The following is a 42736-nucleotide window of genomic DNA, read 5'->3' as shown; positions in this document are numbered from 1 at the left end:
GCAGTAAACTGATCGAGCAGTTAACCGATTATGATCTGGTTCTAACGACTTATGGTACGATGCGGCGTGACATCACTCAGTTTAAAGATATCCAGTTTGATTACGCCGTCCTGGATGAAGCCCAGATGATCAAGAACTCCGGTTCTCAAGTTGCGAAAGCTTCACGGTTGATTCAGGCGAGGCATCGGATTGCACTCAGTGGTACTCCTGTCGAGAATCACCTGGGAGATCTCTGGTCGATCTTTGAGTTCCTGAACCCGGGCATGCTGGGGCGCAGTTCGGTCTTCAAAGCCTACACGAACGACATTGAAGATAAAAATGCCCGTGTCCTGCTCGGCAACGCGTTACGCCCCTTCATTCTACGCAGGACGAAGGAACAGGTTGCCAACGAATTACCTGAAAAAGTCGAGCAGACATTGTACTGTGATATGGGTAAAGAACAGAGCAACCTGTATGACGAGTTGAGACAACACTACCGCGATTCTATTCTGGGAATGGTGGAATCCAAAGGTATGGGTAAGACGAAGATTCATGTGCTTGAGGCACTGCTGCGTCTGCGACAGGCCGCCTGCCATCCTGCCCTGCTGGATCGTGGTCGGGCTTTGGATGCTTCGGCGAAAATGGACGTTCTGATTCCGCATCTGGAAGAACTGATTGAGGAAGGTCATAAAGCACTCGTCTTCTCGCAGTTTACCAGTATGCTGTCGATCGTGCAGGAACACCTGGATCAGAAGAATATCGTTTACGAATATCTGGATGGCCAGACGCGTGACCGCAAAGAACGCGTGGATCGGTTCCAGACAGACAAAGACTGTGGCGTGTTCCTGATCAGTTTGAAAGCGGGAGGTCTGGGGTTAAACCTGACTGCCGCAGATTATGTGTTCATTCTGGACCCGTGGTGGAACCCGGCTGTGGAAACACAGGCGATCGACCGGGCGCATCGTGTGGGCCAGACCAAACGCGTGTTTGCCTACAAGCTGATCTGCCGCAACACGGTCGAAGAGAAGATTACCGAGTTGCAGCAGCAGAAACGGGAACTGGCGGATGCGATCCTGGAAGAAAACCAGAGCGTCCTCAAGAACCTCTCGAGCGACGACCTGGAATTGCTGCTGTCGTAGGTGGAAAACGGTTAACAGTCGGTTGTGGTTTACTAATCTGAAGTTTTCTTTTCAGATAAACCACGCGTGAAGGCTTCGTATGCTTCCCGGTATTCTTCCGGGACAGGCAGGCGACGGGGACCAATGCTGTCGGTGTTCTGTTTTCGGCTGCTGGTTCGTTGGCGTTGTGCTGCGCGATTCGCCGGTTTCAAGGATTTTAACATCTCTTCAAACTGACGTTTACGGGCCAGTGATTCGGGGGACTGCAGTTCCTGTTCGGGAGACTGCAGCTGTTTCTGTAACCGCTCAGAAAACTGCTGCATCTCTTCTTTGGTCCAGCCCAGTTCTTTAAGCAGTTCCTGATCGACTTCCTTACGTTTCAGTTCATCTTTGATTCGCTTCAGCACCAGGTTGGCGGCTTCTTTGCCGTATTCCAGATTGGCGTCTTCTGCTTCAGGCAGCCCGGGGGGAGAGGCATTTCCAGAATCCTGGTCTTCAGCTGCTGCAGACTGACCTCCCTTGGTCGAGCCACTTCCCTGGGGATCTCCCGAGCGTTGACCCGAACTGGAGCCGGAACTCTCTCCGGACTTGGATTGGCCTTTCCCCTGCGAACCGCTTTTATCCCCGCCAGATTGTTTCCCACCTTTTTCACCAGATTTACTTTCTCCGGATTTGTTCTGGCTGGATTGATTCTGGTCGGATGACTTCTCACCAGATTTGTTGTTCGAGTCTGGTTGATTCATCGGCTGCTTCGAATCAGCAGGTGGTTTTTGTGAACTCTGTTCCTGATTCCCTTTCTGTCCTGTGGAATCTCCTGTTCCCGGTTGCTGGCTCCCTTTCTGCCCCTGGTCATTTTGAGAACTGTTCCCCTTCTCGCCATTTTGTGGCTGTTTTGATTTCTGGTCTGTGGGACGACCTTTATTCTGGGGAGGTTCATTCGAACCATCAGGTTGATCCGGTTTCTGTTTGGAATCCGGATTCGTGGAAGGTTGCTGTTTGCCTGACGGGTTCTGGTCTGATTTTTCCGGTTTCCGCATTCCCTCTTTCGGATCTGCTTTTGCCGGATTGTCCGTATTTTGTGATTTCGAATTCGGCGTATCCGGTTTGGGCTTTTGTGAAGCATCGCTGGCAGGAGAATCCTTCTGACCAGGACGAGTGGCCGGTTTCTGGTTGGGATCTCTTTCTACATCTTGATCAGTTTTACGGGGATCTGCATCGGGATCATGGTTCGGAGTCGCTTTACCCTTTAGATCTCCATTCGATTTGCTTTTCATCGCATCATCTGAAGGAGCAGCCGGTTCCTGTTTGCCTTTGGGAACAGAGTCGGATTGAGACGGCTTCTGTTTCCCGCTGGGATTATTGTCCGGTTTATCTGCCTTGTCTGAGGAAGACGGACTGGAACTCTTGTCAGGAGCGTTCTGAGGTTCTCCTTCTGATCCTTTGCCTGCATCAGACGAGGGATTGTTCTTATCTCCGGCAGCACCAGACGATTTCTGGTCCTGCATTTGAGGATCGTCGGCGGGTTTATCAGGATCCTGTTTTTCAGTGTCAGGTTGCGGTTTCTGTTCGGAACCAGAATCGGGCTGCTGACCTTCTTTTTTCAATTGTTCCAGAATGCGTTTGATCGCTTCCTGGTCGTCACCCCCATCGCTGTCCAGTTCCTGTTTCTCGCCAGATTTCTTCTGACCAGCGCCCGGCTCATCTGACTGTTCGGGCTCGCTTGATGTGGATTGCCGGGAATTCTGCTTGCCTGCTTTCTGTCCCTCTTTTTCCTGCTGATTTTCCTCTCCGGGTTTTGTTTCCTGACCGGGCTTTCCTTCTTCTTTTTTGTCCGGATTGGGCTGGTCAGAAGGGTTCTGATCGGTTTTGTCAGACTTATTCTCCATCGACTCCGATTTGTTTTTCTGATCGGAATTGGAGTCTGGTTTCTGAGGAGCGTTTTTCTGCTTTTGTTCCTCCAGCTGTTTCTGAGCATCTTCCTGCGAGACAGGCTCTGTGATTTCAATCTTGATCTTGGGTGTGTTCTGACGATTGCCCGAAGGGTGTTTGTTATCGCGGGCTTCGACCCAGAAATAAATTGTCTCACCAGGAGTCAGACGCAATGGTCCCAGTTCGAAATCATGATTCAGTCCCACGCTCTTTTCGGCGCCTTCAAAGAGGGTTTTATCCAAAACGCGGACCTGTTGTTTATCAACTCGCAGATTCAGATAGCGAATCTTGAAATCCGGATCTTCTGCGATCACTGAAATGGGAACAATCCCATTGGCTGGCATCTTCAGATCCGACTTGGGAGTCAACAGGCTGATTTCCGGGGACTGGTCCGGGCGGATCATCAAGGGATAGACGGTCGGTGACAGTGTGGTTTGCCCTGCTTCGTTTCGGCATTTGATCTGGTAGAATTTGGGAAACGATCCATCTGCTCGCAGTTTCAGCTTCCATGTGGCGGTAATTGAATTCTCGTTGATCGTTTTTTCGGTTTTGAATTCTTCCAGTAACGAAGCTGAATCTTCTTCATCTGAGAAAAGAACCTCGAAAGAAGTGATCGGCATATTCGTCGTGGCATCGACGGTGATTTTGGTTCCTTCCCAGGCGTCGATCGCTCCCCCTGGCTGTTCGACCGCTGCCAGATCCATGTACTGCGGGTATTCATAACGAATGGAGTGTACGGTGGCAGAAGGGGGCTGAATGACTTTGACACGGTACTCTTCCGAGATCGCGTCGCCCGCCTGGACGTGATAGGTTAATTCCTGTCTGATACCACGCCCGTTAATCCCGACGATCATGCCCTGGTAACGTTTCCGGGTTTCGTCCATTGCTCGAAGTTTAAGAGGCTCATCAACGCGGCCTTCGTCGCTGGATGTGTAAAAGAGTGTGACCGTGTCCGGTACTTCTCCCCGCAGATCAACGATGACTTCCAGCTGACTTCCCGACAGAACTTCCGTATTTCCAGGAGTGACGGAGTTGATCTGAGTCTGTGTGGCAAACTCCCGTTGAGGAGAAAATGAAATGGCAGCTGAAATGGACGGCCAGATTTCCTTTGGTGAGAAGAGGGCGTAAAAACACAAGACTGCCACGACGAACAATAGAACATAAGAGAGTCGCATCAGTGGCCGCCGATCGACAGCCTGCTCGGTATCGGTTTGAGACAGCGTCAGTGCAGCGCGTTTTTCCAGAGAGCTGATTATCTCTGGATTGACGTTACGTCTGGATTGTTTCAGATCAATCAAATTGAGCAGAGATCCTTCCATCTCGTGAGAGGTCTGCTCCAGGGCATTCGCAGAATAGAGGTGCGTGACTTTTTTGAAATAGGGTAAGACCAGTTTCCAGACAGCCCAGCCCAGACAGGCGATGAATACTCCCGCCAGCATCAACAGGCGTGCGGTGTGCCCAAATCCCCCTTGGATAAGCCAGTGATCACACAGGACAAATACCAGCAGGTAGCCTAAAAAGATCGCGGAGATCCCTACTGCCGTTGTCAGCAGATCGTTGGCTTTGATATTGGATCCGGTTTTCGAGACCTGATAATCCACATATTCATCAAACTTGGCATACTGGCCAGATCGCTGTTCAGTCGTCTGCTTCGGATTGGATGCGGTTGACATGGAAAGCCTGTGCCTGAATCAGATTTGAAATTGAAAGAATTCACTCATATTCATTATAGAATGATCGACGCCCGTGATGGTATGAATGTTCCGGAATTTTCAAAGAGATTCTTTTTTCCCTGATTTTCCCGTTGCTATGGGGACAATGCCCTTAAAGGCAGTTAAACCAGACCTTTATGCTTCCGTAAGAACCATTCTGCACTGAGCAGAAGAATGAAACAAAGCAGGAAGTACCAGTTATCCCACAGGGACACGCGCCGGTATCGTGTCAGATTATTATTCCATAAATTTTCTTTGTTCATCCGCGTCAGAAAACTTTCCAGTTCTTCCGGCGGCAGAGAACTGCCTCCGGAGAGTGACGCAATCGATTCCAGCAGAGAATAATCAGCAGCCGGGTTGTCCAGTTCGAGATCACGCGGGTCGACGATAAAACGGGTGGTTGCGTCGAAACCAAGTGAGTTCCCATTTTTCTCTGCACTGACTGTCACCCAGTAGTCGCCGGGTTCCTGAGTTTGTGAAAACGTGGTGGTAGAGGCGTCTGCGGTCCCCTGTACTTCCGTTTTGCTGGTTTTTCCGGAAGGTCCTGTCACCTGTACTGTGAAGCGAACATCGGAAATGGGTTTGCCTTTATCATCCCGGGCACCGAACTGAATGGGGACCTGACTGCCCGGAGCGACATTGCGGGGCTCGACCCGTGCCCAGACACTCTGATCAGACTCATTTTCCTTATGAGCCAGCCAGAGAATCATCTGCCTCCAGAACCGTTCGTGTTCGCTGCGGTTCCCGGTCAGAAACCACTGAAACGTCGTGTCGCCGGCAAACGCCATCACACGTGCATTTCCCACGTCAGAAGCAAACAGCAGTGGAATCGCTTCGTTACCTGCAGATTCTGCCAGAACTTCGACGGTTTCAAATCTTTTCTTGAGACGATTTGCCCCCTTGAGCGGAGCCAGCGTATTCCATTTTTCCCGATTTCCTTCACGGGAACTGTCCAGTTGCATTACGTAGCGTTGCAGTCCCAGTGATGTCGGCACCATTTTCAGATCCTGGAAGTAGTGCAGATCTTTCGCAATGTTATTCCCGGCCTGTTTCTCGCTGGGGCGCATGATGACCGGGATTAAAATCTCCAGCGGAGTATTCGCATAGCCACCCGGCCCAAAACTGTGATATCCGCCCGTCATCAGCAGGCCGGCTCCCTGTTCCACGCGGTCTGCAATTTTTCGTAGGACCGTGGGCCCCAGAGTGTCGGCTGGTACATCTCCGATGAGAAAGACATCGTAGCGGGAGAGATCTTTCAGTTCTGCATTGACTGGTTTCTGGCCGCCGCGAAATCCTTTGCCTACCGGTATATAATCCAGCTGTATTTTGGGGTCGTTCATGGAGCGGATGAATTTCTGCTCGGGTCGCAGGGAATCAAAATAGACGACCTGGATCCCCCCTTTCTGGACAGTGACAATTGTTTCCAGACGATTGTTGGTCTGTTTGATTTCGCCTTCCAGGGGAACTGCTTCGACTGCGATTTTATATTCACCGGGTATTTCCGGCGTCCAGAAGAGTTCCACCGTACTCAGTTCATTGTTCTGAGTCGGGTGGATCTGAGTCGCGACCCGGGAATTACCGTAGGCTGTTGCTGGCAGCATTTTTCCCGCTTCGCCTTTTTTGATACCGGTCCGATCCTCGACCAGCAGACGTACGGTGATATCGTGATTCGCGGCTCCCAGGCTGCGGACCTTGACGCTGATGGGGGTGTTTTTTTTCTCGAAAATCAACGGGTCAATGACGAGGCTCTCCATTACCAGGTCCAGCGTTGTATCCTGGAGATTTGAAGAACCAAACCCGATGGTATGGATGGGAACACCGGTATCACCGAAGTAGCTTGCCTGTGTTTTGGCATCGACATCATAGGGGGGCAGCGTCCGTTCGGCTCCATCAGACAGAAGCAGAATGCCAACCAGGCGATCCTGCTGTAACTGGCTGGAAATCATCTCTAACGTATAGCCGATGGCCGTCTGCTCTCCAGCAGCTTCCTCGGAAAACGTTTCCACGGGAACCAGCTCGCTGGAGAAATCAAACCGCCGGATCCCCGTCTTTTCGTCAAGGTTATCCAATACCGGCTTGACTGTTTCCAGGGTTTTCAATAATTCATTGCGTCGGGTTGTGCTGCCAGGCCCATCTTCTGTCTGCATACTTCGACTGGCATCAGCGACGATATACAGCCATGACTGCTGTTTCGTTTGATCACTGAATTGGATGGAAGGACGCAGCAGCATAAATGCCAGCAGCAGGACAGTCATTAACCGTAGACCAATCAGCAGCCGACGGACTCGCGGGGAGAAATGCCTGACGCGTTTCGGATATGTGGTAAGAACCAATGCGATCAACCCAATGATCAGCAGGATCATCGCAGGCCAGGACCAGATTGGTTCAAAAATTGGTTGCATGGTTCAACTGTAAGAACTATTCAAGGTTCGTGAAACGGGTTTAAAAATCAGGAAACGGTTTCGGCTGACTGATCAATTTCATAGAAAAAGTTTGCGGTAAAGTGTTCCAGACAGAACAACAAAAGTAACAGAGTTGCGAGGAAGGGAAAGATTTCCACACCGAGTCTTCCGGTCCGAATCGTACGTTTCAGTCCTTCCATGTCATGTGTAATGCTATAGCGTTCGGCACCCAGGAACTGATCGAGTTCGTTTTCTGAAATGGGCGTAAAGTTGCTTTCAGCCGGGCTGACATTCACGCTGAAGCCGCTGGAAGAACGGGTACTGTTGCTGGAATTGTCGATCAGCTGATATTGGCCGACAGCAGTCGTTTCCGGTATCGTGAGCTGCTGCGCTCCCGCTTTTACCTGTATCAGCAGCTGTTTTAAATCGGGAGTTCTTAACAAAAATGTTTCGGGCTTCGTGGCAGAAGCAGGCCATTGATAACTGGCAATTTCACCAGCGAGATAATTTGCACGATTCGATCGCGTGTGAATCAGGTAACGGGTAAGTTGATCTGCGAAAGCGAGGTAAGACCAGCGCGCGAAGAGGAGCTGACTCCAGCCAGACGAATCCACACCAGTCGTCAGTACAATGACTTTCCCCTGTCCCAGATTGCGTTCAATGATCGCGGGAGAATTTCTGGTGTCGGTATAAGTGGCGATGACCTGACCCTGTTCTGTCGGTTCAACACGCCAGAAGCGGGAGACCTCTCTTGTGGAAAGTTCTCCTGTTCCCCCCAGTTCCTGAAAATATTCAAACAGTGAATGAGGGTTGTTTTCCAGATCGAGGAATTCGGGTGGGATGAATTTGAGGGATCCCAGTAATTCCACAGGGAGAACTTTTTGTGCTGCCAGTGAATTGAAGGAGACAATCATCGATTCGGGGGCGTCCCCGTCACTGCCTAAAACGAAACAGAGACCGCCACCATTCTCCACGTACTCAGCACACAACCGCCAGGCTTTAGGGGGAAGAGCGGTGACGTTAATCAGGTAGACGGCTGCGAATTGTTCCAGCGGCGTTGATTCCAGTTCATTGAGTGAAACCACTTTGCAGTGGTATCGACTTTTCTTTAGTGCGACGAGTTTCTCTGGTGCCAGGGCTGCACTCCAGAGCTGTGCCGAAGCAGAGTCTGGACTGATAATTAAAATTTCGGGAGGTGGCTCAGCCAGAATCGTAAAATAACGGACGTCGTCTGGAAGATACGGATCGGAAGAAGTCAGTCGAAGTTCGCCTTGCGTCGTTTTTTGACTGATATTAGCCAGGCTCATTTCGAGCTGTGTTTCCTGGTTGGATTTTGAGGCAGCTCCAGAGCCTGTATTTGTCTCAAGGGAAGCTGTGGTTGACAGGAGACGCTGATCCCGTTTGATCAATTGTCCTTTATCATTTTGTGTATAGAGCTCCAGAGTGGTATTTTCGGTTGTAATTCCGGAGGTCATGATTTCGGCTTTGACCGTCACAGAATTGCCGAGTGTAATTGACTCGCGTGAAAGCGTGACGTGAGAGATACCGATGTTTTTCGGGTTGGTGACGCCGACATCGATCACATAAATCCCCAGCCACTTGAGCCGTTCCAGCTGTTGTCTGATCGATTGAGAGGGCTGGTTTCTCCAGGCGGAACGCGCCAGGTCGGTGTAAATATAAATCTCCCGGACAAACTGATCTGCTGTTGCTGACTGACCTGCGCCAGGCTCTTGTGCTGACTGGCTGCGTTTGAAATCATCCTCCTGCCGGTTGATGGCGGCGCGGAGTCGATCATCCAGAAACAGGGAGAAGGCTGAAGTTTTCAGTGATTTTATTCGGGACTGGACTGCCGTCAGATCAGACTGAAACGGAAAATTATCTTCACTGCTGCTATGCATGACGGAGATCCTGCTCTGAGCGGGCAGGTTACTTAAATGCTCGTCTGCAATCGTTCTGGCCTGGTCCAGTCGCGAGAGACTGTCCTGGCGATAATCCATGCTCAGGCTGGTATCAAACAGGAAGACCGCGGTAACCGGAATGTTTTCTGCGACTGCGGGAAGCGGTTCTGAAATCTCTGCTGAGATGCGTCTTTGATAAGGCCACAACACGAGTAGCGCCACGAGTAGAAAAGCTGCTGCCCCGATCCCGCCTCGTAAAAAGGTGCGGTGTGTATTCAGAGACTGTTGAGAGATTCGCTGTTTCTGAAAGTGTCGCATCAGCCCCAGGTAGGCCAGAATCGCGATCAGGCTGATCGTGATGAGCATAGTCAGTTCATAGGTCGAAAAACCATAGTTGGCGGGGGGGAGAGAAGGCCTGGTCAGCGCGAGGACAATCGCGACGATGACCAGTATCCGCAACAACAGCAGCCAGAGGTGTCGCAGTTTGAGTCGACGGGAATTCTGAATTTTTTTTCGTTGGAGGAGCGCCAGCGCGGGAAAAATCAGTTTCTTTGGCTTTGAGCGGAGCAGAAAATGTAAAATCACCGGGATTATTGCCAGAGCGATGCCAAGTAATAAACCGGGGTGAATGAGTGACATATATCAATAATCTAATGGAGAGAGATTAAGTAGCAGGTCAGGTGATACCTTTGGTGGAGACCAACTTTGTGCCTGTATTCCGTTTTAGTGAAGCGTCTCCCATACTATCAGGACCTCACTGAGCAGGATGAGAGATACTTTTGATATTGGGGATACACTCTTGCCTGCGATCTTCTGCTTAGAAATTTGCACTCTTTGACGGAGACTGAGAAGAGGATGATTTAACGAATTCTACAGTTTCCAGACTATAGCCCATTTGTTCCAGAAGCTTTGATCCTCGTGCAATATTTTTTGGTAGAACCAGCAGAATCACGACCTGTCGGTTGCCTGATTCAGTCAGGTAGATCTGAAACTGATATGGTACGCCGTCGATTGGTGTCTCTGGTTCAAAGGTCCCCACGGTAAATGATTTCGGATTGGAATACCCTTTTCCCTTGGGGTATTGCTCTGATTTAAAATCTTCTGTATTCAGAAACTGGTCAAACGTGGTCGCAATCTGGTTATTCACAGTGTTGAAAAACTTGAGTGCCTGTTCTTTCTGTTTTTCCTTCAGTAGTGATTGATTACTGAGTACATAAAGGTAGGCAGGCCGCTCTGTGGCTTCATTTTCGAGATCGACGGGGACTTCTGCACGCCAGGCTCCTTCCAGCCCTGGTAATACGAGATCTGCATAGTCAGGTTGTCGAGGATCGATCGTGGGAACGGGCTCCGGCGCTGGAGATTCAGATTCGTCCGCCGAGGCAGCGACAGCGGAAACTTTTGGATCTTCCATCTGCCGGAATTCAATCGGTACACGCATTGTGATTGTCGGTGATGTCCAGGAACCGGAAAGTGCCTGATTTCGAGAATCGACATAAGCAAAGTATTGTGCCGTTTCCTGGAGTCGCTGTTCGTAGGTTTCTGCTCCACATCCAGGGAGCAGAATCAGGACTGGCGACAATAGCAGAATTCGGACCATACCTCTGAAAGAACCAGGATCAAACTTGAATAATCTGTCTTGTGTGATCAATGTCGTGTCCTGTCTTAGAATAAAGATAGTAATCTGTTTAAAGCTGTCCTTAAGGTCTGAATGGCATCTTGACAGCCCCCGATCTACTCGCAGATTTACCGGTCATTCTGGAATGACAGGCCTGAAAACTGGCAGCAGGTTCAGGGATTTCTGAAAATACTGGAGACGCGAGTCGATTGGCTCAGTCGTGCTAATCACTTATTGATATTGTTGATGATACTGGAGGGAACGTCAACTTCGATCATTTTGTGCACAGAAGTTTTTAATTTTCGGCTCGAAATCGGATTTCTCCGGAAACAATCACGAGTTCTGCCCTGCCTTGCAGTTCTTTCCCCAGAAATGGTGTATTGTGACTGGAAGATTTGAGTCGCGAAGGTTCGAGGATGTAACGGATATCCGGATTAATCAGGGTGACATCGGCGTCTGCTCCATCCGCCAGAGTTCCCTTCGCGAGACCGAGGATTTTGGCAGGTCCTGTTGTCAGTTTACTGATCAGCTCAGACCATGTGAGATGGCCGGGGGTAATCAGGCTTTGCAGGCAGACCGGCAGCAATGTCTCCAGCCCGATAATCCCGAAGTCTGCTCCCAGGATCTCATCTGTTTTCTTTTCTGCCGCATGAGGAGTGTGATCGGAGCAGATCGCATCGATCGTGCCATCCTTCAAGCCTTCTATCAAGGCATCGATATGTTCTTGAGTACGAAGGGGAGGCAGAACCTTAAAGTTCGGGTCGTATGTTTCCAGCATCTGGTCGGTCAGTGTCAGATGGTGAGGGGTCACATCAGCGGTGACATGGATTCCAGCGGTTTTCGCACGACGAATCTGGGAGACACTGTTCTGTGTGGAAATGCACATCAGGTGAATTCGACCCCGGGTCAGTTCCGCCAGGGCGATATCCCGATTGACCATAATCTCTTCTGCAGCGGCAGGGATGCCTTTGAGTCCCAGGACTGTCGAATAAAACCCTTCATGCATCTGTCCCTTATCAGTCAGTTCGGCGACTTGAGGGCGATTCAGGATCGGACGATCGAACATCCGCGTGTATTCCAGCGCACATCGCATAATCTGCGCATCATCAATGGGGCGATCGGCGTCAGTGAAACCGACGGCCTTCCCTGCGACCAGCTGACCGATTTCCGCCAGCTCTTTTCCTTCCTGGTTTTTGGTGATCGCCCCCAGAGGGTAGACATGACAGTTCGCCGCGCGTTCTGCCTGGAGCAGAATGAACTCAGCGGAAGAGCGATCATCCACCACGGGCGATGTATTAGGCAGACATCCCAGGGATGTCACACCCCCGGCTAAGGCGGCAGCGGTTCCCGATTCGATTGTTTCATCTTCTTCGAAGCCGGGTTCGCATAGCGAGACATGCAGGTCAATGAACCCGGGGCAGACGATCAGGCCTGTGGCATCAATAATTTCGTCAGCCGTGACCGTTGCATCACACAAGCCGGAAACTTTCCCGTTTTCAATGAACAGGTTTCCCAGCTGGTCCAGATTTTGTGAGGGGTCGATAATGCGACCATTTTTGATGAGAATCGATTTCATCCTGGTATTCCCAAGGAGGCAGTTCGCTGTAGATGAAGCAGGTAGAGGCAGGCCATGCGAATGATCAGACCGTTGCTGACCTGGCCTAAAATGATGGAGTGCGGGCCATCGGCCACATCGGGTGTGATTTCAACTCCCCGGTTGATCGGCCCAGGAGCAAGGATCAGTACATTTTCTTTGGCTTTGTTAATGCGTTGTTTATTCATTCCAAACAGATGGGCATATTCCCGGATGGAAGGGAAATAGTGCCCTCGCTGGCGTTCAAACTGAATCCGCAACAGATTCAGGCAGTCCGTTCGAGGTAAGACATCATCCAGACTGTTGGAGACTTCAACCCCCAGTTGTTCGATTTCGCTGGGAATCAATGTGGTTGGCCCGCAAACAATCACATGAGCTCCCAGTTTTTTCAGTCCCCAGATATTGGATCGAGCGACGCGGCTATGCAGGATATCTCCCACCAGCGTGACCGTCAGTCCTTCAATTTTACCGAAGTGTTCCCGGATGGTAAAAATATCGAGGAGAGCCTGGGTGGGATGTTCGTGCGTCCCGTCACCGGCGTTCAGAATGTTGGCATCCAGGTGTTGTGCCAGAAGCTGGGGAGCGCCGGGAGTTTTGTGTCTGACCACTACATACGAAACTCCCATCGCTTCGATTGTTTTAGCGGTATCAATAAAGCTCTCTCCCTTGGAGAGACTGCTGCCGGAAGCGGAAAAATCGACCGTGTCGGCACTGAGACGTTTAGCGGCCAGCCCGAAGCTGATTCGGGTGCGGGTCGATGGTTCAAAGAACAGGTTGGCGACCACAGTGCCAGCCAGTGGTGTCAGTTTGGTTTCGCCAATCGCTGCCAGCCGCTTAAACTCAGCTGCCTGATTGAGAATGATGTTGAGCTCATCGCGGGAAAGGTCCTGCAATCCCAGGATATGCTTACGGTTCCATCCGCTGGAAATGTCGGTTCGATACTCATGGTCGATATTCATAGTCGCATCAGATGAGAGTAAGTACGTATTGCAACCAGGGCGACGTGAGATGCGTACAGACCCCGATCGAAGGATGTTATCACAGGACTGGAAGAGATATTACCAAGCCCCCCTGCTCCCTTCAAGGAGTTCAAGCGGAGAAGTCTTGCTCTACAGCTTACTTTTCGAGGGTTTTCAGGCTTGAAAGAAAGTCTGGAAACAATTTGGGCTGAATCCCCGGCGGTTGAGATGATTTACGTGGTACTTGCGCCTTTGTAATCAGAGAATCGGCCGGGTGCAGACTCGGATCAGCCGCGTATTCAAAAACTCCAGTGGAGAGTCCTTCGATCATCATGTTATCAGTATCGAGTTCTTCGAGTGGCTGGCCCGGGGATTCCTGCCAGGCGGCGATCGGAATTTCGGAAGAAGCCACCGAACCTTCCCCGGCGAGTCCGACTGATGAGAGCCAGTTTTTTGGTGGTTTAGAGCCTTGAACCTGAATGAGTGCCGACCGGGTCAAACCAAAAACACAGTCCCGGGCCTCAATCTGGATGGAGCCGGGGATCTGAAGCTGGTCAGTCCAGTTCAGTAACAGGAGTGGACCGGTCTCCCGCATTGTCAAATGTTGGAGATTCAGATTGAACTGCTGATCAATTTCCGGCGGATGTTCCAGATAGATCATGGACCGGGAAGTGAGATTCAGGCAATTGGCGACTGAAAGTTTCTGTGGTGTTTGAGATAAATGAACAGCGTGCCCGGGAACAGCGAAAAATGTACTCTGAAATGTCAGGCTGGTCCCATTTCGCTGCTGAGAGTCTAATGGTTTCCAAAACAGGCCACTTCGCATCTGGTTTGAAACAGTTTGTTCCTGCGAGTCGAGTTGCGCGAAATAACTGGAATTGATTTTGACGTTTTGTGCCGTCACGTTCAATAACGCATCGGTATTTTGTGCCCCTGACTGTTGTGATCTGGCTCGGTTGATAAATATCACATTTTCCACGGTCAGTTGTTCGGCGACAACGTGAAATGAATCTTCTTCGATTTCAATAATGGCTGGATGAGCGGGATCTCCCTTGATGGTAAGAGGACCGACTGTCGTGATGCTGGTTGATTCGTATACAGTATCCGCTGCCAGTCGGATGATTCCCTGCTCATCGGGGGCAGGGATTAAAGTATGAACTGTTTTCCCAGGTTCGGAGTGATCAGGCTGAGTGCCGGAAGTGATTGAGGGACTCTGGTCAGCCTTTTTAAAAGAGACTTTGGCAGTGATTTCCAGCAACTGGTTGCGGGCTCCTTCATCGAGCAGTGTGAATGAGAGACCGGAGAGTACAAAAATCAGTGCGGCGATCAGTGGTAAGCGACCTGGTTTTTCTGATTTCAATCCTGGTTCTATCCGGGAAGTCTGATGCTGAAACGAAGCATGAAATTTTGAAAGCACATTTCGTGAACTGGTTCCTGGCCAGAGTTTTCGGGCTGTCTTCATGTCTGCAGGACGTTGCTGAGGATCGGCGGAAGTGAAGCGAATTAAAGTTTCGGCCAGCGCTGCGGGAGTTTCGGGAGCCCAACTGCGGATGTCGGGAATGGATTTCGTCTGATGGCAGGCCAGTTTGGCCAGGGGGTCCCCAGTCGTAAAGGGAGGTCGACCCGCCAGAAGCTCCCAAAGTAAACATCCCAAGGCATACAAGTCACTCTGCGTGTCGGGATGACGTCCGGTTCCAATCAGTTCGGGAGCGATGCCGTCATAGCAGCGAGGTGGTAAGGCAGCGTGAATCGTCAGTTCGGGAGAGAGAATGGGAGCCAGACCTGGGTCGACAAGGGCAGCATTTCCCTTTGCCGTCAGGCGGACATTCCAGGGACGAATGTCGCCGTGAATGACATGGCGTTGCTCCAGGGCAACCAGTGCATCCAGCAACTGGGCACCAATGGCCAGAATCACGGGGACAGGAAACCGTCCCCGACGAATCAGGAGTTCCGAGGCTGCAACGGATGGCAGGTAATGACTGATGATCACAAACTGTTGGGGAAGCTGTTTGACAACCCGGGGTAATACCAGGGAGGGATGATGCAGCCCCTGTAACCGCTGTAGCAGACTTTGAAAATGTTTTTGCAGTTGCTGGGGTGGTTCTGACTGCGGCGTTGTGACTTTCAGGGCGCATTGTTCTGTACTCTGAGGTACTCTTGCAATATAGGTCTGTGACTGTGAGGAATGCCCCAGTTCTGAGATCAGCAGATACGGCCCCACGGCCAGATGTTCGGGGTGCCCCGATTCCAGCACGCGCGCCTGGAAGGGGGTGATTTTCTGTGCCTGAACCAGTGCGTCGATCCAGACGGAGTCGAAAGCAGGGATTCCACGCGCCAGTCTACGCACGCGACGTCGACAGCGTCTCACATCCGCTGTGGTACAAAGCTGGAGCCTTGTTAATCGATGCAGTAATTCGGGAGACGGTGGTTCGAGCAACGTGACGAAATCCTTTTCCACAACGTTACAACGAGGCAGTAAACCTCGAGCAATATTTGTATGTCTGTGTTGAGTCCGATCAGCCTGACAGAAAATGAGTTATGGCAAAAAAAGCAGATTTTCGCAAGATGGATCTCCCCTTTTGATGCGGATTCATTTTCCCTGAAGAGAGGGCTTTTCAGAAACACGAAGATTAAGCTATAAATAAGCTTAAATTTCCCAATGATAACTGGACATAAATGTAATGCCGACGGATGGTCCCCGACAGATGAGTGTGCTGCTGATTGGTCATCAGTCTCCCGAAATGGAACCGGTTTTCTCGTCGGTTCAGGAGATCTGTTGCGGAGTTCAGACAATAGAGATATCTGGAATAGACGAGATTTCGACAGTCACCACGAGTCCAGATCTGATTATTGTCTGCCAGAACTGGCCTGATGAATTTGCACCAGATGTCCTGGATGATCTCGTCTATCGTTTCCCACTGAGTCGCTTTATCTGCTGCTTTGGAGCCTGGTGTGAATCCGATGGCAGAACGCGCATGATCTGGCCTTTCAGTATCCGGGTCCCTGCCCGTCGCGCGACTTCCCGGATTCAACAGGAATGGGAGATCATCCAATCCAGTTCCGAAATATTGCCATTAACCGCCGGACGCGATGAGGTTTTCCTGTGGGAATCAACAGATCTCTCCTTTCGGCTGGATGATCAGGGAATTGCACTCCGCGTCAGTGTGGTATCGGGAGACCGGCAGTACTGCCGTATGCTGGAAGATCAGATCAGGGTCTGGGGGGGAAAAGTGGTGCCCCCTTCACACCAGCCGAAGGCAGATGTGGTTGTGTATGATCTGGATCCCTGGGAATCGGTTCTGGGAGAACTGATGATTCGGACAGATCCTGCCCCTGTCATTGGTATGATGGGGCTGGCGCACCCGGAACTTATTGCTGCAGCGAAACGCTGGGGAGTGCGTCAAGTGGTAACGAAACTCGCTCCTGAAGCAGAGCTGTTGCATGCGATCCGCTATATCAGGAAATTCAAGGAGAATCTGACGGCAGACTGCTGACTTTCAGGTCTTTGAAGTTGAGGTCAGTTGTCGGATCATGCCCCTGCAGACTGATATGTCCTGCTTTCAATCTCAAACCTTTACGTGGGTTTTCGTCTGGTTTTCTGGTATCGGTCCAGTCGGTCACCTGGTAGCCGTCAATCCAGACTGCGATATGAGGTCCATAAGCGCTAAGCGTGGTTGTGAACCATTCATGATCATTGGCAACCACACGCCTGGCTTCTGTTCTGCGGAAAATAGCACCCGTACCTGCATTTTCCGGTTTGGTTCTGTCTCCCTCTTTGATCCCGTTATGAATCTGAACTTCGTATCCATTCGCCATGCCTGTTTCCGAGCCTTTGATCGCTCGGAAAAAGTAACCACTGTTGAGGGCATATCCATTTGACTTCGCTGTGGCCTGAAAGAGGAAATCTCCCCAGGTTTCTTCGGTCTCCAGGTAACCCTGCTTTTCCGCAGTCACGTGAATCGTTCCATCGACGACCTCAAACGTGCTTTGTGAACCAGGGACGACGCTCCAGCCTGCGAGGTCGACGCCATTAAAAATTGTCGACATCCGCAGTGGTTTCAGGTAGATTTTGCGAAATTCAATGGGACCTTCATTTTTCTGGAGACCGATGAAACCAATTTTCCGTAGATTCTCTGAAGTGTCTTTGAAATTCAGAACATCTTTACCGTTAATGGTCGCTTTGATTGTCGGACCTTCGAGACTGACTACACAGGTTTGCCAGTCGGAACTGCTGGGGAGTGGTTTATCGACTTTGCTGCGAGCAACCAGGCTGCCAGTCGGGAATTCGGTTTTCTGATCACACAGATTCAGTTCATAGCAGTCCTTGCTCGGATCTTTGGGATCAAAAGTGGTTCTCAGGAACATGCCACTGTTTGTTTCGGGGGTCAATTTGAATTCGAATTTCAGTTCATAGTCGGCAAAAGGGGATGTGGTGAGGAGTAAGCCTGGTTTTCCCTGATCCGCTTTGATGACACCGTCTTCGACATGCCAGTTGACATCATTATTGGCCTTCCAGCCAAACAGGCTGTGACCATCGAAGAGAGCGATCCAGCCAGCTGCAATCTCTTCATCAGTCAGGCCCGTCTCGGGAATGATATTTCCTGCTGGTTCTTTCGTTTCAGCAGGCGTATTGGCAACTTTTCCGGGCTGGGGTTCCGCATTGGACTTTGCTTCCGGGGAAGGATGTTCCACTTTCAGGCAGCCTGTCTGGGCACTCAAAATAAGTGTAATGAATAATAGACAGACAGACGAATTTCGTAACATGATATCTTTCCCCATTTGAAATGACATAACAGCTGGTTTTCTGTTTTGATTTTTAGTTTTCCGTCATTCCCCAGCGTAGAAACGCTTCCAGAAATCCGTCGAGGTCTCCATCCAGAATGGGACCCGGGTTACCTGCTTTATACCCCGTACGAGCATCTTTGACATACTGATCGGGATGCAGGACATAATTCCGAACGGTCTGGCCTCCAAAGCCAATCTTGGATTTCCCCCCCCGCTTGGCAGCTAGTTCCGCATCCCGTTTTTCCTGTTCGATCTGAAACAGTTTTGCTTTCAGCATTTTACGTGCTTCGGCCCGATTTTTATGCTGACTGCGATTGTTTTGACATTGTACGACGACCCCCGCTTCCAGATGAGTCAGGCGGATCGCAGAGTCTGTTTTATTAATGTGCTGCCCCCCTGCTCCACTGGCACGATATGTGTCTTCGCGGACATCCTGATCCCAGTTGATTTCGATTTCTGCAATTTCACCCATGTCCGGTGAAACATCGATGGCGGCGAAAGATGTGTGTCGGCGGCCTGCCGAGTCAAACGGACTGATCCGGATTAAGCGGTGATTCCCGGTTTCCCCTTTGAGGTAACCGTAGGCGTAGTCGCCTTCGATGCGAATGGTTGCACTGCGGATGCCGGCTTCTTCCGCATCAGAACGATCCAGCAGTTCCACATTGAACCCTCTGCGTTCACACCAGCGCAAATACATGCGCAACAGCATCTCTGCCCAGTCAGAAGAGTCGGTGCCACCTTCACCCGCCTGAATACTCAGGTAGGCGGCAGAGCCATCTTCCGGAGCGGACATCATCGCCTGTAACTCCAGATTCTCGAGAGTGGTGTCGAGACGATCGGCGGTAGCAGCGAGTTCCGGGATACTGTCTTCGCTGCCCTCTTCTTCAATGAATTCCAGCAGCACTTCAAGGTCTTCAGCACCTTTCACGAGCTCGGTGAGTGGTTTAACCACCAGTTGTAACTGCTGCATTTCATTGACAAGTTCCTGCGCTTTTTCCTGGTTATCCCAGAAGCCGGCTGCTCCCATCAATTCATTGATTTCTCTCGTGCGTTTTTTTTTGTCAGCGTAGTCAAAGAGAGTCTCGTAGTTTGACGATGCGATCCATGATTCCAGTACATTTATCTTTGAGTTCGTGATCCATTTTCTATTCTTTCTTATTGTTCTCATTTAAGATTATCTGAGAACGGGATTTATGTTTGTTTCTGTTTTTACCACGTCTGTGGTGGTTTAAATGGACTAATTCAAAGTACTGAGTCCAATGCCGATGTAGACAAATCCCTTTTGCTTCATTTTTTCAGGCTCATACAGGTTTCGCCCGTCAAAGATGACCGGATTCAATAGCTTGTGGCGAATATAATCAAAGTCAGCATGCCGAAATTCATTCCATTCTGTGACGATGATCAGGGCATCGGTTCCCTGCAGAGTATCATAGTGGTGATCAAAATATGCAAGCTGATCGCCATACAGAGTTTTGACATTTTCCATGGCAACGGGATCGTGGACATTCAATTGTGCCCCTGCCTGCAGTAGCTGGTCGATCAGTACCAGGGAAGGCGCTTCACGAATGTCATCGGTTTTCGGCTTAAAGGCCAACCCCCAGATCGCAAAAGTCTTTCCCTTAAGATCGCCTTCGAAGTAGTGGTTTACTTTTTCAAATAGGACTCTTTTCTGAGCGGTATTCACCTGGTCGACCGCATTAAGAATAGAGGGTTCCATCTGCTTGCTTTTGGCAACGGAAATGAGTGCAGAAACATCTTTGGGGAAACAGGAGCCTCCGTATCCCGCTCCGGGAAACAGGAAGGAAAATCCGATCCGTTGATCATGACCGATCCCTCGTCTGACCTGATTGATATCGGCACCCACCCGCTCACACAGGTTTGCCATTTCATTGATGAAACTGATTTTTGTTGCCAGCATACAGTTGGCGACATATTTTGTCATTTCGGCACTCTCCAGTTCCATGGAGAGGAATGGATGTTCGGTACGCAGAAACGGTTTATAGAGTTCGTGCAGTGTATCAGAGATTTCGGGCCGGGACACTCCCACGACAACGCGGTCTGGCTTGGAGAAATCATCTATGGCTGCGCCTTCCTTCAGGAATTCCGGGTTAGATGCGACATCCACAACCCTGCCTGTCAGTTCCTGAAGCATTTCCGCAAGTTTACGGTTGGTTCCTACCGGGACCGTACTTTTAATGATGACGATGGCATCTTCTGACAGGAGGGGCGCGAGTGATTCAGCAACCTTCCAGATACTATCGAGATTGGCAGATCCATCATCCTGCTGGGGGGTTCCCACTGCGATAAAGATACATTTAGCATCGGGGATCGCTTCCTCGTAACTGGTCGAGAAGGAAAGTCGCCTGGCTTTGGTGTTACGTTTCACCATTTCTTCCAGGCCAGGTTCAAAAATCGGAATCTCTCCCGCTTTCAGCTTCTGGACTTTCTGTTCATTGATGTCAATGCAGGTGACTTGATTTCCGCTTTCGGCAAAACAAGTGCCTGTCACCAGCCCCACGTAACCGGTGCCAATAACTGCAATTTTCATGTTATTCTCATTTTGATTGAAGTGCGGCGAACGGAATATCAGGCAGGCGGCACGAATTGCTGAATGGTATTCCTGGTTACGTATTTAAGCGGTTGCCGTATTGTTGATCGTAATATTTCATATACTGCCCTGAGCGGATTCGATTGACCCATTCCGGGTGATCGAGATACCACTGAACCGTTTCTCTTAAGCCAGTATCAAATTCGGTCTCAGGCTTCCAGCCTAGTTCTGCTTCAGCCTTGCTGCAGTCAATCGCATAACGCAAATCATGTCCGGGTCGGTCGGTGACATATTTGATCAAAGACTCTGGTTTATCGAGAATTTTCAACAGCAGTCTGGTGATCTCAATATTCTGCATCTCTGCATTGCCACCAAAGTTGTAGATTTGACCGGGCTTCCCTTTTCTCAAAGCAGCATCAATCCCGCGACAATGGTCGATAACATGAATCCAGTCTCGAACATTTGTTCCTTCCCCATAAATGGGCAGTGATTTATCTTCCAGGGCATTGGAGATAAATAATGGGATCAGTTTTTCAGGAAACTGGAAGGGACCATAATTATTGGAGCAGCGGGTGATAATAGCGGGGAAGTCGAACGTTTTAATATAACTGCGTACTAACAGGTCAGCAGAGGCTTTTGATGCGGAATACGGGCTGTTAGGAGCGATCGGAGTTGATTCCGTAAATAATCCCTCTTTGCCCAGGCTGCCATAAACCTCATCTGTTGAGACTTGCACATAACGCTCAATGTTCCGATTGCGTGCTGCATCCAGCAGGACTTGAGTTCCCACGATGTTGGTATGAATAAAGGGGCCGGAATCAAGAATACTGCGGTCCACATGCGACTCAGCAGCGAAATTGATAACGGCATCAAATTCAGTCGAATTCAGCAGGGAGTTTACAAAATCAACGTCTGTGATATCCCCTTTGACAAAGGTATATCCAGAATGGGACTCAAAGTCTTTCAAATTTTCCAGATTGCCAGCGTAAGTTAACTTATCGAGGTTGGTTACCGAAACATCCGGGTATTCTGAGAGTTGGTATCGGATGAAATTTGAACCGATGAACCCACAGCCGCCAGTTACTAAAATCTGTTTCACTAGATTATCCATCCTTCTGAAAGAAATAAAATTCAGATCCTGCAAACAGGCAGAAATCATCCGATCTCATCAATTGAGCTGTTGGTATCTGTAGGTGATTGAATATTATTTTCGGGAGTACTGATGACCTCCTCATTCTCCGCTTCGTCAACAATTTCCGCAGGGATTCGTGCCAAAGAGACCAGTTTATCATTGGCATCAAGGGTTATCACCCGGACTCCCTGAGTGTTTCTGCCGACCTGGCTGATCTCACAGCCTCTGACACGCTGGATTTTTCCACTCCTGGTGACCATCAGGACTTCATCGTTCTCGGCTACCGGAATAATATCGACGGCATTACCATTGCGTGCTGAGGTCCGGATATCACGGATACCCTTTCCACCACGTCTCTGGCGTCGATAGTGCATTCCACTGCGTGTTTCCTGTTCTTCATCGGTATTCTCGTCGGAGTCAGACTCGGGTTCTGCTGTGAGTTCTACGTCATTCTCAGAAACCTCCTCGTCTCCATTTTCTTCAGCAGCCGGAATAAATCCAAAGGGGGTTCGTTTTCCGTAACCATTTTCACAGACGGTCAGCAGGCAGGTTTCCGGGTTGGCGATCACCATGCCAATAACATGACCCGACTTGGAAAGCTTAATTCCTTTCACGCCGCGCGTATTTCGTCCCATGCTGCGGGCATCTGACTGGGCAAAACGAATGGCCATCCCATCAGAGGTTGCCAGCAGGAGGTCTTCGCCCGGTGAAACAATCAGCGCTTCGACCAGTTCGTCCTCCTCGTCCAGTTTAATCGCGATGATGCCCCCCTTCTGCGGACGTGAGTAAGCAGAGAGAGGAGACTTTTTGATAATCCCGTTGCGCGTCGCCATGACGAGAAAGCGTTCTTCATCGAATTCTCGGACAGCTACACAGTTCGAAACAGCTTCATCTTCTTGAAGAGACAGCAGGTTGACGAGTGCGCGTCCTTTGGCGGTGCGTCCCTGCAGCGGAAGATCATAGACTTTCGACCAGTAGACGCGACCTCGATTTGTGATGAACAGCAGAAAGGAGTGAGTGCTGGAAACAAACAGATGCTGAATAGGATCTTCCTCATCCGTCTTTACGCCTTTCACTCCTTTTCCACCTCGATTTTGCGCCTGGTATGTATTTAATTGAGTCCGTTTGATGTAACCCCGTTGAGACAGCGTCACCACCATGGGTTCTTCTGTAATCAGGTCATCGCGGTTGACGTCAGTCAGTTCATCTTCGGAAATATCAGTACGGCGTTTGTCCGAATATTTCTGCTGAAGGAGCAACATGTCCTCTCGAATGACGGCACGGATATGATCTTCATCGGACAACAGGTGTAGATATTCGGAGATGGCTTTCAGGAGTTCCTGATGTTCGCCACTCAGTTTTTCGCGTTCCAGATTCGCCAGTGAACCGAGCTGCATGGAGACAATGGCTTCTGCCTGATTGGCAGAGAGCGAGTAAAATTCATGAACCCCCTGCTCATTCTGATATTCTTTGAATCCATCTTCGCCCAGGGCGCGTTCAATGAGTTTGCCATCGACCTGCAGGCCCTGCAGGCTGATTTTAGCCTCGGCCCGGCTGGGTGAATTTCGAATGGTCTTGATGACTTCATCAATATCAATCTGCGCGATCATCAACCCTTCAACGGTATGTTTTCGTTTACGGGCTTCGGCAAGCATGAATTCAGTACGACGACGAATCACATCAATTCGATGCAGGATAAACTGTTGAATCAGTTCCTTGATCGAAAGCGTTTCCGGACGGTTTCCGACCAGCGCCAACAGAATAATACTGAAAGTGTTCTGCAGAGGAGAGAACTTAAAGAGTTGTGCCAGTACCACTTCCTTGTCTGCATCCCGTTTCAGGATGATCTGCAGGTGTACCTTCCAGGGAGGAACGTTTCTATCTGTGAGATCGACGATGCGCGAAATCCCTTTGACCCGGTCATCGCGGACCAGGGTTTCGAGTTTCTCGCGAATGCGGTCGCGTGTTTCCATATATGGAATTTCGGTCACGACGATCACGTCAGACTGTTTTTCCGTTTCGAAATGGGTCCGTGCCCGAAGTGTAATTGTAGAGCGACCCGTCGCATAACCCTTGCGAATGCCATACCGTCCACAGATGATTCCGCCTGTCGGGAAGTCCGGACCAGGCATCACCTGTAGGATATCGTCAATCGTGGCTTCGGGGTTATCGATCAGTAAGGTGATAGCTTCACAGGCTTCTCCCAGATTCTGAGGAGGGATGCTGGTAGCCATACCAACGGCAATACCACTGGATCCATTTACCAGCAGGTTGGGGAATTTGGAGGGCAGAACAACAGGTTCATCATTCCGCTGGTCATAGGTTGGGACGAAGTCAACCGTGTTCCGGTTGATATCGTCGAGCATTTCTGCAGCGACCGCTGATAACCTGGCTTCGGTATAACGCATGGCTGCTGGAGGCAGACCCGCCAGAGAACCAAAGTTCCCTTGTTTATCAATGAGTACATTTCGCATGACCCAGTCCTGGCCGAGTCGGACCAGAGTCGGGTAAATTGAACCATCCCCGTGAGGGTGATAGTTACCGCTGGTATCACCCGAAATCTTTGCGCACTTTACCCTTGATGAACTTGCTCCGAGGTTCAAATCATTCATGGCGACAAGAATCCGGCGCTGCGATGGTTTTAATCCATCCCGTGCGTCCGGAAGTGCGCGGCTGATAATCACACTCATCGCATAAGTGAGATAGCTGTCGCGCATTTCATCCTGGATGTCCAGGTATTTGATATTCTTATCAATAATGGGGTCTTCGCCGTTGTCGCTAGACAATCCTTGTTCTCCTTAAGGAAATGAACTGCTGAACTTTGTCTGATCTGGATTGTTTGATCGTAATTATTAACCGGAGTGGTCAGAAACGACAGGTGCGAATCGAAGGTCCTGGATGCTCCATCCCGACACACTTCAACTGGTTGAGAAAGGGTACTGCTTTCCGTGCTGTAACGTTCAATTCCACTCGCTGAATTGCAAGCTGTTTTTCGGTCAAAACAGGGGTTGAAAACTGTCTGAAACGCTACAGAATTCGAGTCTGTCAGACACTACAGAATTGTAGCCGGAAAGGGCTGGTTTCACAACTAATAATGGCCCTGAATTTTGGTGTCTTCCCAGGGTGAAAAACCTTGATTTTCAATAAGTTACGTTCTCAGAATTGTCATTGAGAGCCAGCCTGCAATTGCATAGAATAGATCGGGAGACGTTGACCGGCTCCGTAACTTTCTGTGCGAGAATATTTCCGCCTGTGTTATTTATAAAGATATTGTTCCTATGAATGAGTCAGATCCTCAAGAGAACGCTCAAATTGCCGGAGATGTTCAGCTTTCTGAGGAACAGGAGCGAAAGCAGCGGCGCACAGAAACAACCGATGAAACTCTGGTTCAGTCCCCTGAAGAACAGGCCCGGGCTGCCAGTTTGAGCAAAGATCGTCAGGTTCTGCCTGCCAAAGTTCCCGGGTATCTTCTGATTCGATCTCTGGGAGAAGGCTCCTATGGGTCGGTCTGGCTGGCCCAGGAAGAAAATACGGGCAAATTTGTCGCGATTAAATTTTATACGTATCGTCGCGGCCTGGACTGGTCACTGTTGAACCGCGAAGTGGAAAAACTGGCCGAGTTATATACGTCCCGTCATATTATCAGTCTACAGGGAGTCGGCTGGAACAGCGATCCTCCCTATTACATGATGGAATATCTGGAAAACGGATCGCTCTCTGCCTTTCTGGAAGACGGGCCTTTACCGGTTTCCGAAGCAGTTCGAATCGCGAAAACGGTTCTTCTGGCATTGGTGCACGCCCACGGCAGAGGAATCCTGCATTGTGATCTGAAGCCGGCTAATATTCTCCTGGATGCAAATTTTGAACCGCGGATTTGTGATTTTGGTCAATCGCGTTTAACAGATGAGCAGAGCCCTTCTCTGGGAACTTTGTATTATATGGCTCCTGAGCAGGCTGATTTACAGGCAGTTCCCGATTCCCGCTGGGACGTATATGCGCTGGGAGCGCTGCTGTATCACATGTTGTCAGGCAGGGCTCCCTATCGGACCGCAGAAAATGAGCAGACGATACGCAGTCTGAATACGCTTGATGAAAAATTAACGGCCTATCGAGACCTGATTCGAAATTCTCCACGACCGGCAGAACACCGCAAAGTTTCAGGGGTAGATCGACGGCTGGTTGATATTGTTGACCGTTGTCTGGAAACCGATCCCCAAAAGCGGTTTCCTAACGCCCAGGCGGTCTTAACCAGCCTGGTTGAGAGGGAGCAACAACGAGCACGGCGGCCTCTGATTGCACTGGGGATTATTGCTCCCCTGTTGCTGGTCATCGGATTGATTCCGGTGGCAGGAGCTGCCGTCAATCAAATGGTTTCGCAGTTTCGTAACAACCTGACGCAGCGGGCTCTGAAAGGCGATTCCATTTCAGCAAATTTTCTGTCGCAGTACATGGAGCGGGATTTACAGGACCGTAAGGATCAGTTAGTGGATCTGTCTGAGCGAACACTTTTGCGTTCCCTGATGCAGGGAGAGGAAGTGAATGGAGAAATTATACACAGATATCCTGAGTTATTCGCATATCTGATGCAGGAAAAAACTCTGATAGATGAGAAACGCGCTGCATTGGATCGTGAACTGGACACGAGCTGGTTTCTCACCGACGAAAAAGGGACTCAGATCTGGCGTGACCCGGGGGGGCCAACGATTGGACAGGACTTTTCCTATCGCGACTATTTTCATGGACATGGCATTGAGTATGATAAAGATGAGATACCAGAGGGTATTGAACCCATCAAGGAGCCTTATATCTGTCAGGTGTTTAAGAGTGACGCCACCCATCAATGGATGGTCGCAATAGCGGTACCTGTCTGGGATCTCAAACGTGAAAAGGTACTTGGCGTTTTATCGCGTACGACGCATCTGGCTCAGTTATTGTCCGGGTTTGACGAGAGCCTCAGCGGTGATTCTGAAAATCTAGGTGACCGGAAGATTGCATTGATCGACAGTCGGGACGGGAAAATGCTGGCACATCCTCGCATGACTTCCGACACTTTAAAAAGTCTCAGTCGGGATAAGGTAGATCAGCTTGTTCTAGCCGATGCAGATTTCGAACAAATCCGATTGATTGAGCACCATCAGAAGAAAGACCAGCCGAAGTGTGTCCCCGCCATGGTTGACGATTATCGTGACCCCGTTGAGGCAGTCTTATCGGAGAACAGTAAAGATAATGTCTGGCTGGCGGCATTTTCTCCCATTGGTACGACTGGATGGACAGCCGTGGTCCAGGAACGTCGCAGTATGGCTTTGAAGCCGGTTGCTGAAATGCGAAACTGGTTAATCCAGTATGGATTTATCGTCCTCGTAACAAGTTGCCTGTTAATATTTACGGTCTGGTATTTTGTCATGCGGGTACTCACTGAACGTCGCGTCCGAGACTGGTCCCGACATCGCTCCGATAAACGCTCTGAACAGGGATCAACGACATCCAGCTGGCCAGACCAACAGCAGAGTTAAACAATCAGTTTAAATGAATGGACAGGGAGACTTTGCTTGTTGGAGTTAGTTATATATGGAACCCAGACCCGGCATTCCAGCCGGTTCACTTTGGAACCGGGGCAGGAACTGGTATTAGGTCGTTCCCCTGAAGCAGATATTGCAGTTACCTGGGATGATCGTATCTCACGTAAACACGCGCTGCTTAAAGTACAGCCCAAACAGCTCTCTGTTGCACGGTTGTCCAATACCGAAAATCAGATTTTTCTGGCGGGCATTGCTTTCGATGATTTTCTGCTGGAACCAGGGGGGACATTCGTCATCGGTTCGACGACATTTCAACTTCTGGATTCGTCGTCCAGTTTTTCATCTCCTCGCGAATCTCCTCTCGAAGAAGTGACATTCAAGCCAAATGAACTGGTAAAGGTGCGGTATCGCGATGCAGATCAGAGAATCGATGTTCTGGCACATTTACCGGAACTGATTTTGGATGCCCGGAACGACACTGATCTGTTTCATCGTCTGGTGACCATGCTGCTGTCCGGAGTGAAACATGCCGATGCCGTTGCTGTCGTGCGTTTGAATGATGAGGATCGAGTCGATGTTCCCTTTTGGGAAAGGAGACGCCAGACCCAGGGAGGATTTCATCCCAGTGGTCGACTGGTTCTGGAGGCGGTCAAAAAAAGTAAACGCTCGGTTTTACATGTCTGGGCGGCCAAGGAGGAAAAGGAGGGGCAGGAAGATTATACCGCCGTGGCAGAATTCGACTGGGCCTTCTGTACTCCGATTGAAGAAGGAGTCAACGGGAGATGGGGGTTGTATGTCGCGGGAGAATTAAATCAGCCTTACCAGGTCTCCGTTCCACAGGGAGCTGGCGGGATCGATCTCCAGGCAGATGTCAAATTTACCGAGCTGGTGGCTTCAATCGTCAAATCGGTGCGGCGGCTAAATCAGCTGGAACGTCAGCAGGCAGGGCTCAGGCAGTTTTTTGCGCCACCGATTCTCTCGGCAATTGGAGATAATCTGGATACAGAGATTCTTGAGCCTCGTGAATGTGATGTCACCGTTTTGTTTTGTGACCTGCGGGGATTCAGCCAGCATGCAGAAAGTTCATCAGAGGATTTACTCGGTCTGCTGGGACGAGTCAGTCAGGCATTAGGCATCATGACGTCCCACATTCTTGATTTTGGTGGAGTGACAGGAGATTTCCAGGGAGATGCGGCACTGGGATTCTGGGGCTGGCCCTTCTCTTCCGAGCTGGCGCCCCTGGATGCCTGCCGCGCTGCCCTGGCGATTCGGAATGCGTTTGAGCAGATTAAATTACAGCCAGACCACCCACTTTCAGATTTTCGAATGGGAATCGGGATCGCCCACGGCAGGGCTGTCGCTGGTAAAATCGGCACCAGCGATCAGGTGAAGGTCACTGTGTTCGGTCCTGTCGTTAATCTTGCCAGTCGCCTGGAGGGTTTGACGAAACATCTGCGTGTGCCGGTTTTAATGGATGAGGCAACCGCGCAAATTGTGAGGTCAAAACTCGACCGGGAAGAAGGCCGCGTGCGAAAGCTGGCCCGGATCCTGCCTTACGGTATGGAAAAACCGGTGATTGTCAGCGAGCTGTTGCCTCCCCAGTCAACTGCGGAAACATTAACCGATCAGGAAGTTCGGAGTTATGAAACGGCGGTAGAGCATTTTATACAGGGACGATGGGAAGAAGCATTCCGGCTCCTGCATGAAATCCCTCCTTCCGACCGCGCTCAGGATTTTCTTGCCTTGCAGATTACTCGTACTAATCGGATTGCACCGCTGGACTGGGATGGAACAATTCGGTTTGACAGTAAATAGTTCTGTTAAGTCTTGATGAAAGATCCGCGTTCGAAATCTGGACTGAGTTCTGATTTTGCCGTCTGGGTGGACTGCGTCAAAGGAGCAGTTCGCTTCTCTGCTCTTTTTTTTAGAAAAATCAGTCAGGTGGAGAAAATTGACCTATTTTTTAGCAACGGACATCACTTTGATGAGTTTGTGATCAGGTCCTTGAAAAACTGGAATCATTGTCAGCTTTGAGAGAAGTATTTATGAGCAATGCAGAACTATTAACTGACGAGAGTGTTGAATCAACTCGAATTGAAGCTAAGTATGAAGTTCGATATGAACTGGAAGTGGATCACCGCTCCCAGGAGATGTTGCTTGTGTTAAATGAGGTCTTTGATTCTTTTCTTACCGCCAGTAATTCTTAGTGATCGATTTAAAAGATAAGTAGTGGGTTCCTCTCATGCTACATTCATCAGAAAAAACAAATGCACGAGTCCTCGTGATTGACGATGATCCATTATTCCGCAATCTGATGGTCTCTTTTTTACGTCGTGAGTATTTCGTTTCAGTTGCCAGTGATGGATCGGAAGGATTTCATAAAGCTCTGGAGTACCCTCCCGACATCGCCATTGTAGATGTGCAGATGGCTGTATGGGATGGCTTGCAGACTTTGAAGGCATTTCGTTCTCATCCCACGCTTGCACATACCAGGATAATCATGCTGACATCTGATGCCAGCAAGGAAACAGTGATTCCTGCGATTCAGGGAGGGGCAAATGATTACATTATCAAAACCAGCTTTTCCAAGGCTGAGTTTCTGGAAAAAGTAAGACGATTTGCACAACCCGGCGCGACACGCGTTGCGAATACTCCCAATTCCGGAAAACGTCAGCAATCTGTGCCGACAGCAACCATCAAGGCTTCGACTCAGAATACTCAAGTGAAACCGGTAGAATCCAAGCCTGTCTATGCAGTCTCTGAATCAGTAGAAGATCAATTAACGGGACTGACGCTTGATCAAAGCGAAGAGGAAAAACTGGAAGAGATGATGGACGACTGGGATTAACCCGTGCAGGGTTTATCTCGCGTCACTTTCCAGGAAAATTGCAGGTGTTACCGGGTAAGCTGTTATTCAGGATCATAAATAGAACAGCCGCAATGATCGAATGAGATCGTTGCGGCTGTATTTATTTTCTGCTGACTCTGGAGATGGAATATTAAAGGGTTTCTTTTGAGAACTTGGCAATCACATTCCCAATAAATTTCAAAATCCCTTTATCCAGTTTTGCCTTGCCATCGATGGTTTCTCCTTCGCGTTTCATGACGAAAGAAAAAGTATCATCAGTACTGGTGAGTGATTTGATCAGCATCTCACGAATTTCCTGATTTCCTTTCTCTCCACGAAGTTTATTTACCATTTTCAGCCAGGGCAGCGTTTTGACATTCAGTTCAATGACTTCAGGACTGACTTTTTCTGGCGCCGGTTCTTTTACCAGTTTGGAAGCTTCGGTGATCCGTTTGATAGAGTCCGGACCAGCGGCGACCCAGAGTGCTTCTGGAGTGCTGCCCACGTAGAGGGCCTCCCCTGCACCGAACAGTTCTTCAAAACCGGCTTTGTACTGATCCTTGATATTGATCTTATGAATCTTCAGGGATTCTTCGTTTACAACATCTGTTTCGACAGTCTGGTCTTTCATGACCTTGGGAAGAAGTTCCACAATCTCTTTGAGCTTGGCGCCGTCTGTAGAGCGGGCCCCGCCTAAAAGTGTGTACTTGTTATCTGCGACGGATTTGGTATCGATGAATCCATCAATCAGCGAGGCTTCTTTCCCGGCATCCAGCATTTCGATTATCAGCGCGGCAACTTTTTTCCCTGCGGATTTCTGCTCGTCAGTGAGATCTTTATTCGCCTGGATGCGTTCCTGCAGGCTTGGCAGGAGGAGCTTATAGAATGCGGTGAAATTCTCTTTTCGCATTTCATCCAGAGGGTGGTTGATTCTGCCGTTGAGAATTCCATCCATTTGAACGGGGACATTCGCAAAATAGCTTGGTTTGGTTGCGAACTGTTTGATGCTCTCGTCCAGTGATGAACCTTCAATGGCTTTCAGTGTGAAAACCAGACGCCCTTCGTTCTCAGCAGCATCGGTGGTCCAGCCGATTACCATTTTTTCCGATTGGACAAACAGACGCTCCAGTTCATCCATCTGATGTATGAAAGCAAGCTTTCGTAATTCGTAGGCGTTATCTGTTTCATCCCGTTTTTTCTTTACTGCAGCCAGTAACTGCTCACGGGTACTGATCATTGATTTCTTACGCTCTTCGACACCCTCTTTTTCATTGGTGATGAGAGCGCTGAAATCGTATTTTGCAGCAATCAGTTCCTGCACTCTTTGCAGAGGATCAGTAATTTCCTCGACTTCCGACAGCTTTTCAGAAATGACAACGTATTGTTCTTTCTGGAGATAATTCATGAAACCTTCGAACAGATTTCCCAGAATATAAGGGCCTTTTCTCTGCTTCTTTGAAGAGATTTCAAAAACTTCCAGGTTATCGCGAAATTTACCCAGGTCGCTGACAGGCAGGATCAGTCGATAGCGTTCCTTCTGGTTTTCACCCAGCAGGATGTCGATTCGCATGGGGCGTGTTTTATCGATCCCTTCCAGAAACGTGGGGAGCAATTCTTCAAGATTGCTCCAACCCTTCTTTTCATCGGCCAGATCCAGAACCAGATACTTCAGGTCAGCAATCATGCCATCTGCATTAATCTGAACCAGTGAAATACTCGGAGCAGATTTATTTTCTGCGGCAACGGGCTGAGGAACAGTGAAGCAAATTAACAGGATAAACACTAAATGAGCAATACGGCTCATACATTTCCTCCATGATGTATATCTGGGGATCATTGTTGATCAATCGTTATTGTCTGCACTGGAACAGACGGCTTATTCAGTAGCTGTCAACTTTTATTTCCAGGAGATTCACTTGCGAATGTTAGTTTATACCAAAAGTAATGAATAGGGAACTCTGGATGAAGAAATAGCTAAAGTCCGAAATCGTTGAGTTCTGCGTCAGGAAGAGCGGGTGAATATAGTGTAGCAGGATGTGTGTTTATGTGTATACTTTTTCGGATTTCATTGACGGGTCCAGAATCTGATTCGGCGATAAATCAGGGAAATACTTAATGAGGTTCAACAACATTTGGAAAAAAAGCGGAACTGAGCAGGTTGTTGCGGGACAATCGATATGAATCGCATATTACAGTTTGTCAGCTGGTTTCTGAGTCGGTTCCGGGCTTGCCGGTCTGGCTTTTGCGATCTGCAGCCCACTGACCAGACCCAGGTATCCGGAAATCCGCTCTGTAGGAGTGTAGCCATTGCTCTCCAGTATCGCAGTGACTTCAGCCACTTTGTTCTGAATCGCTGCAATCGCACCGATTGAGTTCAACATATCTTCTCGAAGTACCTGATCTTTGGTGGCGGTAACAAACTGAATTGCCTGGTCAAATTTTGATTCATTGATGAGCACCGAGAGCAGTTTCAGCGACAGTTGCCCTTTCCAGGGTTTTTTCAGATCGGATTGATTAATTTCATGTGCGGCCTGTTCCGGTTTGTCATTTTTGACCAGGGATAGAGTCTGCTGAACCAGCAGGTCCTCTTTTTTCAAGGGGGGGATTTTGTCATTGAGTGCTTTTTTAATCTGGGCAGTCAAATCTGTATTTTTCTGATTTGCCTCGAGAATGGTAGCCGGCAGGCTGGATTCCAGCAGGGACTCTTTCAGATTCAGCTCTGCTGCCTGCTGGCTTTCACTGGCAAAATTCCATACGCTGGCAGCCAGCTCGGTTCTTGCAGCCTGGGATAATAAATTGACCAGCAGGGCCGTCCTGTTTTCCGCAGCGGTCTTCAGGGAATTGAGTTGTTTACGATAGTCTCTAATCGCACGATTGATTCGATCATTGGTATCGAGATTTAACTCATCTCTGATCTGGTCCTTGAAATTGAAATTTGAAGATTCGTTCTGCTTAGACTGCACTTCTGCGAGACTGGGAGCCGTAGCCTGGATTGCCTGAACCGCATTTTTCAGAAAACGATTCGCGTCCGCCTGCTCACCCAGTTCGATTTCGGCACAGGCGATCTGCAGGTAAGCCTGAGAAGTCAGTTCCAGAGGAGAGGATTCGGGTAGTTTCAGGTTATATACTTCTTTGAGGCTGCCCAGTTTCAGGGGGGAAGGAACCGGGACATTTTCGAGAAATGATTTTGATTTCGCCAGAAAGGCTTTTGCTGATTCTGTCTGCTTCCGTGCGGCCAGTTCACGGGCACAGCGGGCATACATCAGGGCATTTCCAGTAGCGGACAGTTTCATTTCTGCAGGCTGAATCAAGCTGATTTCAGGTTTTTTATTTTGACTGATTGCCTGCTCCAGTACAGCCAATGCCCATTGCGTGACTGCTTCGGTGCGGTCAATTGCTTCAGACGCCAGAGCCGCCCAGTTCAGAGCTGCCTCATCATAGTCATGGGAAATCAGGATGAGTGTTGTGGCTACTGATTGAGGCGCATTCCAGCGTCGGTGTAAATCGATCAACGATTCGAAATTGTAGTGATTGGTTTCATGCGCGATCTGCAGGTAAGCTGATAATTGTGCCAGACTGTTTTCTGCCTGATGCTTACTGATCAGGTCTTCTGCTGCAGCTTCATTGCCAGCTGCAATCCAGAATGCAGCCAGACGCGAGATGAGATCCAGGGTATCACGGCCTCCATAGGGGGGGATCTTATTAGACAGTTCTACAGTTTCGTCTAAAGTCTGCTTCAATCCGGCTGTATCCTTCTCATTTAACTGAATCCAGCCGATTTCAATGAGGGGGAATATTTTATAAAATGGCAGCGGTGGATCGACGGCATCAATTCGAGCAATCTGCTCACGAGAGCCTGCCAGGTCTCCGGAAATCGCGTATGCTTCTGCCGCTAAACGACGACTGAACGGTTTGCTGCGGTTTTCTCGAGCACGGGAGAGTTCCACCATTGATTCCAGAGCCGCTTTCTGAACGACTTCAGGCGAAACAGGCTTTTTCTCATTCTTACTGGTGTTCTGAGTCTGTTGTCCATTATTCGCCAGTGGATTGACAACCTGTTTGTTTTTATCAGGAAGCATTGAATTTTTTGACTGGTTGGCAATCGCCGGGACTTCAAACGGTTTTGCCAGTTCCGATCCATCGGGGACCCGGGTAAGAAACCAGGTGGCACCCCCAATCACTGCCACAGAAAGGACAATGGCGGTAATCAGTGGCAGTTTTGAATTCTGTTTTGTGACAGGCTTTTTCTCTTCAGCCGATTTCCGTTCCGCAGCCTCATTATCAGGTATCAGGAAGACGGGAGCCAGGCATTCCGGGTTAGAGCATTTCACCTCTTTGCCGACTACTTTGGAAGAGGCGAATCCCGGTGTGTCACACATTGGACAGACGTAACGATTCATCTTGCCTTTGACTGGCTTGCGCAGCAGGGGAATCACCTTGGAAGACTGTTGCTGTCGTTCCAGTTCAAACGGATCGTCATCAGAAACCGTTTCCCGCCTTTTTCTGGTCACAGTGGGACCCGGTGAGGCAGCCCCTGTTTTTGCAGGTTGTTTACTGCTGGCAGCTGGTTTTTTTGCAGAGGATTTTGCCGTCATAGATGCGCCACAGAAAGGGCATTCTACTGCGTCTTCATCTAAAACTGATGCTCCGCATGATGGGCAAGTTGGCAGATCCATATTAGTGTCGTCCGATATGATTAAATGGTCAGCGATTAGAAAGTCTCACCTCATTAAAGCGAGACAGATTGGATTAATGATACGGCAGATGTATGATAGTAACGCAGAAATGAAAATATAACATACTGTCTAAATCACAGCGAGCTAAGTCTATTCTATACCGTAGATATCCTCTTCTTCAAGGTTTATCTGTATATAGGATCGGCTGTTTCCGGTCAAAGGTGCTCTCTCAGTAACAGGTAATGGCTTGTAAAGAATCAGACAGGCGAGCGGACCACGTTTTCAGACAGTTTCTCTCAGTTCAGGATGAATAACAGATATGCAGCAGCAGGCAACAGAGATTGTGGAACAGTTCGAGTCCGTGATACGACATCAGCGATCGATTTCTGATGTTCTGGACCAGTTACTGGAAGTCCTGGATGGACGGGCGATTGGACTCTGGCGTTGTGAATCTGGTAATCTGGTACAACTGGGTTTTCGTGCTGATGCGCGGATGAATGAACAGGTAAAGCAAGAGTTTGCTGCGTTAACTCAGGAAGTTTCGTTAAAAAATACGGGTTTAGGGATCGTCAAGGCGGTCCTTGATCAAACACCAGCGATTGGTACCCTGCAGGCAAACGAATCTGGATTACAGGGGTCTTCTGAATGGCTGCAGCGATTTGAAGCAAAACAGTCCTATGCCATACCGGTTTTTGAAGGAGACCAGGTGGTTGGAGTCCTGGCAGTTTCCACAAATCAGGAACATCAGGCAGGCGATCCGGAATGGGAGTTGCAGACTCAGATTGCCCGGGAGATGGGGGCAAAACAACTTTTGGGGATGCTTTAGCTGTTGGATTTGACTAAGATTTATCGAGGTCGAATAGAGTGGAATTGCCAAGGGGATAATGGGTGTATAACATTAAGTAAATATTACCTTCTATGTGTGAAACGTTTCCATTTGATTTTCAGATTGATCTGCCCTGTCCCCTGACTTTGGGTATGTCCATGATGATCTTCTTCAGGTTTTCGTAAAGATGAGTCGTTCCAACCCTTTGCACTGGTCATTTTCAATAGGAACCTGGTTCCTGACCCAGGTTCGCGTCAGCATCTTTCTACCTGTATTACTGCTGGTTTTCTGGTCTCATTATTCACTGGGACTGGGAGTGGCCCTGTTTGGAATTCTGTTTATCAGTGTGTTCCTGCATGAGATGGGGCATGTCGTTGCCTGTCGACTGACGGGGGGAGAAGCAGATCAAATCGTTCTCTGGCCTCTGGGGGGACTGGTTCCCTGCAACCCCGAACGAACATTTTCTGCCCGACTGTTAACAGTTCTGGGGGGCCCGGCTGTCAATTTTCTGCTCTGTGCGATTACCCTGCCAGCCGTGATCTGGTCCGGTCATCTTTCAGATTCACTCAACCCTGTCAAACTGCCAGCCCTCGATTTAAGTAATCAACTCGGGCAGGCCATTTTATTGATGGTTTTCAATTTAAACTGGCTGTTATTACTGGTCAACCTGATACCTGTACTTCCTCTGGATGGTGGAAAAGTTCTCCAGATGCTTCTCTCACGTCGCTTTGATGAAACGGTCGTGCATCGCATTTTACTGAGTGCCAGTTTCTGGATTGGGGGCATCGGTATGGTGGTGGGCTTGAGCACTCACAGTGTCTGGGTCGTTTTTTTCAGTGCCCTGTTACTGATGCTGAATTTAATCGAATTCACCTCGGCTCAAAGAGAAGATTCCTATGACGACTCCATCTTTGGGTATGATTTTTCCCAGGGGTATACCAGCCTGGAACGTTCGAGTAGTCAACTGGTAGAGAAGCAGGCCGGCTTTTTTCAGAGGTGGCGAGAAAAACGCAAAATGCAGAAAAAACTGCGTGAGCGCGAGAAGAATCGGGATGCAGAAAAACAGCTCGATTTGCTTCTGGATAAAGTTCACGAATTCGGCTTGGAATCGCTGACTCCCAAAGAACGTCAGCAACTGAATCAGGTAAGTGCCAGGTATCGTAAGAGCGACTCCGAGACCTGAAATTTCCCCTCTCTGTTTGCCTGTTTCTGCTGTAGACGGGCTCCAGTTTACGGTAGTTTCTCCGAGGTCATTTGGTCTTAAGCCTATGAGTTCGTGAGACTCCATGATGACCTGTCAGACGCTCTGGAAAAGACTTTTTTAGTCTATGCATTGTTTTTGGTGAACAATTTCCTGAGACCCCTTCTTATTTTTCTGTTTCAGCCGGAATAAGTAATGTAATCCGGCTTGAGAGTATAATCGTTCCATAAGATTTTTGAGGCTCAATATTTCCCGGTTGTGACTGGTGAACAGGAGATATGCCGAATTTTAAACCAACCACACATCAACTCCCTTTGGAGAGAGTCGTTAATTCTTTTTATGTTTCGCTTTAGGATTTGAATCGGTCCTGCGCACAGAATATGTGAGCGATGATTCTGGCTGAATGTTCATATTAATCTGGGGCCACAGCAGAAACTGTTCACTACGACTGATTTTAGAGGCTGGTTTGAACGTATCTCTTTAATTTTGATCTAAGATCGCCGGGAATTGATGAAAGAGGGGGCAATTGCTATCCGGAAGTAAAATCTGGTTTGCCGACTTGCGATTGCGAACTAGCTTTTTAAGGGGAATTACCTTTAGAAAGTTGAGATCGTATTATGGTTTTAGGCACAATTGACTCGTTAAAAAAGCTGTCCAACTTCAGTAAATGTGGTGGTGAATGGGATCTGGAATTGCATCAGGATGCTAGGAATGATCTGGCCATCAGTCGCATGAAGCGGATTTCAGAGCTGACGGGGCTGTCGATGCATTGCTTCGATGGTAATCAACAGGTTCTGTACGACAAATCCAATGCCCGGTCGCTCGCCTATTTTCCAGCGGATGTTCTAAGTGAAATCGCGACCGTTGACGGCCTGACTCTTATTGAAAATGCGAATGGCATTACTCACTATCTGATTCCCCTGCTCCAGGATGCGCAGCAGCGCTTTATTGCCGTCGGATTTGTGTTTTCAAGAGAAAAACGAAAGCTGACGGAGATGGTTTTATCCGCAGTCAAGCAGGAATGGAGTTCGGAAGATCTGGATTTCTGGCTGGAGAATCAGCGGGTTCTGGACGTGAAATCTCTGCATGCCTTATTGAGTCTGGCGGTGCTGCATCTTGATGAAGAACAGCAGCTGACGCAATTAAATGACGAAGTGGATAATCTCTCAGAGTGCCTGGATGAGACCTTTGAGGAAATCAGTCTGTTACATGAGGTGGCACAGCATTTAAAAATCTCTGAAAGTCCGGAACAACTGGGCCAGCTCTGCCTCGACCGAATCAGTACTCTGATCGAAGCAGAAACCAACATCATCTGGTTTGAGGCACAGGATAATACATCACGATTTCTGTCTCACAGCCAGACAGATTTTGATGAACTGAAGCTGGCGCGACTGGTTGCCCAGTTTGATGGATTTAACTGGAATCAGCCTCTGGTCATCAATCAGGTAGAGAGTTCTCTGCTGTCGCTTGAATTTCCCGATCTGCATAATCTGGTGCTGGTTCCTGTTTCTGACGGTATCAACCCGTTTGGCTGGATTCTCAGTTGTAATTTACTGAAAAGTGAAGAGTACGGTACGATCCAGGCCAGTCTGTTGAATTCAGTTGCTTCGTTCCTGGGAACTCATTTAAGAAATATTGACCTGTATGCTCAACAGGAAGAACTGATGTTGAGCTTTGTGAAGTCCTTTATTTCTACGTTGGATGCCAAAGATCCTTACACACGCGGCCATAGCGAGCGGGTGGCATTGATTGCACAGAAACTGGCAAAACAGCTGGGCTATTCTGGTGAGTTTCTTCAGGATATTTATCTTTCTGGCCTGCTGCATGATATCGGGAAAATCGGAGTCGATGATGGAATCCTCCGAAAGGAAGGCAGGTTGACTGATGAGGAATTTGCCCAGATTCAAAAGCATCCGATGATTGGATATAAAATCCTGACAGGTATTAAAAAGCTGAAGAATCTCCTGCCGGGGATTCGCAATCACCATGAGCAGATTGACGGACGCGGATATCCGGATGGTTTACGGGGATCGGATATCCCGCTGATGGCGCGGATTATCGCTGTTGCAGATGCCTACGACGCGATGGGCAGCGATCGTCCCTATCGAAAGGGAATGCCTCTGGAACGCCTCGAGAATATCTTCCGAGAGGGAAAAGGCCTGCAATGGGATTCTGATGTCATCGATGCCTACTTCGAAATTCGGGATGAGATTATCCGGCTGTCTCAAAAGTATAACGAAGAAGTCGAATCACTGGTTGAGCCTGGTTTAAACTGATAAACTGAAAAAGACCATTTTGCAGCTTAAACTTGATCTGTAAACCGGGAATTGTCAGGTGAAAACTTACTTCGAACGAAAGCAGAGCATACTCCCTGTTCTACTTGCATTGACTGTCTGTCTGGTTTTGGGTTGTGGATCCGATCATTCGAGCGTGCAGGAGGAACCACCAATTCCTACGGCACCTGCCTTAACTGACTCCGCGCCCGAAACCAGTGATCCCGTTTCAGATTCAGGCGGATCAACAGAAATCGATGGTATCCAGTTTCAGGTACCTTCCGGCTGGGAACAGGTTGCACTTTCCCCGGCTCAACAGGGCATGATTTCAGCCAGTTTTCGAATTCCGGATGCTGGTAAGGATGTCAAGTTGACGCTCTCTTCTGTGGGAGGCGGGATCGCTGCGAATCTGGAGAGATGGCGCGGTCAATTTCAGCTGAAACCCGGCGAAAGCCCGGTGGAAAAAACGATCCCAGTGGATGGCGTGGATGCTGTGTGGCTTGATCTCAGGGGGACTTTCGATTCGGGGCCCGCGATCGACGCTCAGGTGGCTTCTGGAATGCGCATGATCGGGGTTGCCATTCCGCGCAGTCCCCGTGATTTTTATCTGAAGCTGACAGGTCCCCGAGAACAGCTTCTGAATGCCGCAACGGAGTTTCAGGACTTCGTGAAGTCAGCCCGCTTCGTACAATAAACGACTTGCGGAAAGACAATTCCTCTTCTGCATGATGAATGCTCAGGGCTCCAGCCTGCTTCACTCACATTCCTGCCAGTTTCGCAGTAATCCCGCGACCAGGTGTCCCCCAAATCCGAACGATAGTTTCAGCGCGGTATTAATGGGTCTGGAAACTGCAATTCGAGGTGTGTAGTTCAAATCGCATTGTGGATCAGGCTGATCCAGATTCAACGTCGCGGGAATGGTGTGGTCCCGCATGGCCAGTAAAGTGAATCCGAGTTCGACACTGCCAGCCGCTCCCAGGAGATGTCCCATTCCCCCCTTCAGACTGGAACACGGAATGGATTTCGCGAGTTCACCGAAAGCATTCTGCAGGGCACGGGTTTCGTACACATCGTTGATCTGGGTTCCGGTTCCATGCAGGTTGATGTAATCAAGTTCTTCTGCGGAGACCTCGGCCCGCTGTAAAGTATCAATAATCAATCGAGCCAGACTCTGGGCTGCGGGATCGAACTGCATCAGATGCGTCGAGTCAGCGCCCAGACCTCCCCCCAGCCATTCAGCATAGGGAGTTGCATTACGTTTTAGAGCATGCTCCAGTGATTCAAGGATCATGATTCCCGCTCCTTCGCCTACGACGAATCCATTTCTCCGACTGTCGTAAGGTTTGCAGGCCTGTTCTGGTGAGGCGAAGTCTGTAGCCAGTACCCCCATTCGTTGAAAGGAGCCCAGGACGGCAGGAACCAGGGATGCATCGGCGCTTCCCGCAATCACGGTATCACAAACCCCATCTCGAATTAAATCAGCTGCCCGCATGATGCTGGACAGACCGGTCGCACAGGCGGAAACCGGTGTTAAAGCCGCTCCTTTGAGACCATACCTGGCAGAGACCGCCTGGCTGCAGGCATGGGGCAGGCATTGCAGCCAGAAATCGGGCGGGATCGAATCGGATGGTCGCTGCCTGCTGTGAGTAGCGGCTGCCAGTTCGCCGTAGCCCGCGATTCCCCCTTTGCTGGATCCGATAACGCAACCCGCTGATTCACGGGAGAGTTGACCAGGATCGAGCCCGGCATCAGCAATGGCCTCGCTGGTCGCTTTCAGAGTCAAATCGAGGGACGGATCATTCTGGAAGGGAGAACGGGTCAGGGATGTTGAAGAGAGTTCGGGATCAGGTATGATCCCCCCTGCGATCGGCCGCCCCAACTGCTGTGACAGATTCTGAAGCAGGCTGGTGGCAGAATGCCCGGAAAGCAACTGTTGCCAGGACTGTTCACGCCCGACAGCATAGGGAGTAATCAGACCAATCCCCGTAATGACAACCCGCGGGGATGTTTGCTCTGTGACCAAAATCGTTGGTGGCATTAGCCTGTGTCCAGGTTAATTATTACGTTTCCAGGGGTACAGGGACCACAGGGAATCAAGGATACTGTTGTTATCGGGAGATGCGCTCAGGAACTGAACTCAGCAGACAGGAGAGCAAGGATTTATCACGAGCGATGACTGGTTCGGCAGATGGCAAATAACGCCAGTCCGACCAGCGCCGCTACCAGAATGTATTCGACGATTGAAGTCTGCGATGTCTGGACCAGCCCACTTTTGGGGGCGTCTTCCTGGGCAAGAACCGTTCCGGATGAAACCAGTAAAACGACTGTTGAGAAACAAAATCTAAGGAAGCGTGCGGACATATATTGAATTTTCTTCATAACCATCAGTTTTCAACTCAGATCGGGATTGAACATGATTCCTGCAGAGAATTGTAACAACAGTCCCGCCTTCCTGCATCCAGAAAAGACGATTCCTGGCAAAAACGCAAGTGAATCCGCCAGGAACAGAGATGCAGAAATTAAAGATACTGTACGGTTTTTCAAAGGAGTCCATCTGGTTCAGTTTCAAGCCTGAATGAGCGCTTCCACAGGTTGTCGGAGTTCATGAAAATCCCGCTGAAGCAGGAAGACGGTTTGCCAGCTTTCGGAACGGGGTTTCATTTTCAGTCGATATTCGTCGATTTTGACCAGATAGAACGCGTAAAGGCTCCCCCGGAATTCAAACAGTTTTTCCAGACTGTTTGAGATGGAGTTTTCCGGGAGCTGATAAGCGAATACAAAACCTGAGAGAAAATCATTTCCAAACAGTTCCTGCCACTGCTGGAGTCCCTGTATATCTTCCAGGGTGGCCCAGTTTTCCCAGCGTCGACTCTGTTTCTGATTGAGAGAGATTTCGGTTCTGCCTTTGACATCAATCAGCAGATTCGGTCCCTGGCTGGCATACACGATAAAGTCGAGAGACTTGATCGAAGCATCTTTCGCCAGCGCCCGGCGTTTCTCATCCACGGCGACATAAGGAATTTTTTGGGCGCGAAGATACGCCTCGAACGCAGCATCATAATGGTTTCTGCGAAGTACCATATCGATTACGTTCCCGTACAAAAGAAGTAGAACCAGTCTGTTCGTTTGTGAGTACACCCCTGGGGCACTGTAAGTATCTATACTTTGGATCATAATATCAACTGCATTCCGGGTGAAACAGGCCAGAAGTCTGAACGGTGTCTGTCTGGTCAAAAGGGATTCACTTTAAAAAAACGCCCGCACGCAAAGCGCGGCAGCTGATCTGCGCAGGTCATATCACTGCTTGAGAAAGGACTCCCGAAAGACGCGCCCGGCATCCCGCTGCGCGCGGACAACGCAGGCCTCACTGTCCACGCCGCCAGCCTCATTCGCCCGCAGGACTGAACTTCCCTCACCTGCTGCTACACATTTCCGCACTCCCGCTGCATAAACTGCACTTGACCCCGTCGCGCCATCGGCGATAAGCGCTGTTTTGAGTCGCGCGCGTGCCCAGTTTACAGTGCACCGAAACACGAGCCACCTGTTCCGACTCTTCACTGCAATTGAGCCTGTTTTTTCCAGATTTCCACTGCCTGAAACCACACCCGTTCGTGATGCTACCCTGCGGGTCGCCACACATCGCAAAGCTTCGCCCCGGCACCACCACTGCACCGCCCTGTATCGGTCCTCTGTCAACCCGTATCGCCACATTGGATTGTTCA

27 protein-coding genes are annotated in these 42736 nt (G+C 49.5%); 9 read left to right on the top strand and 18 right to left on the bottom strand.

From position 1 onward, the window contains the following. Window positions 1–1118: DEAD/DEAH box helicase (locus AACZ40_RS09430; protein ID WP_339674197.1), on the top strand; the 1118-nt coding region annotated here is incomplete at its 5' end. Between the two features lie 32 nt (window positions 1119–1150). Here the strand turns inward: AACZ40_RS09430 and AACZ40_RS09425 are convergent. From AACZ40_RS09425 to AACZ40_RS09395, 7 genes are all read right to left on the bottom strand, one after another. Beyond that, the gene (locus AACZ40_RS09425) at window positions 1151–4699 is read right to left on the bottom strand and encodes a hypothetical protein (RefSeq protein ID WP_291179233.1); all 3549 of its coding nucleotides are present in this window, start codon (window positions 4697–4699) and stop codon (window positions 1151–1153) included. A 161-nt stretch (window positions 4700–4860) separates the two neighbouring features. Beyond that, window positions 4861–7140, bottom strand: a complete 2280-nt coding sequence (locus AACZ40_RS09420; protein WP_291179236.1) for a hypothetical protein — start codon at window positions 7138–7140, stop codon at window positions 4861–4863. 47 nt (window positions 7141–7187) lie between these two features. Next, window positions 7188–9677 (bottom strand): BatA and WFA domain-containing protein, encoded by a 2490-nt coding sequence (locus tag AACZ40_RS09415; protein WP_291179239.1) that lies wholly within the window; start codon window positions 9675–9677, stop codon window positions 7188–7190. Between the two features lie 178 nt (window positions 9678–9855). Continuing rightward, complete coding sequence (locus AACZ40_RS09410) at window positions 9856–10635, bottom strand: hypothetical protein (RefSeq protein WP_291179243.1); 780 nt, start codon at window positions 10633–10635, stop codon at window positions 9856–9858. Between the two features lie 313 nt (window positions 10636–10948). Further along, complete coding sequence (locus AACZ40_RS09405) at window positions 10949–12229, bottom strand: dihydroorotase (RefSeq protein WP_291179245.1); 1281 nt, start codon at window positions 12227–12229, stop codon at window positions 10949–10951. Next, window positions 12226–13206: an aspartate carbamoyltransferase catalytic subunit gene (locus AACZ40_RS09400; RefSeq protein WP_291179248.1), complete on the bottom strand. Its 981-nt coding sequence runs from the start codon at window positions 13204–13206 to the stop codon at window positions 12226–12228. The genes AACZ40_RS09405 and AACZ40_RS09400 overlap by 4 nt, the downstream gene beginning before the upstream one ends. A 157-nt stretch (window positions 13207–13363) precedes the next feature. Continuing rightward, window positions 13364–15643: a serine/threonine-protein kinase gene (locus AACZ40_RS09395; protein WP_291179251.1), complete on the bottom strand. Its 2280-nt coding sequence runs from the start codon at window positions 15641–15643 to the stop codon at window positions 13364–13366. Window positions 15644–15887: 244 nt separating this feature from the next. Here AACZ40_RS09395 and AACZ40_RS09390 point away from each other — a divergent pair, with 244 nt between their 5' ends. Further along, entirely contained in the window at window positions 15888–16700 is an 813-nt protein-coding gene (locus AACZ40_RS09390) for a hypothetical protein (RefSeq protein ID WP_291179255.1), read from the top strand. On the opposite strand, the gene AACZ40_RS09385 is transcribed toward AACZ40_RS09390, so the two are convergent. From AACZ40_RS09385 to gyrA, 5 genes are all read right to left on the bottom strand, one after another. Next, complete coding sequence (locus AACZ40_RS09385; protein ID WP_291179258.1) at window positions 16672–17970, bottom strand: DUF1080 domain-containing protein; 1299 nt, start codon at window positions 17968–17970, stop codon at window positions 16672–16674. The two genes, AACZ40_RS09390 and AACZ40_RS09385, sit on opposite strands and share 29 nt — an antisense overlap. Before the next feature lie 52 nt (window positions 17971–18022). After that, window positions 18023–19133 (bottom strand): peptide chain release factor 2 gene (gene prfB, locus AACZ40_RS09380; RefSeq protein WP_291179261.1). Its coding sequence is split into 2 segments (ribosomal slippage): window positions 18023–19063 and window positions 19065–19133, totalling 1110 coding nucleotides; the frame shifts between segments, so codons are not numbered across the junction. Between the two features lie 95 nt (window positions 19134–19228). Continuing rightward, window positions 19229–20539 carry a UDP-glucose/GDP-mannose dehydrogenase family protein gene (locus AACZ40_RS09375; RefSeq protein WP_291179263.1) on the bottom strand — a complete coding sequence of 437 codons (1311 nt, stop codon included), beginning with the start codon at window positions 20537–20539 and terminating at the stop codon, window positions 19229–19231. Between the two features lie 76 nt (window positions 20540–20615). After that, complete coding sequence (gene rfbB, locus AACZ40_RS09370; RefSeq protein WP_291179265.1) at window positions 20616–21638, bottom strand: dTDP-glucose 4,6-dehydratase; 1023 nt, start codon at window positions 21636–21638, stop codon at window positions 20616–20618. Window positions 21639–21694: 56 nt separating this feature from the next. Then, on the bottom strand, window positions 21695–24457 hold the full coding sequence (gene gyrA, locus AACZ40_RS09365; RefSeq protein WP_291179268.1) for a DNA gyrase subunit A: 2763 nt from the start codon (window positions 24455–24457) through the stop codon (window positions 21695–21697). A gap of 492 nt (window positions 24458–24949) precedes the next feature. Here gyrA and AACZ40_RS09360 point away from each other — a divergent pair, with 492 nt between their 5' ends. The 3 genes from AACZ40_RS09360 to AACZ40_RS09350 all read left to right on the top strand — a co-directional run bounded on the left by AACZ40_RS09360 (window position 24950) and on the right by AACZ40_RS09350 (window position 30038). Further along, a complete protein-coding gene (locus AACZ40_RS09360) occupies window positions 24950–27184 on the top strand; it encodes a serine/threonine protein kinase (RefSeq protein ID WP_291179270.1) in 2235 nt (744 codons plus the stop codon). Between the two features lie 39 nt (window positions 27185–27223). Beyond that, window positions 27224–29005, top strand: a complete 1782-nt coding sequence (locus AACZ40_RS09355) for an adenylate/guanylate cyclase domain-containing protein (RefSeq protein ID WP_291179273.1) — start codon at window positions 27224–27226, stop codon at window positions 29003–29005. Window positions 29006–29432: 427 nt separating this feature from the next. Then, the gene (locus tag AACZ40_RS09350; RefSeq protein ID WP_339674186.1) at window positions 29433–30038 is read left to right on the top strand and encodes a response regulator transcription factor; all 606 of its coding nucleotides are present in this window, start codon (window positions 29433–29435) and stop codon (window positions 30036–30038) included. Window positions 30039–30189: 151 nt separating this feature from the next. On the opposite strand, the gene AACZ40_RS09345 is transcribed toward AACZ40_RS09350, so the two are convergent. Both AACZ40_RS09345 and AACZ40_RS09340 read right to left on the bottom strand, forming a co-directional pair. Further along, window positions 30190–31842 (bottom strand): hypothetical protein, encoded by a 1653-nt coding sequence (locus AACZ40_RS09345; RefSeq protein ID WP_291179282.1) that lies wholly within the window; start codon window positions 31840–31842, stop codon window positions 30190–30192. A 385-nt stretch (window positions 31843–32227) separates the two neighbouring features. Continuing rightward, the gene (locus AACZ40_RS09340; protein ID WP_291179285.1) at window positions 32228–34633 is read right to left on the bottom strand and encodes a hypothetical protein; all 2406 of its coding nucleotides are present in this window, start codon (window positions 34631–34633) and stop codon (window positions 32228–32230) included. Window positions 34634–35033: 400 nt separating this feature from the next. Here AACZ40_RS09340 and AACZ40_RS09335 point away from each other — a divergent pair, with 400 nt between their 5' ends. From AACZ40_RS09335 to AACZ40_RS09320, 4 genes are all read left to right on the top strand, one after another. Next, window positions 35034–35540 carry a GAF domain-containing protein gene (locus tag AACZ40_RS09335; protein ID WP_291179287.1) on the top strand — a complete coding sequence of 169 codons (507 nt, stop codon included), beginning with the start codon at window positions 35034–35036 and terminating at the stop codon, window positions 35538–35540. A 187-nt stretch (window positions 35541–35727) separates the two neighbouring features. Next, the gene (locus tag AACZ40_RS09330) at window positions 35728–36723 is read left to right on the top strand and encodes a M50 family metallopeptidase (protein WP_291179289.1); all 996 of its coding nucleotides are present in this window, start codon (window positions 35728–35730) and stop codon (window positions 36721–36723) included. Window positions 36724–37358: 635 nt separating this feature from the next. After that, entirely contained in the window at window positions 37359–39017 is a 1659-nt protein-coding gene (locus AACZ40_RS09325; RefSeq protein WP_291179292.1) for an HD-GYP domain-containing protein, read from the top strand. A gap of 58 nt (window positions 39018–39075) precedes the next feature. Continuing rightward, window positions 39076–39708 (top strand): hypothetical protein, encoded by a 633-nt coding sequence (locus tag AACZ40_RS09320; RefSeq protein WP_291179294.1) that lies wholly within the window; start codon window positions 39076–39078, stop codon window positions 39706–39708. Between the two features lie 60 nt (window positions 39709–39768). Here the strand turns inward: AACZ40_RS09320 and AACZ40_RS09315 are convergent, their stop codons facing one another. From AACZ40_RS09315 to AACZ40_RS09300, 4 genes are all read right to left on the bottom strand, one after another. Then, window positions 39769–41052: a beta-ketoacyl-[acyl-carrier-protein] synthase family protein gene (locus tag AACZ40_RS09315; RefSeq protein WP_291179296.1), complete on the bottom strand. Its 1284-nt coding sequence runs from the start codon at window positions 41050–41052 to the stop codon at window positions 39769–39771. 125 nt (window positions 41053–41177) lie between these two features. Then, complete coding sequence (locus AACZ40_RS09310; RefSeq protein ID WP_291179298.1) at window positions 41178–41375, bottom strand: hypothetical protein; 198 nt, start codon at window positions 41373–41375, stop codon at window positions 41178–41180. A 204-nt stretch (window positions 41376–41579) separates the two neighbouring features. Then, the gene (locus AACZ40_RS09305) at window positions 41580–42095 is read right to left on the bottom strand and encodes an HYExAFE family protein (RefSeq protein WP_291179300.1); all 516 of its coding nucleotides are present in this window, start codon (window positions 42093–42095) and stop codon (window positions 41580–41582) included. A 216-nt stretch (window positions 42096–42311) separates the two neighbouring features. Next, on the bottom strand, window positions 42312–42736 hold a 425-nt coding region (locus tag AACZ40_RS09300), incomplete at its 5' end, for a hypothetical protein (RefSeq protein ID WP_339674177.1).

The sequence above is a fragment of the uncultured Gimesia sp. genome (genome assembly GCF_963972345.1).
GTDB lineage: Bacteria > Planctomycetota > Planctomycetia > Planctomycetales > Planctomycetaceae > Gimesia.
The sequence above is the reverse complement of the archived record's forward strand: the minus strand, read 5'-3'. Positions and strand labels throughout refer to the sequence as shown.

Coding starts and splice junctions, on each gene's coding strand:
- AACZ40_RS09425 (WP_291179233.1), bottom strand. CDS start 4,699: ATGTCAACCGCATCCAATCCGAAGCAGACGACTGAACAGCGATCTGGC.
- AACZ40_RS09420 (WP_291179236.1), bottom strand. CDS start 7,140: ATGCAACCAATTTTTGAACCAATCTGGTCCTGGCCTGCGATGATCCTG.
- AACZ40_RS09415 (WP_291179239.1), bottom strand. CDS start 9,677: ATGTCACTCATTCACCCCGGTTTATTACTTGGCATCGCTCTGGCAATA.
- AACZ40_RS09410 (WP_291179243.1), bottom strand. CDS start 10,635: ATGGTCCGAATTCTGCTATTGTCGCCAGTCCTGATTCTGCTCCCTGGA.
- AACZ40_RS09405 (WP_291179245.1), bottom strand. CDS start 12,229: ATGAAATCGATTCTCATCAAAAATGGTCGCATTATCGACCCCTCACAA.
- AACZ40_RS09400 (WP_291179248.1), bottom strand. CDS start 13,206: ATGAATATCGACCATGAGTATCGAACCGACATTTCCAGCGGATGGAAC.
- AACZ40_RS09390 (WP_291179255.1), top strand. CDS start 15,888: ATGCCGACGGATGGTCCCCGACAGATGAGTGTGCTGCTGATTGGTCAT.
- AACZ40_RS09385 (WP_291179258.1), bottom strand. CDS start 17,970: ATGTTACGAAATTCGTCTGTCTGTCTATTATTCATTACACTTATTTTG.
- AACZ40_RS09375 (WP_291179263.1), bottom strand. CDS start 20,539: ATGAAAATTGCAGTTATTGGCACCGGTTACGTGGGGCTGGTGACAGGC.
- AACZ40_RS09360 (WP_291179270.1), top strand. CDS start 24,950: ATGAATGAGTCAGATCCTCAAGAGAACGCTCAAATTGCCGGAGATGTT.
- AACZ40_RS09350 (WP_339674186.1), top strand. CDS start 29,433: ATGCTACATTCATCAGAAAAAACAAATGCACGAGTCCTCGTGATTGAC.
- AACZ40_RS09345 (WP_291179282.1), bottom strand. CDS start 31,842: ATGAGCCGTATTGCTCATTTAGTGTTTATCCTGTTAATTTGCTTCACT.
- AACZ40_RS09340 (WP_291179285.1), bottom strand. CDS start 34,633: ATGACGGCAAAATCCTCTGCAAAAAAACCAGCTGCCAGCAGTAAACAA.
- AACZ40_RS09335 (WP_291179287.1), top strand. CDS start 35,034: ATGCAGCAGCAGGCAACAGAGATTGTGGAACAGTTCGAGTCCGTGATA.
- AACZ40_RS09330 (WP_291179289.1), top strand. CDS start 35,728: ATGAGTCGTTCCAACCCTTTGCACTGGTCATTTTCAATAGGAACCTGG.
- AACZ40_RS09325 (WP_291179292.1), top strand. CDS start 37,359: ATGGTTTTAGGCACAATTGACTCGTTAAAAAAGCTGTCCAACTTCAGT.
- AACZ40_RS09315 (WP_291179296.1), bottom strand. CDS start 41,052: ATGCCACCAACGATTTTGGTCACAGAGCAAACATCCCCGCGGGTTGTC.
- AACZ40_RS09310 (WP_291179298.1), bottom strand. CDS start 41,375: ATGTCCGCACGCTTCCTTAGATTTTGTTTCTCAACAGTCGTTTTACTG.
- AACZ40_RS09305 (WP_291179300.1), bottom strand. CDS start 42,095: ATGGTACTTCGCAGAAACCATTATGATGCTGCGTTCGAGGCGTATCTT.